The sequence below is a fragment of the Mesorhizobium sp. M7A.F.Ca.US.011.01.1.1 genome (genome assembly GCF_003998295.1).
Taxonomy (GTDB): domain Bacteria; phylum Pseudomonadota; class Alphaproteobacteria; order Rhizobiales; family Rhizobiaceae; genus Mesorhizobium.
Genome location: NZ_RZRT01000001.1, coordinates 168,326 through 225,606 on the forward strand (window position 1 = coordinate 168,326; position 57,281 = coordinate 225,606).

The following is a 57,281-nucleotide window of genomic DNA, read 5'->3' on the forward strand; positions in this document are numbered from 1 at the left end:
GTCACCGTGCGACCGCCAAAGCGCTCGGCCAGCGAGACGACGCCGACCGGCAGCGACGTCCACGACACGATATGATTGGCCAGCCTTGGCGAACGGCGGCCGGCGAGATCGATGAGCGCGATTTCCGACGAACCACCGCCAATATCGAACAGGACGACGCCTTGGGTGTCGCGCTCGACCAGCGAGCCGCAGCCGGACACCGCAAGCCGCGCCTCGGTCTGGCGGTCGATGATCTCAAGCTTCAGGCCGGCCTCGCGTTCGACACGGTCGATGAACTCGACGCCGTTTTCGGCCGTGCGGCAGGCTTCGGTAGCAATCAACCGGGCTTTTCTGATCTTGCGGTTGCGCAATTTGTCGCCGCAAATTTTCAGCGCCTCGACCGCGCGGTCCATCGCCGGCTGGCCGAGCCGGCCATTGGCGGTGAGCCCCTCGCCCAGCCGGACGATGCGAGAAAAAGCGTCGATGACGCGGAACTGGCCATGCCGCGTCGGCACGGCGACCAGCAGCCGGCAATTGTTGGTGCCGAGGTCAAGAGCCGCAAACACCGGAAGCTCCTGGACCGGCGGCCGACGGGCGCTCTGTTCCGGCCGTGGCACTACAGCGGCGGGCGAGGCCACCGATTCCGCCGGTCTGTGGGACTCCGCCGCCGGGACACCGGTTTTGCCCGGCGCCGGCGATCGATTCTCCGTGGGACGTGCCTCGTCGCGCGCAAAAACCTTGCGCCCGCGCCTTCGCTTGCGCCGCTTCTTGGGCTTGCCTTTGTGGGGTGCGTCGCCCGCCTGCCCGTCCGCGGAGCGGAGCTCCGTCGGGCGGCGTTGCTGCCAGCTTGCATTCCCCGGGCCAGCCGACCGCTGGGAAGCGCTGGACACGCCCACCTCCGGCGCGCCGGCGCCGGTGTCGTGGTCTTCCACTGTCGTTCCTTCCGGCGCCGCGCGAACCTATGATGGACGCAGCAGGCGCTTCAGTGTTTTAAGTTGCCGCCAGACTAACAGCGCCGCGCCCGATCACCAAGAGCCGCGTGCCGAATTTTGCCGGCAGGCCGCCGTTCCGGTGCGGCCGCGTAATGAACCCGCACGCCGCAGATGCCGGCGCTACGCCTGCCGGCATCTCTTTCGGCCGCTCACGACGGACAAATCTTGCCGGCCGCCGCTGCGACAAGGGTTCGCGGTTGAATAGCCGGCTTCGATGAGGCATTTCTGAAATGATCGGAAGAATCCGGCAAAGCCGGCCTCCCACCAGCCACGAAAAAGGAAGCGGACCCGCAACGCATGGCATTCCGGCAATGAATTGGCAGGCAATGAACTGGAGACGCTATTTCTGGCCGGTCGTCGGTATCGCGGCGGTGATCTTCTCGCTGCTGCTGCTCTGGCATGAACTGCGCGGCATTTCGCTCGACGATGTCTGGGACGGCATCGCTGCCATCCCAGCCCGCGGCTGGATACTCGCCGCCCTGTGTTCGGTCATCGCCTATGCCTCGCTCGCCGGCTACGACCACATCGCGCTCCTGCACATCGGCAAGAAAGTGTCATGGCTGTTCGTCACGCTCTGCTCCTTCACCACCTATGCGCTGTCGCACAACATCGGCGGATCGGTATTTTCCGGCGCCGTCATCCGTTACCGCGCCTACGGCACCAGGGGCCTGACCGGGCAGGATGTCGGCGTGCTGGTGGCGGTCTGCTGGATCACCTTCGTGCTGTCGACGATTCTCGTTTCCGGCCTCGTGCTTGTCTTCGAGCCTGAGATACTCGACCGGTTTTCCGGCATTGCCCATCACGGCCTTTCGGAGGCGGCCGGCATCGCCATGCTGATCCTCGTCGCCGCCTACATTTTCGGCAGCTGGCTGCATCTGCGGCCGCTGAAGATCGCCAGTTTTCAGCTGCACTATCCGGCTCTGCCGATCGTCGCGCGACAGCTGCTGATCGGCCCGATCGAACTGCTGGCGGCCGCCGCGATCATCTTCTTTGCCCTGCCCGCAGCCCACAATCCCGGCTATTTCGTCGTGCTGGGCGTCTTCCTCGTCTCCTTCTCGATCGCGCAGATCTCGCACGCGCCGGGCGGCCTCGGCGTGTTCGAGGTGGTGTTTCTCGCCGGCCTGTCCGACATGGAACCGGTCGGCGTGCTGGCGGCGCTGCTGGTGTTCCGGCTGTTTTATCTCATCATCCCGCTGATTCTGGGCCTGGGCATCGTGCTGTTCTTCGAACGCTCTCAGTTCAGCCGGACGGAGACTTGAGGACGCAGGATTGAAGTCGGGCCTGCGGAGTCCGTCCGCAACGTGGCGCCCGAAACCGACTGACGAAACGTAGCGATTGAACTGCAGAGCAGGCTTGACTATTTTCCGCTGGCGGCTACAAGGCAGCGCTCACAGCGGCTCGGCCGCTCGGCCCGCACGGTTCATGACCGCGCCTGCTGGGGAATAGGTTAACGGTAGACCCACGGACTCTGACTCCGTTAGTCCTGGTTCGAATCCAGGTTCCCCAGCCAAAATCCCACAAGCAAACCAAAGATTTAGCACGCCAATTTGGCATCGTTTTCATCTGCATCGCTATGTCAGTTACGCACAGTACCGGGCTTCTACGGGCGCTACCCGCAGTTTCCCGCAATTGAGCCGGTCGAGATTCCCGGAGCAAAAAAGATCGTTGCCGCCGGCGCGTGCTACTCGCTAAGCTTCATGAAGGTTCCAGCACAATGCCGCGTCATGCTCACTGACAGCCAGTACATTTTCGAAAGCATCAAGGAGGGCTGCTTGACGCTCTCCGATGACGAGTTCGTCATCGACAGGCTGGTGAAGTATTTCGGCAATGGGAGGATCCGCTGGCATGTCGAATTCCGTGGACATCGCATCGAGCTGACCACAGGCCAGCTCAAGAAGCAGCCGACCTTCCGCAGGAAGATGCTCGAACAGGCTGGTGTACTGCCGCCCCAGCGTGCCGGGACCGACTACAGGCGATGGGCACTCGATCTGAGGAAGAATGCCATCGAGCTTCCGTGGCGGGATAGACCGGTTGATGTCGGTTTCGCCATCGACAGGCTCGCCAGCCACGGCGACGGGCGCTGGACGGTCGAATACCAGGGCAAGGCCATCAAATTCACGACGACGAAACTCCGCAGGCAGGTGAGTTTCCGCAAACGCATGCTGGCCAAGGCCAAGGTGTTGCCGCCCCAGTTGGACCCGGCTGCCTATCGGAAGTGGATGGACTGGCTCATTCAAAACGCCACCGAGGCTGACCCGCAGGCCGGCGATGCCTTGGTGACCGAGAAAAGTTGGCTTGACGACCTGCCTGAGCTGGCCGGCTGGCAGAACGAAACGCTGGCCAAACGACCAGCCGGAGGTGGCGGAAATATGTAAGCAAAGCCGCAATGGCACTCGTTGCGTTTGCCACGCCTGCGGATTTCGGCACACATCGATGGCGAGGACTCTGCGACAGCTTGGGTCGCACCCCACAGGATTTGAGTGAGACCCCATGGACCGCTTCGACCTCGGCACCTACCGCCGCCCCATCTCCACTCGCTCCACAGAAACCCAACGTTGGTTCGATATTGGCCTCAACTGGTGCTACGGCTTCAACCATGAGGAAGGCATCAAGTGTTTTCAGAAGGCGCTGGAGACGGATCCTCACTGCCCGATGATCCATTGGGGCATCGCCTATGCCGCCGGCCCTTTCTACAATCTGACCTGGAAGGAGCATGGCGCGGCCGAGGCCGACAGCGCGGCCAAGCGCTGCTTCGAGCATGTCCAGCTTGCGCGTGCCAATACGGCTTCCGCCAGTGAGGTCGAGAAGCGGCTGATCGAGGCGCTGGCCGCCCGCTTCCAGAAGCCACACCGGGTGGGTCACTCGGAATTCGAACGGTGGGATGACGCCTATGCCGCCGCGATGCGGCTTGTGTACAGGGACTTTCCCGACGACCGTGATGTGATGGCACTGCTGGTCGAAGCGCTGATGATGCGCACGGTGCGGCGGCTGTGGAACCTCAAGACCGGCGCGCCGGCGCCGAATTCCGATGTCGTCGAGGCGCTCGACGTCTGCGAGCGGTCGATCCGGCTTGCCGATGCGGCCGGCGCAGCACAACATCCGGCGATCGTCCACCTGCACATCCATCTCCTGGAAATGTCCACCATGCCGGAGCGCGGCATGCGGTCAGCGGATCTGCTCGGCTTCATGTGCCCCGATGCCGGGCACATGAACCACATGCCGGGGCACATCTATGTGCTGTGCGGCGAGTATGAGAAAGCAAAACTTGCCAGCGAAAAGGCGGTACGCGCCAACGACCTCTATCTGGCCTATGCCGACGAGCCGACCTACTATTTGCTGGGCTGCTGCCACGATCTGCACCTGATGATGTTCACCTGCATGTTGTCGGGCCAGTACCGGCCTGCACTGTGGGCCGCCGACAGAGTGCGCAGCCTGGTCACGCGCGAGGTGGTCGCCATCCAGGGCCGGCCCAAGCTCACGCAGACGGTGGAAGGCTACCATGCGATGAAATCGCATGTGCAGGTGCGCTTCGGCCGCTGGCAGGAGATCATCGACGAACCGGTGACCGACGAGCCGGGCCTCTATGTGCTGACGGCGGCCATGCAGCACTACGCCAAGGGTGTGGCGCAAGCGACGCTGGGGAATTTCGCTGAAGCCGAGCGCGAGCGCGAAGAATTCCATCGGCATCTGAAAGGCATTGCGCCCGAGCGGCGCTTCCTCAGCAACCCGGCGCAGGCTTCGCTGGCTGTCGGTGCCGCCCTGCTCGACGGCGAGCTGGCGTACCACCAGGGCCGGCATGAGGAGGCGTATGGCCATTTGCGGCAGGCGGTCGAGCTTGACGACAATTTGTCCTACACCGAGCCGTGGGCGTGGATGCACCCGCCGCGCCATGCGCTGGCCGCGCTGCTTCTCGACCAGAGCCATGCGCAAGAGGCCGAGCAGGTCTATCGCGACGACCTGGGCCTGAGCGGCACGGTGCAGCGCTGCGCCCAGCACCCGAACAATGTCTGGGCATTGCACGGGCTGGTGGAATGCCTGAAACGGCGCGGCGAGACTGATGAATTGTCGATATTGCAGACAAGCCTTGCCGCGGCGATGGCCAAGGCGGATGTGCCGATCACCTCGTCCTGCCTGTGCAGGACGAGCGCGCAGCAAGGCTGCTGTCACTGACGCGAAGTCAGCCTGTCGCCACTGTTGCGGCCGATCGGCTCGCCAAACAAATTGTCGGCCGATCGTCGTTGGCGGTGGAAACCTCGCCGCCCGGTCGTGTCACCTGCCGATGGGCCAAGGCTCCATGCCGCGTCGTTCCACGCCTTCCTCGATCAGCACGGAGCAGTCTATTTCATCGTGAAGTTGGGCGTTCGGGTCAGACGAAAGCCAGGAAGCGTAGGACCTAAGCTGTTTGAGCCTGGCTGTTTTCTCAAGCCGTGCCTGGCGCTCATCCTCGGCAGGTTGAGCCGGTCTTTTGTTCTTCTGGGCAGGAAATTGCATCCTGGCTCTCCTCGATCACCGAGCCTATGGAGACAGACGCTCAATGGGACCTTGGCCCATTCATTGTCGCTCCGGTCTCCGCGCTTCGGCTTGAAGCCAACACATGCGCTGACGAGAGTCGCCATCCATCTTGATGATGGCGGACCCTTATCAACAATGCACCTGCACTACCCACTGGGTGCTCCTGATCCGGCTTCGCTGCGGCGCACTCGGCAGCCGGACTCAGCTGCAGGGGAATGGAACCAGATCGGCCGTGCGACGTCATAGAAGCAGGTGCTCATACAGGAGTGTGACCTCCATGATCAGGCTCGTTCTTGCCGCGGCCGCCATGCTCGTCATGGCATGCGGCGCAACGGCGGCGGCAAAACTGGACGCGGCCACCGTCAACAACGCCCAATTTGACGGCAGCGAAGCGAAAGGCGTCAGTGCGACCGTGCTGAAGGCGCAAATCCTCCTGGATCGTGCACGCTTCTCGCCAGGCCTGATCGACGGCCGCCAAGCAGAGAACTTCACCCGGGCAGTCAGTGCGTTTCAAGCAGCCAACGGATTGCCTGCCGACGGCAAGCTTACCCGCGAGACATGGGACAAGCTGGTCGCGACCTCCTCGCGCCCCGCGCTCGAGACCTACGAGTTGACGCGCAAGGATGTGCGTGGACCGTTCACCAAGCGAATTCCGGCGCGCATGGAGAGGATGGCCCGCCTGCCCCGGCTCGCCTATCACAATGCCTTGGAAAAGATGGCGGAGCGCTTCCACATCAGCGAGCAGCTGCTTGAACGGCTCAATCCCGGCATCGGCTTCAGAAAGGCGGGGCAAAAGCTGCTGGTGCCAGCTGTCGCCCGAGGTGATCCGCCGCAAGACATTGGGAACGTCGAGGTCGACAAGAGCGCTCGCCAGGTTCGCGTGCTCGACCCTTCCGGCAAAGTGCTTGCGACGTACCCCGCCTCGATCGGGAGCCAGGAGAAGCCCGCGCCGAGTGGCGAGGCAGAGGTCAAACGCGTGGTGCGCCACCCAACCTATCACTACGATCCGGAGTTTGCCTTCAAGGGGGTGAAGACCAAGCGCCCCTTCACGATCGCTGCCGGACCAAACAATCCGGTGGGATCGGTCTGGATCGATTTGTCCATCGATAGTTATGGCATTCACGGGGCGCCGGACCCAGGCAAGATCGGAAAGACCTTCTCGCATGGTTGCATCAGGCTGACCAACTGGGATGCCGAAGACCTCGCCTCCGAAGTGCAAAAAGGCACAAAGGTCGTCTTCAAGGACGAAGCGGCAGGATCGGTCGAACAAGGATCGCAGTAGGTAGGCGCTACCGGCTAACCCGCTTTCGATCGTCGGGCTGGCGTCACCGAAGGCATGGGGCGGCGCCCCCTACCCCAGCCACTTCTCATAGTCGGACACCAGAAGGTGGATCGGGGCAACGTCTTCGTCGATGTTGGAAAAACGGCCGATCGGTTCGCGGAACACATTGTCGGTGAGATCGTCATTGACGGTCGAGACCTCGCCGATCAGCACGTCCTTGCCCTCGGCCCAGAAGGCATGCCAGACGCCGGGCAGCAGCGTGACGCTCTGGCCCGGGTCGAGCTTCAGGAGCCCGCCCGCAGGCAGCCTGTGGACGGTTCCGTCGACCGGCACCGAAACCTCCGCCTTGGGATCAATGCCGCCGTCGCGGTCATGCATGAACAGTTCCAGCACCAGCTTGCCGCCGCCACGGTTGATGATGTCCTCGGCCTTGATGTTGTGGCGGTGCATGGGCGACAGCTGATCCTTGCGCGAGATCATGATCTTCTCGGCATAGAGCATGCCCATGCCCTTCTTCATGTCCTCGTAGCGGCCGTTGCGAACGGTGAACAGGAACAGGCCGAGCTCCCTGAATTTCTCTTGGCCGTAATCGGTGATGTCCCAGCCGAGCCGCGAGGTGAACACCGCCGACGAGTCGATCTGGCGCGCCTTCGCCTCCTGCGGCGACCAATAGGCGAAGGGCGGCATGATGTAGCCGAACGAGCGGATGAAAGCGTCGGCTTCGCGGATGATGTCGTTGATGGCGGAGCGCTTCATGATCATGATCCCTTCGTATCGATCTGTCTGGCAAATCGCATAGCCGAACGTCGATGCGGTGTCGATCCATCTCGCCGTCCTGTCCGGCGTTGCGCTTAGGCGCATGGACCACAGATCCGCTTCGCTGGCCGCGTGACATCACGGATTTTCAGGGCCATAAAACCCGCGGATTCCTCATGGGGTGAAAGATGATGCCGACCGTTCACGATCTCGATACGCCATCCATCCTGATCGACGCCGCGCGCGCGGAAGCCAACATTGCCCGCGCCCAGGCGCATGCCGACAAGAACGGGCTGAAGCTCAGGCCGCATATCAAGACGCACAAATTGCCCTACTGGGCGAAGAAGCAGGTGGCGGCCGGCGCCGTCGGCATCACCTGCCAGAAGATTGGCGAGGCCGAGGTGATGGCGGATGCCGGGCTGACCGATATTTTTCTTCCCTACAACATCCTTGGGCGCGCCAAGCTGGAACGGCTTCTGGGGCTGCACGGGCGCGTCACCCTGTCGGTGACAGCGGACAGCATGGAGACGCTCGAAGGGCTGGCAACCACCTTCACCGATGCCGGTCATCGCTTGCAGGTGCTGGTCGAATGCGACACCGGCATGGGCCGCTGCGGCGTGCAGTCGGCTGATGAAGCGGTTGCGCTGGCAAGACAGATCGACAGAGCCGGTGGCCTCGCCTTCGGCGGACTGATGACCTACCCGGCCGCAGGGCGGGCAGCGGAGGCCGAAGCCTGGCTCACCGAGGCCAAGCAGGCACTTGCCGCATCGGGCCTCGCCTGCGAACGCATCTCCAGCGGCGGCACGCCGGATATGTGGCGCTCCAACGATACATCTGTTGTCACGGAGTATCGTCCAGGCACCTACATCTATCTCGACCGCTATCAAGTCGCCAAAGGCGTCGGCGGCCTCGACGACTGCGCGCTGACGGTGCTGTCGACGGTGGTCAGCCATCCCACAGCGACGCGCGCTATCCTCGATGCCGGCAGCAAGGCGCTGTCCAGCGACACGCTGGGTTTCGCCGATTTCGGCGAGTTGCTCGGCGTGTCGGGAGCGCGGGTGACGGGCCTGAGCGAGGAGCACGGCACCGTCACGCTTTCGGGCGACGGCAAGCTGCGCATCGGCGAGCGCGTGCGTGTCGTGCCCGACCATTGCTGCGTCGTCACCAATTTGTTCAACGAGGTCAATCTGGTCGACGGCGACAAGGTGCTGGAGACGTTGCCGGTGGCGGCGCGCGGAAGGATGGGGTGAGACGTTTCTGCAAGCTTAAGTTGAGCTAGGCCGGCGGCTGTTCCGCCTGCCGTGCCGCAACCCTGCGCATGACAATCACCCTGCGGCGGCGGATTTCGGTGCGCATCGCCATCAGGTGCAGCGCGAAGAACAGCACGGTGAAGCCGAGCGCCATCACCAGAAGCGGCCAAAGCAGGCTGGGGTCGATGGTCGAGCCGCCCATGCGAAACACCGCGGCTGGCTGATGCAGCGTGTTCCACCAGTCGACCGAGAATTTGATGATCGGGATGTTTATGAAGCCGACCAGCGTGATGATGGCGGCGGCCCAGGCGGCGCGGCTGGCGTCGTCGAGCGCGCGGGTCAGTGCGATGATGCCGAGATACATCAGGAACAGCACGAACACCGAGGTCAGACGCGCATCCCAGACCCACCAGGTACCCCACATCGGCTTACCCCAGATCGAACCGGTGATCAGCGCCAGCGCGGTGAAGACGGCGCCGATGGGTGCGGCTGATTTCAGCGCGACATCGGCCAGCGGATGCCGCCAGACGAGCGTGCCGAGTGCGGAAACCGCCATCAGCGTGTAGCACATCATGGCGAGCCAGGCGAAAGGCACGTGGATGTACATGATGCGGACGGTTATGCCCTGCTGGAAATCCTCAGGCGCGGCGAAGCTCATATAGAGCCCGACGGCGAGGATGAGTGTGGCGATCGTGGCCAGCCACGGCACGACCTTGTCCGCCAGCCCGACGAAGCGCGTCGGGTTGGCGAGATCCATCCAGCCGGTCAGGCGTGAAGTCGTGTCGCTCATGCGTTTCTACATAAACCGCCGCGGCGTTCGGGGCAATCGAGCGGTGGTGTCGCAGGTCTTCTTACCCTCCCCTTGTGGGGAGGGTCGCTGCGAAGCAGCGGGGTGAGGGAGCGGCGATGGCGCCCTTACCCCACCCGGACCTACGGTCCTCCCCACAAGGGGGAGGTAGAAGAAAGAAGCTCAGGCGGCTGCTTCCTGCTGTTGCAGCACGGTGCGGCTGAGGCGGCGAACCTCCTCGTCGTTGAGCAGGCCGCCGGCGCGCAGCAGGCTGGCAAAGCGGCCATTGCGCAGCGACAGCTCGGTGAAGCCGCCCATCTCAACCACCCTGCCCTTGTCCATGAACACGACCAGATCGGCGTCGCGAACGGTGGTCAGGCGGTGGGCGATGATGAACGTCGTGCGGTCGCGGCGCAACTCGTCGATCGCTTCCTTGACGCGGTCCTCGGTCTCGACGTCCAGCGCGCTGGTCGCCTCGTCGAGCACCAGGATCGGTGCGTCCTTCAGCACGGCGCGGGCAATGGCGATGCGCTGACGCTCGCCGCCCGACAGCTGGCCGCCACGTTCGCCAACCACCGTGTCGTAGCCATTGCTCTTGGACAGGATGAAGTCCTGTGCGGCAGCCGCATTGGCGGCGGCATGGATCTCGTCATTGCTTGCATCGGCGCGGCCAACACGGATGTTGTCCTCGATCGAGCGGTTGAGCAGCCCGGCATCCTGGAACACGGTGGCGATCGAATGGCGCACCGACTTGCGGGTCACGGTACGGGTGTCGATGCCGTCGATCAGGATACGGCCATGGGACGGCGAGAAGACACGCTGCAGCAGGTTGATGAGCGTGGTCTTGCCGGCGCCCGTCGGGCCCACAATGGCGACGGTCTGGCCCGCCTGCACCTCGAAGGACACGTCGTCGATGCCTTGGCCGGAATTGGCGAATTCGAAGCCGACATTCTCGAAGCGGACATGGCCGGTGACGTTGGCAAGATCGCGCAAGCCGTCGGGCTCGGCGGCATCAGCCGCGGAGTCCTCGAGGTGGTAGAAGTCCTCGAGCTTGGCACGGGCCTCGGAAATCTGGTTGGCGAAAGCCGACATCTGGTCGAGGCGGGCGATCAGCATCGTGGCAAAACCGGTGAAGGCAATGACGTCGCCGACGCCCAACTGACCATGAGTGACGAGATAGGAGCCGATCGACAACACGATCAGCATCGAGATTGCCGATGACAGACGGTGCAAGGCATTGGCCAGCGCCCACCAGTCGAGCACGGGGTTCTGCGCGTCGAGCAGGTTCTTGACGTAGCGGCGCAGCGTATCGGCCTCGTGGCCGAGGCGATTGTAGCTCTGCAGCACCGCAACGTTGCTGACCGAGTCGGTCACATGCGCGAACACCTTGTGGTAGTGACGCTCGACCGCAGCCTGGCCCGCCTTGGTGCGGCGCATGACCATCCGGCCGATGCCGACATAAAGCAGCCCGAGGCCAAGCAGCACCAGCGACATGCGCAGGTCCATGCTGATCGCGGTCGGAACCAGCAGCACGAGGGCGACAGCCGTGGACAGATGCTGGCGCATGAATTCGAGCCAAAGGCTGAACAGGGTTTCGACGGCGCGCAGCATCGTGTGCAGCGCATTGGAGGTGCCGTGCTGATGGTGCCAGGCGAGCGGCATGGTGATCACACGCTCGAAGGACTGGCACAGCACTTCGCTGCGCCGAGCATGGGCGAAGCGGTCAGCGCCGCGCGCCACCATGACGAAAGCAACGATGTTGAAGGCGCCGAGACCGGCCCACATGACCAGCGTGGTGAAGACAGAGCCACGCTCGGAGATGGCGCCGATGACGCGACCGAACATAATCGGCTCGAGAAGCGCTACGATGGCGAGAGCCACGTTGGCCGAACAGATCAACGCAACGCGTTTCCTGTCCGCGGCCAGATAACCGAGAGCTCGCCAGTAGATTTGCAGAAGGGTCACCCCAGTTACTCCGCCACGCTGTTTATTGTGCACTGCATCATTTTATTCGTACCGGTTGATACGTCGCAAAACAATGGCCGTGTACCCCTTCAGTTCCCTTAGAGCGAACAAAAGATGGCGACGTTCCGAAATCTGCCGTGATCACCTAACGGTTTGAGAAGACAGGTAAAATGTCAGGCATGCGGCGAAATCATGGCAGTTGGCGAGTGCTGCCACAATTTTAATCAGTAACAATGTCGGGCGGATGACTAAGACCGAAATCGCCTTTCGCGAAGTATAGAGCGAAACAAAGCTGCAGGGCGCCCTTCCAAGTGAAGGGAGGCCAAACTCTCACTGCTCGTGGCGCCCCTGTCGGACGCCTCAAGCCTTTGATTTTATGGACTTCTCGGCGACATGCCCTTCAATCGGCAGAGGGCAATGGCAGGCGGGATTGGTCTCTCATCCCGCCATGGTGACAAAAGTTGCGCCGCGGACCTCAGCCCCGAGCGCATGCTTTTTGGGCAACATGCCTCAGGCCGGGATCCTGATGAGAACGTCGGCAACTTCGCCATCCTTCAGTTCGACTGCCGAAGCCTTGGTCTTTGCCCCATTCACCTCCAGCGAAACCGCCTTGGCCTTATTGTCGCGGATGACGCGAACCCTGAGTTCCGCCCCCACCATCTTGAGGGTTGCCGAGTAGCCGTCCCAGTGGCTGGGCAGTTTCGGCTTGAACTGGACACGCTTGCCGCGCCGCTCGATGCCCAGAATGCCTTCGACAGCCGCCCTGTAGAGCCAGCCGGCGGAGCCGGTGTACCAGGTCCAGCCGCCACGGCCGCCCTTGCTGTTGCCTGCATTATCGTCCCCGGCATAGATATCGGCCGCCACGACATAGGGCTCGACACGATACTGTTCGGCCGCGGCCTCGTCGGTCGCATGGTTGACGGGGTTCAGCATCGAGAAACAGCGATAGGCCTCGTCGACCTGTCCCATCTCGGCAAGTGCGATGACGAACCATGCGGCGGCATGGGTGTACTGGCCGCCATTTTCGCGCACACCGGGTGGATAGCTCTTGATGTAGCCCGGGTTCTTGTCGGTCTTCGAGAAGGGCGGTGTGAACAGCTTGACGATCTTGAGCTTGTCGTCGACGAGCAGCTTCATCGCCTGCTCCATCGCCGTTGTCGACCGTGCCGGATCGCCCTCTCCCGAAAGCACGCTCCAGGACTGGGCTATCGAGTCGATCTTACACTCCTGCGAGTTGCGAGACCCCAAAGGGGTGCCGTCGTCGAAACTGCCGCGCCGGTACCATTCGCCGTCCCATGCGGTGCTCTCAAGCGCCCGCTTCAGAACATCGGCATGCTTTGCCCAGGCCTGTGCTCGCTTGGCGTCGCCCTCGGCCTTGGCGACGGGGGCGAAGTCGCCCAGCGTCTTCAGCAGGAACCAGCCGAGCCAGACGCTCTCGCCCTTGCCGTGCTCGCCAACGCGGTTCATGCCGTCGTTCCAGTCGCCGCCGAGGATCAGCGGCAGGCCCGCGGGGCTGCTGCGCTTGATGGCGAGATCGAGCGCACGCGCGCAATGGTCGTAGAGCGACGCCGTCTTCTTCGAGATTTCCGGGGTGAAGAAGGCATCGTGCTCGCCCTCGCCCAGCGGCTGTCCATCGATGAAGGCCAATTGCTCCTTCAGGATGGTGGCATCGCCGGTGACCAGCAAATAGCGCGCCGTGGCGTGGGCAAGCCAGACCACGTCGTCGGAGATCAACGTACGCACGCCAGCACCCGTGCGCGGCAGCCACCAGTGCTGCACGTCGCCTTCGGGGAACTGCCGCCGCGCCGCGTTGAGGATTTGGTCGCGCGCCAGTTGCGGGTCATGCGCCAGCAGCGCCAGCGTGTCCTGCAACTGGTCGCGGAAGCCGAAGGCACCGCTGGCCTGATAGAAGGCGGAGCGGGCACGGATGCGGCAGGCCAGGCTCTGATAGGGCAGCCAGTGATTGACCATGGCGTCGAGCGCCTTGTCCGGCGTCTCGACCTGGATGGTGTCGAGGAAGCCGCGCCATTCGCGCTCATTGTCGGCCAGCCGCTGGTCGAAGTCCTTGATCCGGTGCTCCTGCACCAGCGCGCTCGCCTCCTCGACCGACTCGGCATCGCCGAGCAGCCAGAGCAGCGTCACGTCGCCGCCAGCCGGAATCTCGACGTCGCGGGCGATAGCCGCGCACGGATCGTCGCCGGCCTCGACACGGCCAGACAGCGCCGCACCACTCAGCACCGCCTGCGGCAGCTCGCTGGAGCCATGCCGGCCGAGGAACTCCGATCGGTCTGTTGTCACCGAATGGACGCCGCCGTCTGCCGCGAGGAACGCAACCCGCTCGCCAAAATCCAGCCCGTAGGGGTTTTGTGCCAGCAGCGCCCCGCTGGCGGCATCCCGCGACGGGACGATGGTTGCCGCCGTGCGCGACCGGTGTCCGCCGAGCACCCATTCGGCATAGGCATAGACACGCAGCCGCGCCGGCACCGAGCCGGAATTCTGGATGCGCAGCCGCGAAATCTTCAGGGGATCGACCGGATCGACGACATGGGTAAGATCCATCGACAATGGCCCGCGCTTCGAGCGGAAGGTCGAGAAACCCTGGCCATGCCAGGCCTCGTAGGTCATCGAGGGATCGCGCACCATGGCGGCGAGCGGCGAGAACGCCTTGCCGCTGGCCTGATCGTAGATGTAGAGCCCCTCGCCCGGCCGGTTCGAAACCGGATCGTTCGACCATGGCGTCAGCTGATAGTCGCGGCTGTTGCGGCTCCAGGTGAAGGCAGCCCCCTCGGCGGAGGTGTGGAAGCCGAACGAGGCGTTGGAGACGACGTTGATCCACGGCTGCGGCGTCGTGCGCCGGCCGGCCAGGCGCACGACATAGTGCCGCCCGTCGCCGTCGAAACCGCCAAAGCCGTTCCACTGGCTGAGTCCGCTTCCATCGGCGCCGGCATTGGCCACCGCCTGCGAGGCAGGGGTATGCGTCGTGGGTGTCGGCGATGGCAATTCACGCGGAATCGGCAATGCTGCCAGGGCGTCCCGCGCCTGCAGAGCCGCCGCCTCGGCGCGCTCGATCTGGTCGAAGATAGTGCCGTTGCGCGTGTGCAGGACCACCCGGGCGACAGCGAGCAGCGTCTTGTAGGTGGTCTCGTCCATGAGGTCGCGGCGCACCGCGAAAATGTGCTGGCGCGGTCCGAGCTCCTTGCCGCGCAGGCGGCTGTTTTCGCACAGCGTCTCGACCGCCCGTTGCAGGTCCTGGACATAGGAGGACGCCTGCTCGTTGACGACGACGAAGTCGATCATCATGCCGCGGGTGCGCATATATTCCTGGAAACGCAGCGCCTGGGCAACGATTTCGAGATCGGCGACGTCGCCGATCCTGACCAGGAAGATCGGGAAATCGCCGGAAATGCTTGTCGGCCACAGGCTCGACTGCTTGCCCAGCCCGGAGGCGATGGATTCTGCGGGAAGACGCAGGAACGGATCCGGATAGATCAGGTAGCGCGCCAGCTTCTGCACGTTGGCGGCATCGGTCAGGCTGAGGCCCATATGGCGGGTCTGCACCTGGCTGCGCGTCCAGGCAAGCATGGCCTGGCGGGCAAAGCTCTCCGGATGGTCGAGGCGGGCGATGGCTTCGTCCAGCTCGGTGCGGCCAGCGCCGACGACGGTCCAGAAGGTCAGCGATATCTTCTTGTTGGCCGGCACGCGCACCTGGCGGCGCAGCGAGGCGACGGGATCGAGCGTAAAGCCTGAATGGCCGCCCAGCCTGGCGCCCGGGTCGAAAGCGGCCGCATCGACGATGGTACGGCCACGGCCGATGAAGGCGCGCCTGTCGGTCTCAGCCTCGGCATCGCGCGCCGATCCGGACGGATCGGTGACGAAATGCACCATGGCGATATCGGGCTCGCTGGTCTCGCGTTTGCGCCGCGTGGCGAAGATCGCCGCGTTGTTCGCAGAGATTTCGGTTTCCACGAACATCTTCGAGAAGGCCGGATGCGCGTTGTCGGACGCCTCCAGGCCGAGCACCAGTTCGGCAAAGGAGGTCACTTCGATGTGACGGTCGGACGGACCGTCATTGTAGAGCGTCACCCGACGGCCCTCGCCATTGCCTTCCGAGATGACGATGCATTCGACCTCGGAGCGCAACGTGCCCACCGATTTGACGAAGCTCGCCTTGTCGTCGGAGAACAAGGTCTGCACCTTTTCCTCGGCGGCGCGCTTCGGTTCGGCTGTAGCCGACCACCAGTCACCTGAGCCTGCGTCACGCAGGAAGATGTAGGAGCCGAGCCGGTCCTCGGTCGGATCCGGCTGCCAGCGTGTGACGGAGAGATCGCCCCAGCGGCTGTAGCCCGAGCCGGTCGCGGTGACCATCACCGAATAGCGGCCGTTCGACATGACGTTGGTCGACCGCAGCGACTGCAGCGGATTGAGCACGATGCGGGTGTCGGGGCTGTCGACTTCGGTCTCGTCCTTGGAGCGTTCGTCGGCCTCGGTCCTGACGGTCGCGGTCGGGATGTCGCGCGGCGCCCTCTCCTGCAGCAAGAGTTCGGCCGATTCGATGACCGGGTCGCTGTGGAAGCGGTCGCGCATGCGACCTTCGAAGATCGCGTCGGCAACCGCCGCGATCGACATGCCCGAATGGTGGGCCATGTAGTTCTGGACGACGACGTGATCCGTGCCTTCCGGCACGCGCTGCGGCGTGAAGTCGACGGCATCGTAGTAGCCGTGGCGGCCAAGCGCCCCGATCTCCCGCAATCGGGCGAGATTCAGCACGGCTTCACGCGGATTGAACTGGGCCGCGAGTATGGTGGCGTAAGGCGCGATCACCGTGTTCTGGCCAAGGCCGCGCTTCAGCCCGAGGCCTGGAACGCCGAAATTTGTGTATTGGTAGGTCAGTTCGCGGTCGCGCGCATTGTAGGCGGCCTCCGAAATGCCCCACGGCACGTTCTTCTGACGGCCATACTGGATCTGGCGCTTGATGATCAGCTTGCTGGTCTGGTTGAGGATCGAGCCCTGCGGCTCCTTCATCACCAGCGGCGGCATCAGATATTCGAACATCGAGCCGGACCAGGACATCAGGGCGCCCTGGAAACCGATTTCGACGATCGGCCGGCCAAGCCGGAACCAGTGCTCGGTCGGCAGGTCGCCCTTGGCGATGGCGAACAGGCTGGTCAGCCGCGCTTCGGAAGCCAGAAGGTCGTAGCAGCTTTCGTCGAGCTGGTGCTCCTCGACCCGGTAACCGATCGACAACAGCTTGCGCTCCGGCCGCATCAGGAAGGAGAAATCCATCTCGAAGGCGTAGCGGCGCGTGCGCTCGCGCAAGGTGAGCAGCTTGGCACGCAGCGCCTCGACGGCATTGTCGTCGCTGTGCGCGTCATGGACGTGCGCTTCGCAGGTGGCTTCCAGCCTTGCCGCCCAGTCGACGATGACGTCGCTCTGGGGCGACACGGCCTCGGTATGGATGGCGGTGGCCAATTTGCGGATCTCGCCGGCCAGCACAGCCAGGTTGATGGTGCGGATCGACGCCATTTCGGGCTGCGCCTTGATGGTGTCGACAGCGCGCCGCATGCCGTCGAGACGGTCCGCGAGACGCTGGCGCAGCGGGCGCAACTGACGGCGGTCGTCGGGCAAATCATCGAGGCTTTCGCTGAGGATGGTGACTGTGTCGAGAATGCCTTCGAAATCGCCCTGGAGATGGACGGAGGGCGCTTCGGCCCATTCGGCGCAGGCCGCCGCCACCGCCACCAGATGGCCAGCGAGATTGCCGCTGTCGACAGCCGAGATGTAAAGCGGATAGAGCGGCTTCAGTGTCGTCGTGTCGTACCAGTTGAAGAGGTGACCGCGCTCACGCGGCATGCCCTCGATCGTCGCCATGGTGGCGTCGATGCGGGTGATGGCGTCGGACAGGCTGATCCAGCCGAAGTCGCGGGCGGAAACGACGGACAACAGGTAGACGCCGATATTGGTCGGCGAGGTGCGTGGCGCCACCACCGGCGCCGGGCTTTCCTGGAAATTATCGGGCGGCAGATGGTGGTGTTCTGCCGTCACGAAGCTTTCGAAATAGTGCCACGTGCGCCGCGCCACCGTGCGCAGCGTGTGGATGTCGGCCTGCGATATGCGCAGCCGATCCTCGGTTTCAGCCGAACGGCTGATCCAGCTGGCGATGGCCGGCGAGCCAATCCAGAACAGGGCGAAGAAGAAGGCGACGAAGGCGCCGGTCGAATCGGCCAGCACCGGAATGGCAAGGCCGACGAAGCCGATGATCACGGCGCCATACATCATGCCGTAATAGGAACCGACATCGTTGTCGCCCGCCTTGTGCGCCTGCGAGGCGGTGCGCCATTCCAAAAGGTTCTGGCGGCTGACGAAGAGCCGGTAGAGCGTGCGCACGATGGCATCGCCCATCATCCAGGCGTTGTGCGCCATCAGCACGATCTTCAGTGCCACCATGGCGGTGCCGAAGGCGACGTCGCGCGCCAGGGCCGAGAAATGGCCGCGCGGCGTCTGGTCGCCGCTCTTGGGCAGGATGGCGTTGACGATGTCGAATGTCGGCGCCATGAACAGGCTGAGGATCAGCAGGGCCTGCCATTGCGCGGCCTGCGTGAAGGGCAGCAGCGTCCAGCCGGCGATCGCCGCCATCACCCAGAAGATCGGCGTCAGCGAGCGGCGCAGATTATCGATCATCTTCCAGCGCGACAGCGCCGGCACGCCGGAGCGCGGATCGAGCATGAAGCCGAGCAGCTGCCAGTCGCCGCGCGCCCAGCGATGGTGGCGCGAGGCGTCGACCGAGTATCGGGTCGGATAGTCCTCGACCAGTTCGACGTCGGTGACCAGCGCCGCGCGCGCCAGCGCGCCTTCCAGCAGATCGTGGCTGAGGATGGTGTTTTCCTCGATGCGGCCCTGCAGCGCGGCCTCGAAGGCGTCGACATGATAGAGGCCCTTGCCGGTGAAGGACCCGTCGCCGAAGACGTCCTGATAGAGATCGGACACGGCAAAGACATAAGGGTCGAGGCCGCGATTGGCCGAAAACACCCGCTGGAAGAACGACGCATCGTCGCCTGATGTCAGCGACGCGGTGATGCGCGGCTGCAGGATCGCGTAGCCGGCGGTGACGACGCGCTTGCTGGCATCGAAATGCGGCCGGTTGAGCGGGTGGCAGAGCTTGCCCACGAGGGTGGCGACCGCGTCACGGGTGGTGCGCGTGTCGGCATCGAGCGTCATCACATGGACGACGTTCTCCGGCAGCGGCACGTCGAGCGGCAGGAACGTGGTGTCGCTGTCGCCGCGCAGCAGAAGATCGAGCTCGTGCAGCTTGCCGCGCTTGCGCTCCCAGCCCATCCAGGCCCCTTGCGCCGCGTTGAAGAGCCGGCGCCGGTGCAGGATGTAGAAACGGGGCGCGCCTTCGGACGGATAGCGGGCGTTGAGACGAGCGATTTCGGTACGCGCGAATTCGAGGATTTCGGTGTCCGCCGCATCGATCTCGGTCTTCGAGTCTGGCCAGTCCGACAGCAGCGCGAAATGGATTTCATCGGCCGTGTTGGCGAGATGATGCACCTCGATGTTGCGGATGTTTTCCTCGACATCGTCGCGCGAGCCGATCAGCGACGGCACCACCACCAGCGTGCGCGCCTCGGGCGGAACGCCGTGCCGGTAATCGTAGCCGACGAGACGCGTCGGTTTCAGGAACAGCGATACGACCGTGTTGAAGAAGGCGAGCGCGCCCTCGCTGGCCGGCACGGCAAAAAGCGCCAGCATGAGGGCGATCGAGGGCACCGACAGGCCAAGATTGGCAAGCGCGTTGCCGGAGAGGACGAGAAGCAGGGCCGTCAGCGCAAAGACGGGTACGACGATGCCGAGCCACCCGGTCTTGCGGAAGGCACGCTTGACCGTCTGGCTGATGGTGGGCCGATAGCCGATCGCCTTCTCCAGCTCTAGCCGGCGTGGGCCGACGAGAAAGAAGCCGACATCGGTGTGGGCGGACCCGGTTAAAACGACGTCGCCGTCACCATCGCTGGCGGCGTGGCCGGCCAACTCGATGGCCTTCTCGGCAACGCGATATTCCGAAAGGTTCGAGCGGCGCGCCAATTCCTCGATCGCGGTCCGGTACTGATCGCGCGAGAAGAAGTCGAGCGCGGCGAAATCGGTGCGCTCGCGCAGCACGGTGTCGATGCGGCTGACGCCTTCGAACCACACCGTCCAATCCACGTCGTTGATGAGGCGCAGGCCGCGGATGATGTTGCCCGTCGTCACATTGCCGCTGGACAGCGTGTGATGTTCGGAAATGATGATTTCCTCGGCATCGGAGCCGGTCTTTTCAAGCTCGCCTTCCAGCCATTCCAGAGCCTTGCCGGCATTCTGCGATCCATCGCGCAAGCGATAGAGCAGTTGGGTGGCGAAGGTGGTGTCCTGCGCGTGGGCGCTGAAGTTGGACAGGATCGACTGCCGGTCGGCGCTGTCGTCGGTGGCCAGGACCTTGTCGGCCACATCGTTGGCGATCTGGCGCATCTGGCGGGTGCGATTGACCCTGACGGCCAGCCGGCGGAGATTTTCGATCAGGACGAAGCGCAACAGCGAAGGCAGCGCCCAGAGTTCGCCGATCTTCAGCGGCTCGACCGACTGGAAACCCTGGACGATGGACTTGAACATCGTCGCCGAAACGGAACTGTCCGAATGCGCCACATAGGTCCAGGCCAGCGCCAACGCGCGCGGCACAGTGCCGTTGTCAGGCAGTTTCAGCGTCGGCAACTGACGATAGAACCGGCGCGGCAGGTCGCGCTTGACCTGGAAAATGGTCTCTTCGACCAAGTAATTGTTGTCGAGCAGCCATTGTGCCGCCGGCGTGATCGTCTCGCCCCTCGCCTGCGCAGCATTGGTCGACCGGTAGACTTCCAAAATCTTCTTGGCGCTGTCCCGGATACGGGCCTGAAAATCAAAGGGCGTCAGGCCGAACAGGTCCGTGAGGTCGCCTTTTGCCAGGCTTTCGCCAAGCAGCCGAAGGCGCTCTTCGGGCAGGTAATTGGAACGGATCGGCTCTTCGGTAATGGCCGGGAAGCTTGCGCTTGTCTTCTCGATTTGGGCAGGATTCGTCTGAATATTCATTGAAAATTCCGTAAGCGGGCACTGAACGGCGTCACCGCCACGGCAATGGCCCTAAAACCAGGTCAAATGCAATTGGTTGCATAAACCCCACTTGCCGAAAAGTTTGTTTCCGCACCGCGACAGGGCGTCGTCTCTCAGCAAAACTCAAAGACAAGCACCCCACTTCCCGCCAAGCCAGATCGGCGGAGAGGATTCAGGCTTTTTCGTGATGCCGCCAGCAGCTTACGCTATATTTCGCCGGTACCGCGATCATGTTTGGAAACAAGCGTTAATCGTTGCCGGCGATGGCGCAGATCCGGATCACGAACAGCGTTGCCTCATGGGCGGGCTGGACGAGCAGGCCGGTGCTGACCGGACCGGACCGCAGCGTGTCGAGCGGCCCGAGGCGAACCGGTTCAGCGGCGGGCACGCTGACGTCGCCGTTCAAGCACAGGATCAGCGTTGTGCCGGCTTCAGTCCGGATTTCCACGGGGGCCGAAATCACCAGGCGTTCGACCGAATGCGTCATCCGGCTTCGGCGGGTCATGACATTGAGATCAGTGATCGGTCCGCCGATCAGCGCGGCCGAGGTCTGCACGTCGGCAGGGAAAGAAAACAGGGCAGTCGTCCTGTTTATGGATGTCGGCGGGTGGCCGGCGATCTCGAGGACGATGCCCTCGCCTTCGAGCACGGCAAGGGTGCGATCGATCCCGGCAAATTGCGAGAAAGGACCGCTCAATTCGACACGCGCCATCGACACGCGCCAGTCGAAATCGTCGAGCCCGGCACCCCCAGGCGAAACGGCGATTTCCGTCGTCACGCCGCCGCCGTTCTTCCACGGCATCGACCGGTATTCGGCTGCCCGCAGGATGCGCATCGGCTCAGCCAATCACCCGAGAATGCCGGGCAGGTTGAGCTGGTGCTCCTTGGCGCACTCGACGGCAATGTCGTAGCCGGCATCGGCGTGGCGCATGACACCGGTCGCCGGATCGTTCCACAACACCCGCTCCAGGCGCCTGGCCGCTTCGCGCGTGCCGTCGGCGACGATCACCATGCCGGCGTGCTGCGAGAAGCCCATGCCGACGCCGCCGCCATGGTGCAGCGACACCCAGGTGGCACCCGACGCTGTGTTGAGCAGCGCGTTGAGCAGCGGCCAGTCGGACACGGCGTCCGAGCCGTCCTTCATGGATTCCGTTTCGCGGTTCGGCGAGGCGACCGAGCCGGAATCGAGGTGATCGCGACCGATGACGACAGGCGCCTTCAGCTCACCCTTGGCCACCATTTCGTTGAAGGCGAGGCCGAGCCTGTGGCGGTCGCCAAGGCCGACCCAGCAGATGCGCGCCGGCAACCCTTGAAAGGCAATGCGCTCGCGCGCCATGTCGAGCCAATTGTGCAGATGGGTATTGCCGGGCGTCAGTTCGCGCACCTTGGCGTCGGTCTTGTAGATATCCTCCGGATCGCCCGACAGGGCCGCCCATCGAAAGGGGCCGATGCCGCGGCAGAACAGCGGACGGATATAGGCCGGCACGAAACCGGGGAAGGCGAAAGCGTTCTCGAACCCCTCCTCCTTGGCCACCTGGCGGATGTTGTTGCCATAGTCGAGCGTCGGCACGCCGGCGTTCCAGAACGCCACCATCGCCTCGACATGTTCGCGCATGGAGGCGCGGGCTGCCTTCTCGACTTCCTTGGGGTCGCTGACGCGCTTCTCGCGCCACTCGGCCATCGTCCAGCCCTTCGGCAGGTAGCCGTTGATGGGATCATGCGCCGAGGTCTGGTCGGTGACCATATCGGGGCGAATGCCACGCCTGAACATCTCCGGCACGATCTCGGCCGTATTGCCAAGCAGGCCGACCGATTTCGCCTCCCCGGCCTTGGTCCAGCGCTCGATCTTTTCCAGCGCCTCGTCGAGCGTGTCGGCGCGCTCGTCGACGTAGCGGGTGCGCAGGCGGAAATCGATCGAGTCCGGATTGCATTCGATCGCCAGGCAGCAGGCGCCGGCCATGACGGCGGCGAGCGGCTGGGCGCCACCCATGCCGCCGAGACCGCCGGTCAGGATCCATTTTCCCCGGAGATTGCCGCCATAGTGCTGGCGGCCGGCCTCGACGAAGGTCTCGTAGGTGCCCTGCACGATGCCTTGCGTGCCGATGTAGATCCACGAGCCGGCCGTCATCTGGCCGTACATCATCAGGCCCTTCTTATCGAGCTCGTTGAACTTTTCCCAATTCGCCCAGTGCGGCACCAAATTGGAGTTGGCGATCAGCACGCGTGGGGCGTCGGGATGGGTGCGGAAGACGCCGACCGGCTTGCCGGACTGCACCAGCAAAGTCTCGTCATCGGCCAGCGTCCTCAAGGAGGCGACGATGCGGTCAAAGTCGTTCCAGGTGCGCGCCGCCCGGCCGATGCCGCCATAGACGACCAGCTCGTTGGGATTTTCTGCAACATCCGGGTCGAGATTGTTCATCAGCATGCGCAGCGGCGCTTCCGTCAGCCAGGAGCGCGCGGTGATTTCGGTGCCGCGCGGGCTGCGGACTTCGCGGATGTTGTGGCGAGGATTGTTCATGGCGTCACTCCATAAAAGGACCTGATGTCAGACGCGCGCCCAGGATGTCGCGGTCTCGAGGATTTTCCGCAGCGTGGCGCGGATCGGTGCTGCGAACTCGGCGTCATAGGGCACCGGCCAATTGTCCGGCGTACCCTTGCCATCTGGCTCGCGCATATAGATGCGGTTGGAGAGTTCCATCTGCAGCGCATGCACACCTTGTTGCGGCTGGCCGAAATGGCGTGTGATCCAGCCGCCTTTGAAGCGGCCGTTGATGACAGAGGTTTCACCGGTTTCGGCCATGATCTGGCCGACCATCGCCTGCAGCGTCGGATCGGCGCTCCTGCCGTCATTGGTGCCGAGATTGAAAACCGGCAGCGTGCCTTCGAAGAGGCGCGGCAGCACTGAACGGATCGAGTGGCAGTCATAGAGCACGATCTTTTCGTGCAAGCCACGCAACCGGTCGATCTCGACCTGCAAGGCGGCATGGTAGGGCACGAAGAATTTCTCGCGACGTTCGTCGATCTCCGACGGCCCGGGTTCTTCGCCCTCGCGATAGAGCGGATCGCCATCGAAAGTCTCGGTCGGGCAAAGGCCGGTCGTCGCCTGGCCGGGGTAAAGCGAGGCACCGGAGGGATCGCGGTTGACGTCGATGACGGTGCGCGAGATCGCGGTGTGCACCACCGTCGCCCCGAGGCCGGCGGCAAAGTCATAGAGATTATCGATCCACCAATCGCAGTCGCGGCGGCCGAGCCAGGGCGAGACCAGCCGATTCTCAAGGCCGGCGAGGTCGATGCCGGTATGTGGTATCGACACCAGCAACGGGGCTGTGCCGGGCGTGACCGTCAGCCAGGGCGCGCTTGCCATCACATCGCTCCCGAAATCGACGGCAGAGCCACACCGCCGGCGGCCTTGATGGCCGCACCACTGCGCACCATGGCGATGGCTTTTTCCATATCGGGGTGGAAGTGGCGGTCATTGTCGAGATGCGGCACTTCGGCCCGGACCAGCTTGCGCACCGCCTCCAGGGCGTCGCTCGAGGCCAGCGGTGCGTGGAAATCGCAGCCTTGCGCCGCGGCCAGCAATTCGATGCCGATCACCGCGGTGGCGTTCTCGACCATGCCGATCAGCCGGCGCGCACCGTGCGCGGCCATCGAAACATGGTCTTCCTGGTTGGCCGATGTGGGAATCGAATCGACGCTGGCCGGATAGGCTTTCTGCTTGTTTTCCGAGACGAGAGCCGCCGCCGTCACCTGCGGGATCATGAAGCCGGAGTTCAGACCGGGCTTCGGCGTGAGGAAGGCCGGCATGCCGGACAGTGCCGGATCGACAAGCATGGCGATGCGGCGTTCCGACAGCGAGCCGATCTCGCAGACCGCGAGCGCGATCATGTCGGCGGCGAAGGCCACCGGCTCGGCGTGGAAATTGCCGCCGGAAAGTGCGGTGTCGTCCTCGGCGAAGATCAGCGGATTGTCGGTAACGCCGTTGGCTTCGGTGCCTAGCGTGTCGGCCGCCTGGCGCAGCACGGTCAGTGCAGCGCCCATCACCTGAGGCTGGCAGCGCAGGCAGTACGGATCCTGCACGCGTTCGTCACCAACCCGGTGCGATTCTCGGATGGCGCTGCCGGCCATCAGATTGCGCAGGGCGTCGGCCGCCTCGATCTGGCCGGGATGCTTTCTCAGCACATGGATGCGCGGATCGAAGGGGGCGTCAGAACCTTTTGCCGCGTCGGTCGATAGGGCACCAGCGACCAGCGCCGATTGATAGAGCACTTCGGCCTCGAACAAGGCGGCCAGCGCATAGGCGGTCGAAAACTGGGTGCCGTTGAGCAGCGCCAGGCCTTCCTTGGCGCCCAGTGTCACCGGCTCCAGTCCATGTGAGACGAAGGCGACCTTGGCCGGGAAACGGCCATGCGGGGTAAAACATTCGCCGACGCCGATCATCACCGCGGTCATGTGCGACAGCGGGGCAAGGTCCCCGGAGGCGCCGACCGAACCCTGCGCCGGCACCACCGGGATGACGTCGTTGGCCAGCATTGCTTCCAGCAATTCGATGGTTTGCGGCCTCACGCCGGACGCGCCCTGCGCCAGGCTGGCGAGCTTCAGCGCCATCATCAGCCTGCAGACAGCAACCGGCATCGGCTCGCCGACGCCGGCGGCGTGCGACAGAACGATGTTGCGCTGCAAGGTCTCGAGATCCTCGGCCGGGATGCGGACGCTGGCCAGTTTGCCGAAACCGGTGTTGATGCCATAGACCGGTTCGCCCTTGGCGACGATCCTGGCGACGGCCTCGGCGCTCGCCTTGATCTTTGGCCGGCAGGCGTTGTCCAGCTTGGGCACGGCGCCACGATAGATGGCGTGCCAGTCGGCCAGCGTCGCATTGCCGGGCTTCAGGGTCAGTTCGGTCATTGTCCTCTCCAGGTGCGGGCATGCAGCGGGTTGAAGCCCATGCGGTAGACGAGTTCGGCGGGGCGCTCGATGTCCCAGATCGCCAGGTCGGCGGACTTTCCGACCTCGAGCGTGCCGGTTTCCCCCAGCAAACCAAGCGCGCGGGCGGCCTCGCGGGTGACGCCGGCAAGGCATTCATCGACGGTCAGGCCGAACAGGGTCGCGGCCATGTTCATGGTCAAAAGCAGTGAGGTCAGCGGCGAGGTGCCGGGATTGTTGTCGGTGGCGACAGCCATCTTGACGCCGTGCTGGCGAAACAGGCCGATCGGCGGCTTCTTGGTTTCGCGAATGAAATAGTAGGCGCCGGGCAGGATCGTCGCCACGGTTCCGGCCTTGGCCATCGCCGCTGCACCTGCCTCATCGGTGTATTCGAGATGATCGGCCGACAGCGCACCATAGCGGGCGGCGAGTTCGGCGCCATGCAGGTTGGACAGTTGGTCGGCATGGAGCTTGACCGGCAGGCCGGCCGCCTTGGCCGCATCGAAGACGCGCGCCATCTGTTCCGGCGAAAAGGCGATGCCCTCGCAAAAACCGTCGACGGCATCGGCCAGTCCCTCGGCGGCAACCGATGGAAGAATCTCATTGGCGACCAGATCGATAAAAGCGTCCTTGTCGCCCTTGGCTTCCGGCGGCAGCGCGTGAGCGCCGAGGAAGGTCGTGCGGATCGTCACCGGCCGTTGCTCGCCCAGTTGGCGGGCGGCACGCAGCGACTTCTTCTCGTTTTCGAGGTCGAGGCCATAGCCGGACTTGATCTCGACGGTGGTCACGCCTTCGGCGATCAGCGCATCGAGGCGCGGCAGCGATTGAGTGACCAGTTCGTCTTCGCTGGCGGCGCGCAGCGACTTGACCGAGGAGACAATGCCGCCGCCGGCCCGGGCGACCTCTTCATAGGTGGAGCCGGCCAGCCGCATCTCGAATTCGTTGGCGCGGTTGCCGGCATGGACCAGATGGGTGTGGCAGTCGATCAGGCCGGGTGTGATCCAGCGGCCCTCGCAATCGATCGTCTCGACGCCCTGGGCAAGTGTTGGGGGCAGCTCCGACTCGGGGCCGGCATAGACAATGCGGCCGTCACGCGAAGCGACCGCGCCGTGTTCGACGATGCCAAGTCCGGCAGACCCTTCGGCCATGGTCGCGAGCCGCGCATTGCGCCACAGACGAAGATCCCCTGCCCGGCTTTTGCTCTGTCGTCCAGCCATCATCTTTTCCGTTTCAATCGATGACGATTATGTATATACATATCGAAACGCACTGCAAGTGCCATCATCGCATGAGAGACAGAGAACCGGAGAGAAAAGTGGCAGCGATCTTTGCGGAACAGGCGCTCCTTCCCAATGGCTGGCGCGATAATGTGCGGATCACCCTGGCCGAGGGACGCATTACAGCCGTTCAGCCTGGTGCCCCTGCGACAGCCGACGACGAACGCCACGCGATCCTGTTGCCCGGCATGCCCAATTTGCACAGCCACGCCTTCCAGCGCGGCATGGCCGGCCTTGCCGAGCTTCGCGGCCCCTCCGCCGACAGTTTCTGGAGCTGGCGAGAGGTGATGTACCGTTTTGCCCTGTCGATGACACCCGATCAGGTCGAGGCGGTTGCAGCGCAGCTCTATGTCGAGATGCTGGAGGCCGGTTTTTCCCGCGTCGGCGAATTTCACTATCTGCATCACGACCGCGATGGAAAACCCTATGCCAACCTCGCCGAGATGGCCGAACGCATCGTGGCCGCGGCCAATGAGACGGGTATCGGCCTGACGCTGCTGCCGGTGTTTTATGCGCACTCGTCTTTCGGCGGTGCCGTGCCAAACGAAGGCCAGCGGCGATTCATCAACGATGTGAATCGGTTCTCGCGGCTTGTTGAGAAATGCCGCGAATCGGTTCGTGCACTGAGTCAGGCTGTCGTCGGCGTCGCTCCGCACAGTTTGCGCGCCGCGACACCGGAAGAACTGATTGAAGTGACTGCCCTAGCGCCGGATGGGCCTATCCACATCCACATTGCCGAGCAGGTGAAAGAGGTCGAGGATTGCCTTGCCTGGTCCGGCGCGCGGCCGGTGGAGTTTCTGCTTGGCCATGCCAAGGTCGACAAGCGCTGGTGCCTGATCCACGCCACGCACATGACCGATGCGGAAACCGTTGGTATGGCCAGGAGCGGCGCCATCGCCGGCCTGTGCCCGATCACCGAGGCCAATCTCGGTGACGGCACTTTTGCCGCGCCACTGTTCAGGGAACATGGCGGCCGCTATGGCGTCGGCTCCGATTCCAACGTGCTCATCGGCCTCCCCGACGAGTTGCGCCAGCTCGAATATTCGCAGCGCCTCGCCCACCGCGCCCGCAATGTGCTGGCGGTCGCCGGCGGCTCGACCGGCCGCGCGCTGTTCGACGCCGCACTCGACGGCGGCAGCGTCGCGCTTGGCGCCGGTGCTTCCGCGATCGCCGCCGGCGCCTCGGCCGATCTCGTCTCGCTCGATCCCAAAAATCCCTCGCTGGCCGGCAAGACCGGCGACGCAATTCTCGACGCCTGGATCTTCGCCAATGGCAGCAAGGTCGACTGCGTCTGGGTGCATGGGCTCAAACAGGTCAGCGGCGGCAGGCATGCGAAGCGAGAGGCCATTGCTGAGCGTTTTCGCAACGTCATGAGGGCGCTTTCGGCATGAGCATGGCCGGCACAGTGGAAGCGGAAGGCGGCGGCTCGCTGCACCAGCGCATCCTGACCGACATTAGCGAGAAGATCACGTCCGGGGCCTGGGCGCCCGGCCATCGCATCCCGTTCGAGCACGAATTGAGCGTGCAATACAATTGCTCGCGCATGACGGTGAACAAGGCGCTGTCACAGCTTGCCAAGGCCGGGCTGATCGAACGCCGCCGCCGCTCAGGCAGCTTTGTGCGCCGGCCGCAGTCGCAAGCGGCGGTGCTGGAAATCCATGATATCCGCATCGAGGTCGAAGCGCTCGGTCTGCCCTATCGCTACGAGCGCGTGATGCGACACAAAAGGCGCAGCAGCGCCGGGGACCGCGCCTCGCTGGAATTGGGCTTGGCCGGACCGGTTCTGGCGCTGGAATGCGGGCATTTCGCCGGCGAGCGGCCGTTCGCGCATGAGCAGCGGCTGATCAACCTCACCGCCGTGCCTGAAGCAGCCGATGAGGAATTCCTGGCCATAGCGCCAGGGCCATGGCTGATCGGCCGCGTGCCGTGGAGCGAAGCCGAGCACCGGATTCGCGCTGTCGCCGCCGACAGGCATATAGCGGCCTCACTTGACATCGAAGCCGGCGCGCCATGCCTGGTGGTAGAGCGACGGACATGGAGCGCCGAACATCCGGTCACCCATGTGCGCTTTACCTACGCGGCCGAGAGCCACACGCTGGTGGCAAGGTTCAGGCCGCAAGGGTAGTCTTTCTTCACCCTCCCCCTTGTGGGAGGCTCAGCGAGCCGGCATTGCGAAGCAATGTGGCGAAACGGGGTGGGGGTGCGGCGCCGCCCCCACCCCGCTGCTTCGCAGCGACCCTCCCCACAAGGGGGAGGGTGAAAAACTCAGATCGCGGCGGTAATAATGATCTCGACCAGATATTCCGGGGTGGCGAGCTTTGCTTCGCCGGTGGCGCGGGCCGGCGTGTTGCCCTGCGGCACCCACTTGTCCCACTCCGCGTTCATCTCCGCAAAGGTGCTCATGTCGGCCAGCCAGATGATCGCCTGCAGTATCTTGGTCTTGTCGGAACCGGCCTTGGCCAGCAGGTCGTCGATGGCCGCCAGGATGTCCCTGGTCTGCGAAGCGACGTTGCCGGTTGGCTGGCCGACCTGACCAGCCAGATAGACGGTATTGCCATGGATGACGATCTGGCTCATGCGCGGGCCAACATCGATGCGACGAATGCTCATTGGATGGTTCCTTCCTGTGGCGGTTGCGCTTCTTTAGAGTCGCGACCGGCTTCGGGCAAGATCGTCAGGTCGAATCCCCTTGGGCCAACGGCATATGGATGTGCAAACACGGCAAGTTGACCCTGCGGCCGCAATTCCGCCGGATTGGCTTGTTGACTAATGTAATAACATCACATATCCAGTCGGCCGCTGCCAGCAGCCGGATTTCGCCGCCTACGGATCGCAGAATGACAAATACCTGCCTGACATTCCGCGACCTGACGCTTGGCTACGGCAGCCATCCGGCGATCCATCATCTCGACGGCACCATCCGCAAGGGCTCGCTGACCGCTGTGGTCGGCGCCAATGGCTCAGGCAAATCGACGCTGATGAAAGGCATTGTCGGCGTCCTGAAGCCGATGGCCGGCGAGGTCATCCGCGCGCCCGGCGTGCGCGCCGCCTATCTGCCGCAACAGTCGGAACTCGACCGGAGCTTTCCGGCGCGGGTGGTGGATCTGGTTTCGCTCGGCCTGTGGCCACGGCGCGGCCTGCTAGGCCGCTATACAAAGCAAGATCGCGAGGACGTCAGCAAGGCGCTGATGGCGGTTGGCCTCGGCGGTTTCGAGAAGCGGCCGATCGACACGCTGTCGGGCGGCCAGTTGCAGCGCACGCTGTTTGCGCGTGTCCTGTTGCAGGACGCCGACCTCATCCTGCTCGACGAACCCTTCAATGCCGTCGACGCCAAGACGGTCGGCGACCTCATTGCGCTGATCAAGCACTGGCATGGCGAGGAACGCACCATCATGGTCGTCGTCCACGATCTCGATCTGGTGCGGCAGAATTTCCCCGAAACGCTGCTTCTCGCCCGCCAGCCGATCGCCTGGGGCGAAACCCGGGAAACGCTGAAGCCTGATAACCTGTTGCGCGCCCGCCGCTTCCACGAAGCCTGGGAAGAAAATGCGCCCTGGTGCGAGCCGGGCGAGGACGCTCATGGTCACGATCACCATGGCCACGATCACCATGACCATCAACACGGCGTCGGACCGAGGGCTGCCTGATGGACATGCTTTACGGTCTTGTCATCGCGCCCTTCGCCGATTTCGGCTTCATGCAGCGGGCTTTGATCGGTTCGCTGATGCTGTCGCTCGGCGCCTGCCCTATCGGCGTCTTCCTGATGCTGCGGCGGATGAGCCTGTCGGGCGACGCCATGGCGCACGCCATCCTGCCCGGTGCGGCCGCCGGCTTCCTGTTCTATGGCTTGGAGATCCTGCCGATGACCATCGGCGGCCTGATCGCCGGCGTCATCGTCGCGCTCGGCGCCGGCGCCGTCTCGCGCTTCACCATCCAGCGCGAGGACGCCTCGATGGCGGCTTTCTATCTGATTTCGCTCGCCATCGGCGTGCTGATGGTGTCGATCCGCGGTTCCAGCGTCGATCTCATGCATGTGCTGTTCGGCACCGTGCTGGCGCTCAACGATGAGGCGCTGACGCTGATCGGCGGCATCGTCGCGGTGACGCTGGTCAGCCTCGCCATCTTCTGGCGGGCGCTGGTCGCCGAATGCCTCGACCCGCTGTTCCTGCGCTCGGTCAGTCGGCTCGGCAGTCCGGTGCATTTCATCTTCCTCGGCCTTGTCGTGCTCAACCTTGTCGGCGGCTTCCAGGCACTCGGCACGCTTCTGTCGGTTGGGCTGATGATGCTGCCGGCCGCAGCCGCCCGCTTCTGGACAGTTCGCGTCGAGCCGATGTGCGTGCTGGCGGTGCTGATCGGCTTTTCGTCCTGCATCGCCGGGCTGCTTTTGTCCTATCACGCGTCGCTGCCGTCCGGCCCGGCCATCATCCTGTCGGCCGGCGTCGTCTATTTCGCCTCGATCCTGTTTGGCACGCGCGGCATTCTGCGCGCGCGCATCATCCATCACCGTCACAGAACGGCCTGATCCCCGCCCCTAGAAGGAGACCCGTCTATGCTGAAATCGATCCACGCCGCCCTAGCGATGAGCGTTATAACATTAACCGCCTTTGGCGCATCGTCGGCCTTGGCGGCACCGCTGAAAGTGGTCGCCAGCTTCACCGTCATTGCCGATTTCGCCAAAAATGTCGGCGGCGACCGCATCGACGTCACCACCATCGTCGGGCCGGATGGCGACGCCCATGTCTACGAGCCGAGCCCGGCCGATGCTGTGGCCATGGCCAAGGCCGACATCGTGCTGGTCAACGGCCTGCATTTCGAAGGGTTTCTGCAGCGGCTGGTCGATGCCAGCGCCACCAAGGCCTCGATCATCACCTTGACCAAGGGCGTGACGCCGATCGATTTCAAGCCTGAATTCGCCGATGCCGATGCAGCCGAAGGCGCCGGCACCGGCGGCGGCAAGACGGTCACCGATCCGCACGCCTTCCAGTCGATCGCCAATGCCAGGATCTACGTGAAGAACATCGCCGATGCTTTCTGCGCGGCGGATGCGGAAGGCTGCGTCAGCTACCAGACCAATGCCGCCGCCTACACGAAGAAGCTCGACGCGGTCGAAGGTGAAGTGAAAACTGCGATTGCCTCGATCCCGGAGAGCAAGCGCGTCGTCATCACCTCGCATGACGCCTTCGGCTATTTCGAACACGCATACGGCCTGACCTTCCTCGCCCCGCAAGGCATCTCGACCGACTCCGAGCCATCCGCCGCAGACGTCGCCAAACTGGTCAATCAGGTGAAGCAGGACAAGGCGGCTGCGATCTTCGTCGAGAACATCACCAACCCGCGCCTGATCGAACAGATCGCCAGCGAAACCGGCATCAAGGTCGGCGGCACGCTCTATTCGGATGCGCTGTCGCAGCCCGACGGCTCGGCCGCGACCTATATCGACATGATGCACAACAACATCCGTCAGATCAAAGGCGCCATTCTCGGCAGCTGAGTATGAAGGATTGTCCAGCCGGGCCGCATCGGCCCGGTTGGATTTTCCGGCACGCAGTGTCTATTTGGCAGAGAATTCCTTCGGTATGGATTGCCGCCCATGTCGGGGAGTGGCAAGACTGCCGCCTGACAGTTTGCGAGGATGCCGCCATGGAATACCGTGAAATCAGCGAGGACTATTCGGTTTCAGGCCAGATCCAGCCTGAGGACGTCGCCGCCATCAAGGAAGCCGGCTTCAAGAGCGTCATCTGCAACCGGCCCGATGACGAACAGCCCGGCCAGCCTTCTGCCGACACCGTCAAGGCGGCGGTCGAAGCCGCAGGGCTCGCTTTCCGCTACATTCCGGTGATCAGCGGACAGATCACCGCCGAGAATGTCGAGGATCAGGCCGAAGCGCTCGACGAACTCGACGGCCCGGTCTTCGCCTATTGCCGCTCCGGCGCCCGCTGCACCAATCTCTATGGGCTGATCCAACAGTCGAAGGATTGATCCGCCCAAGATTTAGATGGGCAACGCGCCGGTTTCCTTGAGCGTTTCCAGCACGATCGCCGTCTTCACATGCTGCACCGATTCATGCGGCAGCAGCACGCCGTTGACGAATTCAGACAGCGATTTCAGGTCGGGCGTCACCACTTTCAGGATGTAATCCATCTCACCGGTCAGCGCGTGCGCTTCCTGCACCTCAGGCAGCCGCGCCACCAGCTCGCCGAAGCGCCGCGCATTGTCGCGGTTGTGCGTGGCGAGCGTGACCGAAATGACGTTGACCAGGGAAAAACCGAGCTTGTCGCGGTCGAGAACGGCACGATAGCCTCTGATGAAGCCATCCTCCTCCAGCCGCTGGCGGCGGCGCGAGCATTGCGACGCCGACAGGTTCACCCGCTCCGAAAGATCATTGTTGGTCAGCCGCGCATCACCCTGCAACAGCGCCATTATCTTGCGGTCGAACTGATCAATGCGCGCTTCATCCATGGTTTTTCCTCACATCGTGCACGCTTCACGCATGACATCATCATTTCAAGCGTTTGAATGCAAGCACCGTGCGCCTCCTCCGCGTTATGATCGTGTCAAATGGTCTTTTCAGGCCAGGCCAGCTTTCGGAGGAATATGATGGGTCCCTTCCCGCACGACGCCCCGCCCGCCAAGATCAGCAAGGACAACCCGGCCGGCACCGACGGCTTCGAGTTTGTCGAATTCGCGCATTCGGAGCCGCAGAAGCTCGCCGAATTGTTCAGCCGCATGGGCTATGTCGCGGTGGCCAAGCACCGCACCAAGGACATCACGGTCTGGCGCCAGGGTGACATCAACTATGTCGTCAATGCCGAACCCGGCTCGCATGCAATGAAATTCGTCGACAAGCACGGCCCCTGTGCTGCCTCTATGGCCTGGCGGGTGGTCGATGCCAAGCACGCTTTCGATCACGCGGTTGCCAAGGGAGCCACGCCTTACGAAGGCGCCGACAAGGCGCTCGACGTGCCGGCAATCATCGGCATTGGCGGCTCGCTGCTCTATTTCATCGAGACCTACGGCAAGAAGGGTTCGGCCTATAATGCCGAGTTCGAATGGCTGGGCACTCGCGACCCACGGCCGGAAGGCGTCGGCTTCTACTATCTCGATCACCTGACCCACAATGTCTATCGCGGCCATATGGACAAATGGTGGGATTTCTACCGCAATCTGTTCGGCTTCAAGCAGATCCATTTCTTCGACATCGACGGCAAGATCACCGGCCTGGTCAGCCGCGCCATCACCTCGCCCTGCGGCAAGATTCGCATTCCGCTGAACGAGTCCAAGGACGAGACTAGCCAGATCGCCGAATACCTGAAGAAGTACAATGGCGAGGGCATTCAGCACATCGCTGTCGGCACCGACGAGATCTACGCCGCCACCGACAGGTTGGCCGAGAACGGCCTGAAGTTCATGCCCGGCCCTCCGGAGACCTACTACGACATGTCGTATGACCGCGTGAATGGCCATGACGAACCGATCGAGCGGATGAAGAAGCACGGTATCCTGATCGACGGCGAAGGCGTCGTCGACGGCGGCACGACCAAGATCCTGCTGCAGATCTTTTCGAAGACCGTGATCGGCCCGATCTTTTTCGAGTTCATCCAGCGCAAGGGCGACGAAGGTTTTGGCGAGGGCAACTTCCGCGCGCTGTTCGAATCCATCGAGCAGGACCAGATCAAGCGCGGGGTGATCAAGGTTCAGGCTGCGGAGTAGGTAGATTCGAACCGGGCTTCTTGCGGCGCGACCAATTATGACCTAAATTATGGTCATAAGGATCGCGCTATGAATGTTTCCATCGCCGAGGCCAAGGCCAAGTTGTCGGAACTCGTCAGCCGCGCGGAAGCCGGCGAGGAGATCGTTCTCACACGCCACGGCAAGGTGGCCGCGCGCATCGTACCGCCGGCAGCGGCCGAACCACTGCCGCGTATTGGCGCCTTGAAGGGCAAGATTTGGATTGCGGACGATTTTGATGAACTCGGTCCCGAATGGGACGAGTACGTGAAATGACGGTCGGCCCGTTTCTCGCCGACACGCATATCATCCTGTGGTCGATTTCAGACGATCCACGTCTCAGCCAGCACCACCGCGCTATCTTGGCTTCGGAAGCGGTGGTGTTCGCGAGCGCGGCAAGCGTCTGGGAAATTGCCATCAAACGCTCAATCGGAAAACTCAACGCGCCGGACGATCTGCCAACGCTGCTTCCCAGAATGCAATTTCAGACACTTGCCGTCACTTTGCAGCATGCGAACGCCGTCAGCAGCCTACCCCACCATCATGGTGATCCATTCGACAGACTGCTGATCGCGCAGGCGCAAATGGAGAACCTAGCAATCCTTACATCCGACCCGTGTTTTGCCCGTTATGATGTCGCTCTGGGATGATTAGCGAGACAAGTCGCTCTCACAAACCCAACCGCTCGACCTCTCTCTCCCTCAGCTTCGCATCATAACAGAGCAGAAATTCATCCAATTGCGGCGGCTTGACCGACGTGCCCGAAAGCATTGCGTGCACCTGGCCGCGGTGATGGATGTCGTGCAGAAAGACATGGGCGAGGATATCGCCGATGCGCTCGGGGATCATGCCGTCCTCGCGCCGGTCGGTGATGACGCGGCGATCGAGATCGTCGGCCGACAGCCTATCGCAAAAGGCGATCAGCCGCCGGTCGGCTGCGACCTGCGCGGCAAACAACGCCGCCGGCTCGTCGAGGGGCACGAAGTCGTCATGGGCGGCAGCACCGAGACCACCCTCTTCGAGAAAATCGAGATAGAGAAGATCGACCGCAAGGATGTGGTTGAGCGTTGCCTTGATCGACGGAAAGAAGCTGGTGCGTTCGGCCTCGAACTCACCTGGCTGGAGCGACAGCACCGCGCGGTAGAGCCGGTCGTTCGACCACAGATTGTTGCCGGCCATACGGCGCAGATGGTCGAGCAGGTTCACGAGATCATCCCCCTGCCCGCACCAGATGCAAGCCTGCCCCCATGATCGCGAATCCGGCAAGAACGATCAGCAGCAGCCCGTTCATGCGTCGCCGCATGGCTTGCGTCTCCTCATCCCGCGCGACTTTCATGTTGGTGATGGTGTGGAACATCATCGCCTTGCGCGGAAAGCCGCCGCGGTTGGTCAGGTCGGGCGAGCGCGCCTCGATGCGGTAACTCAGCCGGATCGCCTGGATGAAGACCGCCAGCATAGCGAGTGCCCAGACACCGGCCAGCAGATAGACCCCGGTCATGCCCTTACCTCTCGTATTTCTCGACCTTCTGCTCGATGGCGCCGAATATCGAATGCCCGGTCTTGTCCTTCATCTCGATGCGCACCGTGTCGCCGAAGCGCAGGAACGGCGTTTTGGGTTCGCCTGACACAATGGTCTCGATCATGCGCAATTCGGCGATGCAGGAATAGCCGGCGCCGCCGGCCGAGACAGGCTTGCCCGGCCCGCCGTCGAGCTTGTTGGAGACGGTGCCGGAACCGATGATCGTGCCGGCGGCTAATGGCCGTGTCCTTGCCGCGTGAACGATCAGCGCCGGAAAGTCGAAGGTCATGTCGACACCGGCATTGGCGCGGCCGAACGGCTTGCCGTTGAGATCGGCGAGCAGCGGCAGGCTGACCTTGCCGCCGTCCCAGGCGTCACCCAGTTCGTCCGGCGTCACCGCGACCGGCGAAAACGCCGAGGACGGCTTTGACTGGAAAAAACCGAAACCTTTGGCCAGTTCCGGTCCGGTGAGCGCGCGCAGCGTGACGTCATTGACCAGCATCACCAGCCGGATCGCTGCCCTTGCTTCTTCGAGACTGGCGCCTATCGGCACGTCGTCGACAATGACGGCGACCTCGCCTTCCATGTCGATGCCGAAGCCTTCGTCAGCCATGCGGATCGGGTCACGTGGCGGAATGAAGGCGTCCGAGCCGCCCTGGTAGATCAGCGGGTCGGTCCAGAAGCTCGCCGGCATCTCGGCGCCGCGCGCTTTGCGCACCAGCTCGACATGGTTCACGTAAGCCGAGCCGTCGGCCCATTGATAGGCGCGCGGCAGCGGCGAATGGGCGTCATGCTCGTGGAAGCGCTCCGCCGGCACCGCATTGTTCTCAAGCGATTCCGCTATTGTCGCGAGATGCGGGGCGATGCGGCGCCAGTCGTCGAGCGCCGCCTGCAGCGTGCGCACCAGGAACGAGGCGTCGGTGAAGCGTGTCAGGTCGCGCGAGACGACGACGAGTTTTCCGTCGCGCGTCCCGTCCTTCAATGTGGCAAGCTTCATGCGATTTCCTCTCCTTGTGCAGCTTTCCCGCTGCTTAGGCCCACAACAAGGCCGTCGCGGGCGATCGTCAAGTCGCCGGCCCATGTTTTCCTGACAGCGGCAGTCCAATCGGCCTCCCCGATCCCGGGATCGTCGGCCGGAATGAGATGATTGAGCACCAGTCTCTTGACGCCGGCATCGCTGGCGATGCTGCCGGCCTCTTCGGCAAAGCTGTGGCTGGCGAGCAGGTGGCCTTTCAGCCGCGCGCCATTGCCGGTCCTGGCCACCAGCCGCTCGATGCCTTCCTCCAGCATGGCTTCGTGGACGAGGATATCCGCACTCCGGGCGAACTCGGCGAGCGGCGGATAGAAGGCCGTGTCAGCGGAGAACACCACGCTTTTCCCGCCGTGTTTAAAGCGCAGGGCAAAACAGTCGGTCACCGGCGGATGCTCGACGCGCAGCGCCGAAACCGTCAAGCCGCCCTGCTCGAGCACCTGGCCTTCGCCGAATTCGACGATCGAAACCAGGTCTCGAATATCCGGCCGGCCCTCGTCGACGATGCGGATTTTGATATCGAACTCCATCGCCTGGCAAAAGCGCTGCCAGTAATGATCCGTGCCGGGCGGACCGAACACGTGGATCGGGGTCGCCAGACCCGCCGTCCAGGCGGTGTGGATCAGCGGCCCTAGCTCCAGCACGTGATCGGAATGCAGATGCGTGATGAAGATCAGGTCGAGCGATTTCAGGCTGATGCCGGCATCGACGAGACCCCGCGTGACGCCAAGGCCGCAATCGACGACGATGCAGCGGCCGCCCATCTGCAGCACCGACGAGCTCGGCCATGGACCACCCGGCCGCAATGCCGGGCCACCCTTCGAGCCCAAAAGCACCAACCGATCCGGCATTGGCTCGGTGCTCAAGACCAGTCGCCCTCGGGCGTGCCGTTGAAACGCTTCTTCAGATCCGCCCAGCAGTCGATGTAATTGTCCTGCCGGGTTTCGAGTTCGGCGCCGTAGCGGGTCAGCATCTGCGGAAATCGGGTCTCGAACATGAACGCCATGGTGTTGTCGAGCTTGACCGGTTTCAGGTCCGCGCGCGAGGCCTTTTCGAAGCCAGGCGCATCCGGCCCATGGGCCAGCATCAGATTGTGCAGGCTGATGCCGCCGGGCACAAAGCCTTCTTCCTTGGCGTCGTACTGGCCATGGATCAGGCCCATGAACTCGCTCATGATGTTGCGGTGGTACCAGGGCGGCCGGAAGGTATCTTCGGCCACCAGCCAGCGCGGCGGGAAGATGACGAAGTCGATATTGGCCGTGCCCTCCTCGCCGCTCGGTGCGGTCAGCACCGTGAAGATGGACGGGTCGGGATGGTCGAACAGCAGCGCTCCGACCGGCGAAAAGGTCGCCAGATCATATTTGTAGGGCGCGTAGTTGCCGTGCCAGGCAACGACGTCGAGCGGCGAATGACCGATCTCGGTGACATGGAAATTGCCGCACCATTTCACCGTCAGCCGGCAAGGCGTTTCCTTCTCCTCGAACCAGGCACAAGGCGTCTTGAAATCGCGCGGATTGGCCAGGCAATTGGCGCCGATCGGGCCACGGTCGGGCAGCGTCAGCTTGGCACCGTAGTTTTCGCAGACATAGCCGCGCACTTCCTTGTCGACCAGCTCGACCTTGAAGACCAGACCGCGTGGCAGCACGGCGATCTCGCCGGGCCGAAGCTCTATGACGCCCATCTCGGTGACGAAGCGCAAGGCGCCGACCTGCGGCACGACCAGCAACTCGCCGTCGGCATTGAAGAAATGATCGTCCGCCATCGAGCTGTTGGCGACATAGACATGTGCCGCCATGCCGGTTTGCCCGAGCACGTCGCCTGACGTGGTGATGCTGCGCATGCCCTTGATAAAGTCGGTCGGCTCCTTCGGCATCGGCACCGGATTCCAGCGGTATTGGCCAAGCGCCAGTTCATGGTCGCCGACATTGGGCGCGCTCTTCCATAAGGGATAGCTCGCAGGCTTGAAGCGGCCAGTGTGCTTGACGCTCGGCCTGATGCGGTAGAGCCATGAGCGCTCATTGGTGCCGCGCGGGGCGGTGAAGGGCGAGCCCGAAAGCTGCTCCGCGTAGAGGCCGTAGGCCGGCCGCTGCGGGGAGTTGCGTCCTTGCGGCAGCGAACCGGGCAGCGTCTCGGTTTCGAAGTCGTTGCCGAAACCCGGCATGTAGGAAAAGGCCATCGCTTCCTCCCTGATCCAATCAGTGCGTCCTAGCGCGCTCCGATATTGACCAAACTGGTTTCATTTGTAACCATCTAAAATGTAACTATCAATTCTCTGACGCCTAGCCGGTACGGAACCATGGAAATCCTTGAACTGGAAACCTTCCTGCCCTACCGGCTCCACCGGCTTGCCGAGGCCATCAGCCGGGAATTCTCGAGGATATACAAGGAGCGTCACGGCCTCACGCGTCCCGAATGGCGCACGCTGGCCGGGCTCGGACAGCACGGCACGATGACGGCGACGGCGCTGGGCGAGCAGTCGGCCATGCACAAGACAAAGGTTTCGCGCGCTGTCGCCGAGCTCGAACGGCGTCGCTGGCTGACGCGAAAACCGGACGAAAAAGACCGCCGTATCGAACATCTGACGCTGACCGGAACGGGGCTTGCCGCCTATCGCGAGATGGTGCCGCTGGCAAAGGCGTTCGAGCGGGATTTGCTGGCAAGACTAAGTGCTGAAGAGCGCGCGGCGATCACGAGCGGACTGGCTGCATTGGAGACCAGTCTGGTCCCGAGCTAGTCCAAGATCAAGCCAACCACTCTGAACGACAGAGTTCGAGCGAGACTGCGTGGGAGCTCCCACCACAGCCAAAGCATAGCATTGCCTTCGATTTGATCGTGATTTGCGTTGTCAGGCCGCGTATAATGCCCATCACGCCGACGGGAGGACTACGATGAGCATTCGCACATTAAGTGTCCTGGTGATGCTGCTTGTAGGCACCTGCACATTTGCGCAGGCCCAGCAGACAAAGCCGATGTCGATCGAAGTGTTCCCTTTCGAATTGGAGGATAAGAGCGCCGGGGCAGGAATAATTCCCCCGGATGAATATGACAGGCGCTATCTGTCGGAATCGGCACAAGTTGCGAGGGACATGCTCTCCCAGTCTGGGCGTTTTACAGTAATTGATGTGCCGGCGAGGGATACACAGGCTGCTGCGCCGCACGGATTGCGCAACTGCGCTGGTTGTGAAGGCCCTATTGCCAAGGAGCACGGCGCGTCGCTTGCCTTGCTTGGCGTCGTAACGCGCGTCAACCGAACAGAACATACTATGTTCATTCGCATCCTTGACGCCGAAACCGGGAGACATGTTTCGGAGGGGTTTACTGATCTTCGCATGGGTGCGAACTACGCGTGGCCCCGCTCCGTGAAATGGCTGATGAAAAACAGAATCCTGCGGTAGGGCGGCATCTACCAGTCCATCACCACCTTGCCGGAACTGCCGCTGCGCATCGCATCGAAGCCGGCTTGAAAGTCGTCGATGCCGATGCGGTGCGTGATGAGGCCGGAGACATCCAGCGGGCCCTGCACAAGCGCGATCATCTTGTACCAGGTTTCGAACATCTCGCGGCCATAGATGCCCTTGAGATGCAGCATCTTGAAGATGACCTTGTTCCAGTCGATCTCGAAGCCGGTCGGCGCGATGCCCAGAATGGCGATCTTGCCGCCATTGTTCATGGTGTCGATCATATCGCGGAAAGCGGGGGCAGCGCCCGACATTTCGAGGCCGACGTCGAACCCCTCGGTCATGCCGAGCACCGGCATGACGTCGCGCAGCTTTTCCTTCGAGGCGTCGACGACATGCTGGACGCCGAGTTTCTTGGCCAGCGCCAGCCGCACCGGGTTGATGTCGGTGATGACCACTTTGCGCGCGCCGACGCATTGCGCGACGAGCGCGCCCATGATGCCGATCGGCCCCGCGCCGGTGACAAGCACATCCTCGCCGACCAGATCGAAGGACAGTGCCGTGTGGACGGCATTGCCCAGGGGATCGAAGATGGCGGCGATCTCGTCCGGCACATCGTCGGGGATCGGCACGACATTGTGCTGCGGGATTGCCAGATACTCGCCGAAAGCGCCGGGACGGTTGACGCCGACACCGAGCGTGTTGCGGCAGAGATGCCCTCGCCCAGCGCGGCAGTTGCGGCAATGACCGCAAACGATGTGGCCTTCGCCCGACACACGCTGGCCGACCTTGTATTCGGTGACCGCGGTGCCGAAATCGGCAACGGTGCCGACGAATTCGTGACCAGTCACCATCGGAACCGGCACCGTCTTCTGCGCCCACTGGTCCCAATTGTAGATATGCACGTCGGTGCCGCAGATCGCCGTCTTCTTGATCTTGATCAGCACGTCGTTGGGGCCGATTTCCGGCACCGGCACCTCTTCCATCCAGATGCCCGGTTCGGCCTTGGCCTTCACCAGCGCCTTCATCATGTTCGACATGCTTTTGTCCCTTGAATCTCTTGATCCGGAATCGCTTTTCGATTCTGGCCTGTCAGGAAATGACGCCGAGTTCGCGCCCGACGGCGGCAAACGCTTCCACCGCGCGGTCGATATCGGCGCTGGAATGGGCCGCCGACATCTGCGTGCGGATGCGGGCTTGCCCTTTCGGCACCACCGGGAAGGAGAAGCCGATGACATAGATGCCGCGCTTCAGCATGCGCGCCGCCATCTCCTGCGCCAGGCTGGCATCACCCAGCATCACCGGGATGATCGGATGATCGGCTCCGGCCAGCGTGAAGCCGAGTTTGCCCATCTGCGACCGGAAGTGCGCCGCATTGTCGTAGAGTTTGTCGCGCAGCCCATCGCCGTCTTTGATCAGTTCGAACACTTTGATCGAAGCGCCGGCGATCGCCGGCATCAGCGTGTTGGAGAAGAGATAGGGCCGTGAGCGCTGGCGCAGCCAGTCGACCACCTGGCTCTTGCCTGATGTATAACCGCCCGACGCGCCGCCGAGTGCCTTGCCGAGCGTCCCGGTGATGATATCGACCCTGCCCTCGACGCCGCAATGCTCGGCCGAGCCGCGGCCGTTCTGGCCGACGAAGCCGACGGCATGGCTGTCGTCGACCATCACCATGGCGTCGTATTGCTCGGCGAGATCGCAGACACCCCGGAGATTGGCGATGATGCCATCCATCGAAAACACCCCATCGGTGGCGATCAGCCGGAAGCGGCAGTCCTTGGCTTCCTTCAGGCGCGCCTCGAGATCGGCCATGTCGTTGTTGGCGTAGCGGAAGCGTTTGGCCTTCGACAGCCGCACGCCGTCGATGATCGAGGCGTGGTTCAGCGCATCGGAAATGATCGCGTCGTCCTCACCGAGCAACGTCTCGAACAGGCCGCCATTGGCGTCGAAGCAAGAGCCGTAGAGGATGGTGTCTTCCAGGCCGAGGAAGGATGAAATCGTCGCCTCGAGCTGCTTGTGCTCCTCTTGCGTGCCGCAGATGAAGCGCACCGATGCCATGCCGTAGCCATAGCGGTCGAGCGCCTGGCTGGCCGCCGCACGCAAGTCGGCGCTGTCGGCGAGGCCGAGATAGTTGTTGGCACAGAAATTCAGCACCTTGTCGCCGCCGACCTCGATCTCGGCCGACTGCGTCGAAGTGATCACCCGCTCCGACTTGTAGAGGCCTGCCGATTTGAGCCCCGCGAGCTCGCTGTCGATGTGGGAGAGGAATGCTGCGGTCATGGTCGGCCTCGTTTGATGTGGGCTGACTGTCGTCTCGTCCGCGCGAAAAATCCATCGCAAAAACGACCGGACCGGTGGCAAGCAGCACGATGCGGCCCCGGTGTCGATCATCATGCGGCCCAGGAACGACACCACGACAAAGGGTTCTGGCCGATGACCGCTCAAATGCCGGTATGGCGCTAAACGAGCCGATAACCATTTCGCGATCTTTCGACAGCCGCCCCTCGCCGGGCAGCCGTCGATTTCCGGTCCTGTTAACGTTTGCAGTTCAATGGTGCTCATACAAGAATCTTTAGGCAAGAATCCGTAGGCGAGAGGGCCGCCCCCGAAAATGTCGCAGCAGCCGGTGCAAACCGTTTCAGGCAAGCTCATACTGCTGATCAAGGCTGGCTATTGGCTGGCCCTGCTGATCATTGCGGCCATGGTGATAGCTTCCTTCATCCTGCTGCAGCAGATGATGGCCACCCAGCAGCACAACCACACCTTGCTCGACATCGTCAGCACGCAAAAGACGCTGTCGCAGCGCATCGTCTTCCTTGCCAGCGCAACGGGTGCCGGTTCACGCGACAAGCAACCGGCGCTGGTCAGCGCGCTCAAGCAGGCAACGGCGGAGTTCGAGACGAACTACGACCTGCTGCTCGATCAGACGGGAGCCGATCCGCAATCGCCGGCCAAGCTTGACCTGAAGTCGATCGAAAGCGTCCTTTTCGCCAAGCCCTTCCACCTCGACTATTTCTCGGTCGGGCTGATCGCCAATGGCGACCGCCTGATCTCGGCCTATGAATCGCAATTCAGCGGCAATGGCGGTTACAAGGGCGGCGGCGAACGCGTCAATCTCGACGCCTCTGTCGCCAATGCGACCTTGTCGGGCTACGCCGCGCTCGGCCAGCGCATCACTGCCGACGCCGACGACCGCTCCGAGAAGCTGCTCGCTCTCCATCGCACGCTGTTCTACGCCACAATCGGCGTCATCATACTGGTGGCGCTGTTCATCTTCAGGCCGATGTCGAACGCCATCCTGCGCAAGACGCATGAATTGATCGACGCGCGCAATTCCATGGCCTTCATCGCGGTGCATGACGGCCTCACCGGCCTGCACAACCGCACGTTCCTGACCGATCATTTCGACACGCTGATCAAGGGCACGCACCGGCGTCGCGAACGCCTTGCCGTCGTCCAGCTCGATCTCGACCGATTCAAGCAGATCAACGATACGCTCGGCCACGCCGCCGGCGACTATGTGCTGGTCGTCACGGCACAGCGCATGCGCGATTCCTGCCGGGCGTCGGATCTGTGCGTGCGCCTGGGAGGCGACGAGTTCGTCATGATCCTCGGCGGCGCCGGCGGCACCGAAGACATCAATATGCTGGCGCGGCGCATCCTGGCACACATCAACGAGCCGATCGTCTTCCAGGGCACGACCATTCTCCCAGGCGCCAGCGCCGGCATCGCGGTCTATCCGATCGACGCCGACAATGCTGGGGATTTGCTGGTCCACGCCGATCTGGCGCTTTACTCCGCCAAGAAGCTTGGCGGCGGCAATTTCTCCTTCTTCTCCGAGGAGCTGCGCCGCGAACTCGACTATCGCAAGCAGCTCGAGCACGACATCAAGGTCGCCATCGTGGAGCGGGCGTTCCAAGTCTATTTCCAGCCGCAGGTCTCGCTGACCAACGGCACGATCAGCGGCATCGAGGCGCTGGTGCGCTGGAACCATGCGGAGCGCGGCATGATCCCGCCCGGCGAGTTCATTCCGGTCGCCGAGAAATGCGGCTTCATGCCCGAGATCGGCCGCATCGTCATCACCAAGGCGATCAACGAGGCCGCCGAATGGAATCGCGCCGGCATTGCCTTCGGACGGCTTGCCGTCAATGTTTCCGGCACCGAGCTGCGCGAGCACGACTTCGATGCGTTCTTGTTCGAGACGCTGGAAAAGGCCGGGCTGCCGCCGCAGAAACTGTCGCTGGAAATCGTCGAATCCGTCATCCTCGACGACGAAAAGACGGGCATCGCGGCCAAGCTGCGGCACATCCGGGCAGCCGGCGTCCATCTTGAACTCGATGATTTCGGCACCGGCTATGCTTCGCTCAGCCATGTCAACCCGAACGAGATCGACCGGCTGAAGATCGATCGCCGCTTCGTCCAGAACATCCATGAGAATGGCGACAACTCGAAGATCGTCCGCGCCATCACCGAGCTGGCGCGTGGCCTTGGCATCTCGATCGTCGCAGAGGGCGCCGAAACCGAGGCCGAGCTCAATTCGCTGATGGCGATCGGCTGCGACCAGGTGCAGGGCTACTCCATCGCCTTCCCGATGCCGCACGACAAGGCGCTGGAATGGCTGACCGCCCGCATGCCCAAGAAGGCCAAGCTGACGGTGCTGCAAGGAAGCCTGGCATAGGTTTGCCTTTTTGTTTGTGCATGTCGCCCAAAACCGCTGCGCACTTTTGGGCGACATGCACCGGCTCGCCTTGACAAGCCGTTGTGGACATGGCGGCCTTGTCGTGATCGCAACCGGATATCGGGGCTGATGACACCGTTTCGGTTTGTGCTGGCGGCCCTTTTGATTTTTGCGGTTCCCGCCCAAGGGGCCGATCGCATAATCTATCTTACCTTCGACGATGGGCCGCTGAACGGCACAAGCAACATCCTCGATGTGCTGGAAGCCGAGCAGGTTCCTGCAACCCTATTCATGGTCGGCATGCACGCACAGGCTAGCGCCGCCAACAGAGCGCTCGTCCAGCGCGCCAGGCAGCTTCCCCTGGTGACGCTCGGCAACCACAGCTACAGCCATGCCTACAATCACTACCGGCATTTCTACGGCGACACCGAGGGTGTCGTCGCCGACATGGTAAGGGCGAATGCGGTGCTCGGCTTGAAGCCCGTGGTGCATGCAAGACTGCCGGGGCGCGACGTGTTCAGGCTGCCCTCCATGTCGAAGAACGACACTTCGCTTGGCCTCGCCCAGGAGGGGCGTGAAGAGCCCGATTACGAGTTTGTCGCGGCCTCAGGCTTCTATCTCTACGGCTGGGACCATGAATGGGTCCACAAGGACAATGGCGAGCCGGTGCAGAGCGTCGATCATCTGGTCAGCGAGATCGATCACCTGTTCGGCTATGGCCGCTTCGTCAAACCCGGCAAGCTGATCCTGCTGATGCATGACGAGATGTTCCAGAACGCGTTCGACGGCAAGACGAAGCTGACCAACCTGATCACCGCTCTGAAGCTGCGCCATTACACTTTTGGGACAATCCAGGGCTACGACGACTGAGCCGGCAAAGACGGCAAGCTCTTCAGCGGATTGAGCATTGGCACACCAAGTGGCGCGAAATGACGCTCGTTGTCCGTCAGTATCGTTAAACCATGGACCTCGGCTGTGGCAGCGATCGCTATGTCTTCAAATCCAGGCCGGTGCGCCCTCGCCCGATCCAGGATTAGTCCCGCAGCATGCGCGGCGCGCAAATCGAAGGGAAGCACTCTTTCTCCATAAAGGTGCTGAACCGCTTGCCACCAGCCGCGCAGCGAGTTCGCCTTTGTTGTCACACCCTCACGTTCGGCCTTCGCTATTCCAGCGGCAACTTCGGATGCGGTGACAACGGACAGGAACAGATGGTTGCTCGCCTGGTCGAGCCAAGTCGCCAATGCATGCCGATCCGCTTTCTTGGACGGCGCCATTGCCGAGATGATATTGGTATCCAGCAGAAACATCGACCGCGTTACAACGCGACCTTGCGAGCCGGTTTGCGGGAACGAGGCGGAATATCGCCAAGGTCACCAGGGAAGGCCGCCAACAATTGTCCAAAACTTGGCACGCGCGAGAGCCTTTCATAGTCTTCGAAAGACAGAATGACAGCCTGCTTGCGCCCGTGACGAGTGATGACGGCAGGCGTCCCGGCGACGGCTTGATCGACCACCGCTGAAAGTGTTGCCTTGGCATCCTTCAACTGAATCTCGCGCATAGCTTGCTCCAAAATGACTAGAGTGGTCATATAGCAGAGCAACTCGGATCAAACAAGGCCCGTCGATCCCACCAAGATCATCCCACATTCGCCCGCAACACGGCCAGCACCTGCGCGAACTCCGCCAGCCGCTCGTCGGACAGTCCGACCCGCAGCCGCTTGTCAAAAGACAACGCGGCCTTTCGTAACGTCTCGAACATCGCTTCTCCGGCCTCGGTCAATTCTACCAGATGAACTCGGCGGTTGACGGGATCGCGGCGGCGCGTCAGCAGGCCCTGCGCCTCCATCGCGTTGAGATGGTGGGTCAACGTCGCGCCCTGGATGCCGATCATGCCGGCGAGCTCACGCTGATTGGCAAGCTTGCTCGACTTGACCGACAGCAGAGTGAGCCAGACCGGCAGCGTGCCACCGGCCTCGACCAGGGCAGCGTCGAAGGCCTGGGCAACCAGCTTGGCGGTTCGTCCGAGATTCATGCCGACTGGCGGGCGTTCGAAGGGTGTCATTGCAGGACACTAGACGGTGTCATGCACGGATGGAACTGGCGCGACTTATACATTGACATCTAACCATTTGATATCTAATTACCGAGAGATGGCGGGCTAAAGAGGAAATCCGGTCATGCAATATGTCTACATCGTCGTTATCGGCCTTCATGTCATGGCAGGTGTATTCTGGGCGGGTACGACGATCGCGGTCGGCCGTGACCCGGACATCCGGGCGGAACGGTTCTTCCGGCCGCAAATGGGCGCTGCCGGTCTGGTTTTCCTGACCGGCATACTGCTCTGGTATTTCTTTCACGAGGGCGTTTTCGGCTCGATGGAGAAGGTGCTGGCGCTGGGCATCGTGACCGCCCTGATCGCCGCCGGCGTGCAAGGCGCGCTGGTGGGCTCAGCCAGCAGGCAGCTTGCCGGTGCCGATGCGGCAACGGAAAGCCAGTTGCGCGCGAAGATGACAAGAGGCGAGCGCATCGCAGGGGGGCTGCTGGTGCTGACCGTGCTGTGCATGGCCACCGCCAGAATGTTTTGAGCGCCACCACGCAGCACAAGCTCGCAGAATCGTACGTTATCTGGCGACGAGCCAATGACGTGCGGGCGCGCGGTCAGACCGAAGTACACCGGCTCTCGTACGCAGGTCCGGCCGCGCGCCACCGATCCTCGCGATAGCTAATTTCAGATCCGCAAGCCGAACCTGATGCCATCATAGATGGCGGCATGGATGTTGCGCGAGGCGACCGCGTCGCCGATGCGGAACAGCACGAAGCCGCCTTCTGGATTGCGCTTGGGAAAGATGTCGCCACCACTCACCAGCCGTTCGTAGTCGACCGCACCGCCATTCTTCGACAGAGGCTTCAGCGATAGGTAGAGATCGTCGAGCGGCAGCGTACCGTGCTCGACCACCACCTGGTCGACCCTGCGCTCGCCGCGCCAGCCATCGGCGAAATCCGAAGCCAGCTCTGCGATCAGTTGATTGCCCTCGCGCCGCACCGAACGCAGCCGCGTGTTGATGGTGATGGTGACGCCCTTTTCCTGAAAGGCCCTGATATAGGGCACATGGTTCATGCCGCCCATTTCCGGGGCAAAGAAACGCTCCGGCGATACAAGCTCGAGTTTCGAGCCGGCATTGGCGATCAGTTCGGCGGCGCCCATGCCCTGATGGCCGCCATTGTCGTCATAGAGCAGCACATTTTCGGCCGGCTTGACGCTGCCGGCCATGATGTCCCAGCTCGAGGTGACAAGGTTGTCGCCGGCCGTCAGCGGCGGGTTCTGCGGCAGGCCGCCGGTAGCGACCACCACCACATCGGGCGACAGCGCCAGGACATCGTCTTTTTCCGCCCAAGTGTCGTAGCGGATCTCGACGCCGAGCCGGTCGAGTTCAGCCAGCCGCCAGTCGATGATACCGATCAGTTCCTTGCGGCGCGGGTTCTGCGTCGCCAATCGCACCTGGCCGCCGGCCTGGCTCGATGCTTCAAGCACCATCACCTTGTGGCCGCGCTCGGCCGCGACCCGCGCAACCTCCAGCCCGCCGGCGCCGGCTCCGACGACCACGATTTTCTGCTTCGGCCCTTCGGTCTTGACGATGATATGCGGGATTTCGGCCTCGCGGCCGGTCGCGGCATTGTGGACGCAGAGCGCTTCGCCGCCCTCATAGATGCGGTCGAGACAATAGGTGGCGCCCACGCACGGGCGGATCTCATGCTCGCGCCCCTCCATCACCTTTTTGATGATGTGTGGATCGGCGATATGGGCGCGGGTCATGCCGACCATGTCGAGCTTGCCGGTGGCGATGGCGTGGCGTGCGGTGGCGACGTCGGATATGCGCGCCGCATGGAAGGTCGGAAATTTCGTCGCCGCCCTCACCTCTCCGGCGAAATCGAGATGCGGCGAAGAGCGCATGCCGGTTACCGGGATGACCTTGGTCAGCGCCGCATCGCTCTCGATCGAGCCACGAATGATGTTGAGGAAATCGACCTTGCCGGAGCCCGCCAGCCGCCTGGCGATTTCAATCCCCTCCGCCTTCGACAGGCCTTTTTCGAAATCTTCGTCGGCGACCATGCGGATGCCGACGACGAATTTGGCGCCGACGGCTGCCCGCACGGCATCGAGCACCATGTTGGTAAAGCGCAGGCGGTTGTCCAGCGAGCCGCCGAATTCGTCGTCGCGATGGTTGGTGGCCGGCGACCAGAAGCCGTCCATGAGATGGCCGTAGGATTCGAACTCGATGCCGTCGAGGCCGGCGGCCTCGCAGCGCTGGGCGGCCGAAGCATAGTCCGCGACGATGCGCTCGATGTCCCAGTCCTCGATCGTCTTCGGGAATGCGCGATGCGCCGGCTCACGCACCGGCGAGGCCGAGAGCACCGGTAGCCAGTCGGCCTTGTTCCAGCCGGTACGGCGGCCGAGATGGGTGATCTGGATCATCACCTTGCAGTCGTGCTCGTGGCAGGCGTCGGCGAGCTCGGCCAGCCACGGCACGATCCCGTCGTCATAGACATGCAGATTGCCGAAAGCGGCCGGGCTGTCGCGCGAGACGATCGCCGAGCCGGCGGTCATGGTGAGCGCCATGCCGCCCTTGGCCTTCTCGGCATGGTAGAGCCGGTAGCGCTGTTTCGGCATGCCGTCCTCGGAATAGGCCGGCTCATGGCTGGTCGACATGACCCGGTTCTTCAGCGTCAGGTGTTTGAGCTGGTAGGGCTGGAGAAGCGGATCGTTGCTGGTCATCGTCTTCCTGCGGTTTCAAATTGTGCTAATGAGCGGCAAAATTCGTTTTCAAGCATGTCGTCCCGCACGCACTCCGGGCGCATGCGACAAGGATTGCGCCCATGATCGACACCAAAACCCTCACCCAGCTCGGCGCGCACGTCGAGACGCCACAAAGCCCCGAAGCAGCGGTCCTGGAGACCGTACCGTTTTCGCGTGGTGAAGGACCGCCGGCGATCGTGCGCTTCACCTGTCCGGAATTCACCTCGCTGTGCCCCGTCACTGGCCAGCCGGACTTCGCCCATATCGTCATCGACTACGCACCCGATGCGGCTCTGGTGGAATCGAAGTCGCTCAAGCTGTTCATGACCTCGTTTCGCAACCATGGCGCCTTCCATGAAGACTGCACCGTCATGATCGGCCGCCGCATCGTGGCGGCAACCAAGCCGCTGTGGTTGCGCATAGGCGGCTATTGGTATCCACGCGGCGGCATTCCGATCGATGTATTCTGGCAAACCGGCGCTCCGCCCGAAGGCGCTTGGCTGCCCGACACCGGGGTGGCGCCCTATCGCGGGCGGGGTTGAGCTCGCCCATCATTCGCACTGATATTGGCTGAGTGCCCATTCGCCGGTCACCGACAGCAGGTCCGATATCTTCCAGTCGCCGTCGACCCTCTTGAATTTCCATTCCAGCCGGTGCGGGTTGCCCGATATGACGAAGGCGACGATGACCTTGGCCTGGTCGCCGTTGATCGCCTCGAGCGTCTTCAGGCTCTTGTCGATCTCGGCCTTGTCGTAATCGGCATTGTCGAGCGCCATGTTGGGGTCGAGGCACTCGCCCTGCCCGGATTTGCGCAAGGCGTCGCTCTTGTCGAGCACGGTTTTGGCCGGGTCGATGAAATGGCTTCGCTCTGCCGGATCGATCTCCAGCCCGACCTGATCGTAAAACGGCCGCACCACAGCGGTCGGCGAGCCCGGCTGGATCGGTGCGGCGGGCGCGGCTTCGGCTGGCGACCATCCAACCGGCGGCGTTGCCGGTTCCACCCCGGTTCCGGGTGCATTTGCGGGCGGTGCCCCGCTGTCGCCCGGCGCGGCGTCAGCCGGGGCGTTCGCCGGCGGCGCACCCAACAGGCCTTGCGCGGCGGCGCCGCTCAGAGCCGCCAGCAGGCACACACCCGACAGCGCCAGGAACCGGCGATGGGCCATCGCTTCACTCCGGCGTCTGGCCGGCCATGCATTCCAGCGCACTGAGCGTCCAGTCGCTGGTCTTGGAAGCGATGTCCGATATCTTCCACTTGCCGTCGATCTTCTTGAGCGACCAGAGCATTTCACGTTTGGAATCATCGCCCTCGGAGAACAGGCTGAAGGATGCCGTGACCTGTGCGTTGTCGCCATCCAGCTTCTCAGACAGTTTCAGCGTTTTCGAGACGGCTTTCTGATCGAAATCCTGGGCGTCGAGACCAGGATCGAAATCGATGCAGGCGACCTGGTCCGGGTTCTTCTTCGTTGCCTGGTCGTTCAGCTCGAACAGTTTCGTCACCGGTTCGGTGAACCGGTCCCGATATTGTTCGTCGGCCTCGAACTTGACCACCGGGACATAGAAGAACTTCACCGCGTCGGACGCCGGTCCGGCGACGGCGCCGGCCGGCAAGGCTATCGAAAGGGCGGCAACGAGCACTGTCAGTCTCATGCAGAATCTCCGGCTTTTGATGGCTTGAGCCTATCAATACCACGTATCCTGCATATCGGCTTTTTTACGGCTCATGAAGTCCTGCCGCGCCTTGTTTCAGCCGTCCAGCCAGACGTTCTGAAGGTCCATCTCGAATGTCTGGTGGACACCATAGTTCTTCACCTTCTTGTTCTGGTGGCTGTAGAGCTTCTGCCAGAACGGCTGAATAATGACGCCCGAATCCTGCAGGATCTGCTCGACATCCTTCATGACCTCGCGTCGTTTCTCCACGTCGATGAGCGATAGCGCCTGCTTGAGCTTGGCGTCGAAATCGGGGTTGGAATATGCCGATTCATTCCAGGCCTCGCCGGTGCGATAGCCGAGCGCCAGCACCTGGACGCCAAGCGGGCGCATGTACCAGATCGTCATCGAATAGGGATATTTCGTCCAGTCGTTCCAGAAGGTCGAACCCGGCAGCACCGTGCGCTTCACCTTGATTCCGGCATCGCGCAGCTGGCCGGCAATGGCGTCGCCGGTATTCTTCTGCCAATCGTCCTCGATGGTGATCAGCTCATGCTCGAAGTCAGCCTGTCCGGCTTCCGCCATCAGCTTCTTGGCGCCGGCGGCGTCGCGTGTCTTCTTGGGCAGCGGATAGTATTCCGGGTGGATCGAGGCAACGTGGTGGTTCTCGCCAGGGGTGCCTCGCCCGGCATAACCAAGTTGGAGGACCGCATTGTTGTCGACGGCCATTTGCAGGGCGTTGCGCACCCGTTTGTCGTCATAGGGCTTGTGAGTGATGTTGGTGCGGGCAACCAGCGTCGTCGCCGTCGCCACCTCCGATTTCACCAGATCCATCTTGTCGAGAATGTCGATGAAGTCGGCGGGCGACTCGAAATTGAGGTCGATCTCACCGGATTCGAACGCGTTCACGGTGGCGTTGAAATCGGTGCCGTAGTCGATGAACTCGACGCTGTCGAGCGGCGCTTCACCACCCCACCATTTGCCATTCTCACGGCGCTTGACGACCGCCTTCTGGCCGACATCGTAGGAGACCAGTTCGAACGGTCCGGTGCCGATCGGCTTCTTGATCGGATCGGCACCCTCGGCATCGAAGTTGCGATGGACGACGAGTGCCGGATAGTCGGTGAAATTCGGGATCAGTGAAATGTCTGGTTCGCTTAGCTTCAGCTTGACCGTGTTGTCGTCGACCTTGGTGATTGCGCCATCCCTGGCCTTGCCGGTCTTTGCGTCGATCAGCGCGCCGACCCGGGCTGCCATGGAATTGCCGGCGACATTCTTCTCGCACCAACGCGTCAGATTGTGAGCGACGTCATCGGCGTTGAAAGCATCGCCATTGTTCCATGTGATGCCCTTGCGCACATGCAGCACGTATTCGGTGGCGTCGTCATTGATATCCCAGCTTTCGAGCAGGACCGGTTCGAAGGTGAACTGCCTAGTATAGCGGACAAGCGGCTCCAGCCAGCAACGCGAAATGTTCGCCAGCTCAACCCAGTCGTAGGTGCGCGGATCCTTCTGCCCCTTCACCGACATCGAGACGCGCAGCGTTCCGCCTTTCTTCGGCTCTTCGGCCAAGGCCCGATCCGGCACGGCAAGACCGATCATGCCATAGGCAAGCGCCGTCGATGCGCCGAAGGCGCTTGCCAGCGCCAGGAACTCGCGCCGGTCGACACGACCCGCGCGTGCTTCGACCGCCATTGCCTCGATAGCGCTCGGCACGCGATCGCCACTGCTTCTGAAGAATGCCATTTTTTTCCTCCCGTCTGGTTCCCTTTGATCTTGGGTCTTCGCCTCAACTGACGCTGTCCGGCAGTCTCTCCTCGCGCCGCGCGATGAAATCCATCAGGCCATCGGCGATGCCTTCGTCGAGCTTCGGCTCCTCGTAATCCGCCAGCATGTTGCGCGCCTTCTCGCGGCCGCGCGTGTCGTGGTCCTTCGCCCCTTCCGCCTTCCACTGTTCGAACGAATTGAAGTCCATGATCGAGGGCATGAAGAAGGCGGATTCGAAATGTTCGAGCGTATGCTGGGTGCCGAGGAAATGGCCCTGCGGTCCGACCTCGCGGATGGCCGCCATGGCTTCCTTGAAATCGTCGAACGGCAGACCGCCGGCATATTTGTACCAGCCGATGAGCTGTTCGCAATCGGTGGCGAATTTCGAATAGCCGCAGGTCAGGCCGGCCTCGAGCCACCCGGCGGAGTGCCAGATATAGTTGGCGCCGGCGAGTATGGCGGCATGCATCAGCATGTTCGCCTCGTAACCCGCCTGGGCGTCGTTGAGCTTCGACCCGACATGAAAGCCGGACGTGCGCCACGGCAGCCGGTATTTCCGCGCCAAGGCTCCCATCAGATACATCATCTGCGCCGCCTCGGGCGTGCCGCCCATCGGAGCGCCGGTCTTCATGTCCACCGTGACCATGAACTGCCCGTAGATCTGCGGCGACCCTGGGCGCAGCAGTTGCGTGAAGGCGACGCCCGCCAGCGCTTCCGCATTGACCTGCGCAACCGCGCCCACGGCGGACGCCGAAGTCGAGGCGCCGCACAGTGCGAAGGGTGCGAGGATCAGCGGCTGGTTGCTTCGGGCATAGACCTTCATCGCGTCCAGCATGGTGGCGTCCCACACCAGCGGCGAATTGCAGTTGGTGATCGACACCAGGACCGGATTGTCGCGGACGTAATCCTCGCCGAACACGATGCCCGCCATCGCCATCGTGTCTTCCGCCCGCTCCTTGGACGTGACGATGCCCATGAACGGCTTGTCGGAATGCTTAAGCGCGGAATGGATGATGTGGAGGTGACGCTTCGGTACCGCGATTTCCATCGGCTCGCAAATGACCGAACTCGATGAATGCAGCGCCGGCGCCATGTAGGCGAGCTTGTGGAAATTGTTGAGGTCGGCCAGCGTGCCGTAGCGCCTGTTGTTGTCGAGGTCACGCACATAGGGCGCGCCATACATCGGCACGAAGATGGTATTGTTGCCGCCCACCCGCACCGTACGCTGCGGATTCCTCGCATTGAGCGTGAACTCCGACGGGACCTTCGATAGCAGTTCCATCAGCAGGGCCCGGTCGATCCGCACACGAGTTTCCGAGACATCCGCGCCCGCCGCCTTCCACAGCGCGATAGCCTCGTCGTCGCGGAATTCGCATCCCACCTCTTCGAGGATCAAGAGCGACTCCTCGTGGATCAGCTCGACCGCCTCATCGGGGACCATCTGGTAGACGGGGATCTGGCGGACCAGGGTCGGGAACGACGTTACAGGGGCTCCGCGCAGCGCCTTGCGCCCCAGGCGGCCGCCACTGCGGCGGTTGGCATGTTCGGTCACTTCAGGGGCCGGTGCGTTCATGGCAACTCCATTCCACTCATGAAGGAGCCTAGCGCGACAAAATGGTGATGTGACGCTGGAAAATCCTGATCTCTTGTATAAGCTCAGCTTATGCGAAGCCTGCGCCACCTCCTGCCCTCGGCCGGCAGCCTGATCGTCTTCGAGGCGGCGGGGCGGCTGTCGAGCTTCACCGCGGCCGGGCGCGAACTCGGCATGACGCAGGCCGCCGTCTCCTATGCCGTGCGCGGGCTGGAAGAACAGCTGGGCGCCAAGCTGTTCCAGCGCCGCCATCGCCAGGTTCTCCTGACCGAGGCCGGCGAGCGCTTCCATGCCGACGTCTCGCTGGGGCTTTCGCACATCCGCAAATCGGCGGAGGATCTGCGCCTGCAGGCAACCGGCGGTCATGTCACGCTGGCTGCCTCGACCGCGTTCGGCTCGTTCTGGATGATGCCGCGCCTGCAGCAGTTCCGCGACGAACTGCCGGGCATCGACCTGCGTATCCAGACCGCCGACCGCGACCTCGACATCATCGCCGAAGGCATTCCGCTCGGCGTGCGCGGCGGCGCGCCGCGGGACTGGCCGGACTATCACTCGTTGCCGCTGGCTGACGAGGAGATATTTCCCGTCGCCGGCACCAGCTATGCGGCAAAGTTCGGCCTGCCCAAATCCGCTGCCGAACTGGCCACGCACCGCCTCATTCATCTGGAGGAGCCGTATCGCGAGGCGGCCAGCTGGGACGAATGGTTCCAGTCGGCGGGCGCCAATCTCAGCGATACCGCGCGCGGCCTGCGCATCAACGATTACGGCCTGGTGATCCAGGGCGTCATGGAAGGCCAAGGCATCGCGCTCGGCTGGCGGCACCTCGCCGAGCGGTTGCTGGCGTCGGGCTTGCTGGTGCCGGTGACGGATCATGTGCTGAAGACCGGCAAGGCGTTCTATGTCGTCTGGCCGAAGAACCGGGAACTCAGCGACAACGCCCGCAAGGTGCGCGACTGGCTGGCGGCTCAGGCGTGAGAGGCAGTGCCTCCCAATCCCTTGGAAGTCGGCGGGACAGCACCCCCCTCTGTCCAGCCGGACATCTCCCCCGCAAGTGGGGAGATTGGCAGTTCCAGCCTCGCCGCCCTTCCTGCAGCGCTGCAGATTGGCGAAAGCCGTGGCGACATCCGATCTCCCTCCTTGCGGGGGAGATGGCCGGCAGGCCAGAGGGGGGTGCTGTCCCGCCAGCATCATCGCTATTCCGCCGACATCGAATGCTTCCTCATCGGCGTCGAATCCGCCTATAGTGCTGCCATGCCCATCCGCCAGCTTTCCGAAACGATGATCAACCAGATCGCCGCCGGCGAAGTCATCGAGCGTCCGGCGAGCGTGGTCAAGGAACTGGTCGAGAATGCGCTCGATGCCGGTGCTTCGCGCGTCGAGATCGTCACGGCCGGCGGCGGGCTGAACCTGATCCGCGTCACCGATGACGGCTCCGGCATTCCCGAACGGGAGCTGGCGCTGGCGATCGCACGTCACTGCACCTCCAAGCTGACCGAGGATATCAACGACATCCGCTCGCTGGGCTTCCGCGGCGAGGCGCTGCCGTCGATCGGCTCGGTGTCGCGACTGTCGATCCGCTCGCGCACGGCGGCAAGTGACAGCGCCGCCGAGATCGGCATCGAGGGTGGCCGCGCCCTGCCTGTCAGGCCGGCGGCGGCCAATCGCGGCACCACGGTCGAGGTGCGCGACCTGTTCTTCGCAACGCCGGCCCGATTGAAGTTCATGAAGGGCGAGCGCGCCGAAAGCTCGGCCACCAGCGATGTGGTCAAGCGCATCGCCATCGCCTTCCCCGCCGTGCGCTTCACGCTGGCCGGCTCGGACCGCCCGACGCTGGAATTGCCGGCGGCGGATGACAACGCGGCAGGCAGCCTGCGCCGTGTCGCTCAGGTGATGGGTGCCGATTTTCCGGATAATTCCATTGCCCTCGACGCGATGCGCGAAGGCGTGCATCTGACCGGCCACGTGTCGGTCCCGTCCTTCACCCGCGCCAACGCGCTGCAGCAATATGCCTATGTGAACGGCCGTCCGGTGCGCGACAAACTGATCGCCGGCGCCATACGCGGTGCCTATGCCGACGTCCTGCCGCGCGACCGCCATGCGGTGACGGTGCTGTTCCTGACGCTCGACCCGGCCATCGTCGACGTCAATGTTCATCCGGCCAAGGCCGATGTGCGCTTCCGCGATCCCGGCCTTGTGCGCGGACTGATCGTCGGGGCAATCCGACAGGCACTGGCCGATGCCGGCGTCCGCGCCGCCACCACGGGGGCCGCCGGCATGATGGCGGCGTTCCGG

General features: G+C 63.1%; 50 protein-coding genes and 1 tRNA gene (2 of these 51 running past the window's edge). 23 read left to right on the forward strand and 28 right to left on the reverse strand.

The features are described from left to right. Positions 1 to 911, reverse strand: partial view of a Ppx/GppA phosphatase family protein gene (locus EOA13_RS00850; protein WP_127288894.1) — the 5' portion only. The gene continues 448 nt to the left of window position 1, outside the view; the window shows 911 of its 1,359 coding nt (coding positions 1-911); it begins with the start codon at positions 909 to 911; its stop codon lies beyond the left edge, outside the window. Between the two features lie 386 nt (positions 912 to 1,297). Between EOA13_RS00850 and EOA13_RS00855 the strand changes: the two genes are divergently transcribed. From EOA13_RS00855 to EOA13_RS00870, 4 genes are all read left to right on the forward strand, one after another. Then, complete coding sequence (locus EOA13_RS00855) at positions 1,298 to 2,230, forward strand: lysylphosphatidylglycerol synthase domain-containing protein (protein WP_127288896.1); 933 nt, start codon at positions 1,298 to 1,300, stop codon at positions 2,228 to 2,230. 177 nt (positions 2,231 to 2,407) lie between these two features. Then, positions 2,408 to 2,481, forward strand: a tRNA-Gln gene (locus tag EOA13_RS00860). A 214-nt stretch (positions 2,482 to 2,695) separates the two neighbouring features. Further along, entirely contained in the window at positions 2,696 to 3,346 is a 651-nt protein-coding gene (locus EOA13_RS00865; RefSeq protein WP_127289399.1) for a hypothetical protein, read from the forward strand. 115 nt (positions 3,347 to 3,461) lie between these two features. Next, the gene (locus EOA13_RS00870; RefSeq protein ID WP_127288898.1) at positions 3,462 to 5,141 is read left to right on the forward strand and encodes a hypothetical protein; all 1,680 of its coding nucleotides are present in this window, start codon (positions 3,462 to 3,464) and stop codon (positions 5,139 to 5,141) included. A 99-nt stretch (positions 5,142 to 5,240) separates the two neighbouring features. Here the strand turns inward: EOA13_RS00870 and EOA13_RS00875 are convergent, their stop codons facing one another. Next, positions 5,241 to 5,462, reverse strand: a complete 222-nt coding sequence (locus EOA13_RS00875) for a hypothetical protein (RefSeq protein WP_127288900.1) — start codon at positions 5,460 to 5,462, stop codon at positions 5,241 to 5,243. Positions 5,463 to 5,595: 133 nt separating this feature from the next. Here EOA13_RS00875 and EOA13_RS00880 point away from each other — a divergent pair, with 133 nt between their 5' ends. Continuing rightward, positions 5,596 to 6,765: a L,D-transpeptidase gene (locus EOA13_RS00880; RefSeq protein WP_245490288.1), complete on the forward strand. Its 1,170-nt coding sequence runs from the start codon at positions 5,596 to 5,598 to the stop codon at positions 6,763 to 6,765. A 69-nt stretch (positions 6,766 to 6,834) separates the two neighbouring features. Here EOA13_RS00880 and EOA13_RS00885 read toward each other — a convergent pair whose 3' ends face one another. Continuing rightward, a complete protein-coding gene (locus EOA13_RS00885) occupies positions 6,835 to 7,521 on the reverse strand; it encodes a D-lyxose/D-mannose family sugar isomerase (protein WP_127288902.1) in 687 nt (228 codons plus the stop codon). 191 nt (positions 7,522 to 7,712) lie between these two features. Between EOA13_RS00885 and EOA13_RS00890 the strand changes: the two genes are divergently transcribed. After that, a complete protein-coding gene (locus EOA13_RS00890; protein WP_164779949.1) occupies positions 7,713 to 8,771 on the forward strand; it encodes a D-TA family PLP-dependent enzyme in 1,059 nt (352 codons plus the stop codon). Between the two features lie 25 nt (positions 8,772 to 8,796). Here the strand turns inward: EOA13_RS00890 and EOA13_RS00895 are convergent, their stop codons facing one another. From EOA13_RS00895 to hutI, 8 genes are all read right to left on the reverse strand, one after another. Next, a complete protein-coding gene (locus EOA13_RS00895) occupies positions 8,797 to 9,561 on the reverse strand; it encodes a heme ABC transporter permease (RefSeq protein ID WP_127288906.1) in 765 nt (254 codons plus the stop codon). A 180-nt stretch (positions 9,562 to 9,741) separates the two neighbouring features. After that, positions 9,742 to 11,523, reverse strand: a complete 1,782-nt coding sequence (locus EOA13_RS00900) for a glucan ABC transporter ATP-binding protein/ permease (protein WP_127288908.1) — start codon at positions 11,521 to 11,523, stop codon at positions 9,742 to 9,744. Between the two features lie 510 nt (positions 11,524 to 12,033). Then, positions 12,034 to 20,616 (reverse strand): glucoamylase family protein, encoded by an 8,583-nt coding sequence (locus EOA13_RS00905; protein ID WP_127288910.1) that lies wholly within the window; start codon positions 20,614 to 20,616, stop codon positions 12,034 to 12,036. Between the two features lie 268 nt (positions 20,617 to 20,884). Beyond that, the gene (locus tag EOA13_RS00910; RefSeq protein ID WP_127288912.1) at positions 20,885 to 21,472 is read right to left on the reverse strand and encodes a HutD family protein; all 588 of its coding nucleotides are present in this window, start codon (positions 21,470 to 21,472) and stop codon (positions 20,885 to 20,887) included. 12 nt (positions 21,473 to 21,484) lie between these two features. After that, entirely contained in the window at positions 21,485 to 23,155 is a 1,671-nt protein-coding gene (hutU, locus tag EOA13_RS00915) for a urocanate hydratase (RefSeq protein WP_127288914.1), read from the reverse strand. 27 nt (positions 23,156 to 23,182) lie between these two features. Next, positions 23,183 to 24,001, reverse strand: a complete 819-nt coding sequence (gene hutG, locus EOA13_RS00920; RefSeq protein WP_127288916.1) for an N-formylglutamate deformylase — start codon at positions 23,999 to 24,001, stop codon at positions 23,183 to 23,185. Then, positions 24,001 to 25,542 carry a histidine ammonia-lyase gene (gene hutH / locus EOA13_RS00925; protein ID WP_127288918.1) on the reverse strand — a complete coding sequence of 514 codons (1,542 nt, stop codon included), beginning with the start codon at positions 25,540 to 25,542 and terminating at the stop codon, positions 24,001 to 24,003. The genes hutG and hutH overlap by 1 nt, the downstream gene beginning before the upstream one ends. After that, positions 25,539 to 26,777, reverse strand: coding sequence for an imidazolonepropionase (gene hutI / locus EOA13_RS00930; protein ID WP_127288920.1), 1,239 nt, complete (start codon positions 26,775 to 26,777; stop codon positions 25,539 to 25,541). Before hutI ends, hutH begins: the two co-directional genes overlap by 4 nt. A 98-nt stretch (positions 26,778 to 26,875) precedes the next feature. On the opposite strand from hutI, the gene EOA13_RS00935 reads away from it, so the two are divergent. After that, a complete protein-coding gene (locus tag EOA13_RS00935) occupies positions 26,876 to 28,228 on the forward strand; it encodes a formimidoylglutamate deiminase (protein WP_127288922.1) in 1,353 nt (450 codons plus the stop codon). Beyond that, entirely contained in the window at positions 28,225 to 28,962 is a 738-nt protein-coding gene (gene hutC / locus EOA13_RS00940) for a histidine utilization repressor (RefSeq protein ID WP_127288924.1), read from the forward strand. Before EOA13_RS00935 ends, hutC begins: the two co-directional genes overlap by 4 nt. A 140-nt stretch (positions 28,963 to 29,102) precedes the next feature. On the opposite strand, the gene EOA13_RS00945 is transcribed toward hutC, so the two are convergent. Continuing rightward, a complete protein-coding gene (locus EOA13_RS00945) occupies positions 29,103 to 29,447 on the reverse strand; it encodes a RidA family protein (RefSeq protein ID WP_127288926.1) in 345 nt (114 codons plus the stop codon). Positions 29,448 to 29,674: 227 nt separating this feature from the next. On the opposite strand from EOA13_RS00945, the gene aztA reads away from it, so the two are divergent. The 4 genes from aztA (at position 29,675) to EOA13_RS00965 (ending at position 32,816) form a co-directional block, all read left to right on the forward strand. Next, positions 29,675 to 30,484: a zinc ABC transporter ATP-binding protein AztA gene (aztA, locus tag EOA13_RS00950; protein ID WP_127288928.1), complete on the forward strand. Its 810-nt coding sequence runs from the start codon at positions 29,675 to 29,677 to the stop codon at positions 30,482 to 30,484. Continuing rightward, complete coding sequence (aztB, locus tag EOA13_RS00955) at positions 30,484 to 31,359, forward strand: zinc ABC transporter permease AztB (RefSeq protein ID WP_127288930.1); 876 nt, start codon at positions 30,484 to 30,486, stop codon at positions 31,357 to 31,359. Before aztA ends, aztB begins: the two co-directional genes overlap by 1 nt. A gap of 27 nt (positions 31,360 to 31,386) precedes the next feature. Then, positions 31,387 to 32,328, forward strand: coding sequence for a zinc ABC transporter substrate-binding protein AztC (gene aztC / locus EOA13_RS00960; protein WP_127288932.1), 942 nt, complete (start codon positions 31,387 to 31,389; stop codon positions 32,326 to 32,328). 149 nt (positions 32,329 to 32,477) lie between these two features. After that, on the forward strand, positions 32,478 to 32,816 hold the full coding sequence (locus tag EOA13_RS00965) for a TIGR01244 family sulfur transferase (RefSeq protein WP_127288934.1): 339 nt from the start codon (positions 32,478 to 32,480) through the stop codon (positions 32,814 to 32,816). Between the two features lie 12 nt (positions 32,817 to 32,828). Here EOA13_RS00965 and EOA13_RS00970 read toward each other — a convergent pair whose 3' ends face one another. Further along, positions 32,829 to 33,296, reverse strand: a complete 468-nt coding sequence (locus tag EOA13_RS00970) for an Lrp/AsnC family transcriptional regulator (protein ID WP_013532311.1) — start codon at positions 33,294 to 33,296, stop codon at positions 32,829 to 32,831. Between the two features lie 138 nt (positions 33,297 to 33,434). On the opposite strand from EOA13_RS00970, the gene hppD reads away from it, so the two are divergent. From hppD to EOA13_RS00985, 3 genes are all read left to right on the forward strand, one after another. Then, positions 33,435 to 34,547: a 4-hydroxyphenylpyruvate dioxygenase gene (gene hppD, locus EOA13_RS00975; RefSeq protein ID WP_127288936.1), complete on the forward strand. Its 1,113-nt coding sequence runs from the start codon at positions 33,435 to 33,437 to the stop codon at positions 34,545 to 34,547. A gap of 69 nt (positions 34,548 to 34,616) precedes the next feature. Then, positions 34,617 to 34,841 carry a type II toxin-antitoxin system prevent-host-death family antitoxin gene (locus tag EOA13_RS00980; protein ID WP_023813589.1) on the forward strand — a complete coding sequence of 75 codons (225 nt, stop codon included), beginning with the start codon at positions 34,617 to 34,619 and terminating at the stop codon, positions 34,839 to 34,841. Further along, positions 34,838 to 35,215, forward strand: coding sequence for a type II toxin-antitoxin system VapC family toxin (locus EOA13_RS00985; protein ID WP_127288938.1), 378 nt, complete (start codon positions 34,838 to 34,840; stop codon positions 35,213 to 35,215). Before EOA13_RS00980 ends, EOA13_RS00985 begins: the two co-directional genes overlap by 4 nt. Before the next feature lie 19 nt (positions 35,216 to 35,234). Here the strand turns inward: EOA13_RS00985 and EOA13_RS00990 are convergent, their stop codons facing one another. From EOA13_RS00990 to hmgA, 5 genes are read right to left on the reverse strand one after another with little or no spacing between them, the layout of a single operon-like run. Beyond that, positions 35,235 to 35,771, reverse strand: a complete 537-nt coding sequence (locus tag EOA13_RS00990) for a DinB family protein (protein ID WP_127288940.1) — start codon at positions 35,769 to 35,771, stop codon at positions 35,235 to 35,237. Positions 35,772 to 35,775: 4 nt separating this feature from the next. Then, positions 35,776 to 36,063, reverse strand: coding sequence for a hypothetical protein (locus EOA13_RS00995; protein ID WP_127288942.1), 288 nt, complete (start codon positions 36,061 to 36,063; stop codon positions 35,776 to 35,778). A 4-nt stretch (positions 36,064 to 36,067) separates the two neighbouring features. Then, positions 36,068 to 37,081, reverse strand: a complete 1,014-nt coding sequence (locus EOA13_RS01000) for a fumarylacetoacetate hydrolase family protein (RefSeq protein WP_127288944.1) — start codon at positions 37,079 to 37,081, stop codon at positions 36,068 to 36,070. After that, entirely contained in the window at positions 37,078 to 37,965 is an 888-nt protein-coding gene (locus EOA13_RS01005; protein WP_164779950.1) for an MBL fold metallo-hydrolase, read from the reverse strand. The genes EOA13_RS01000 and EOA13_RS01005 overlap by 4 nt, the downstream gene beginning before the upstream one ends. 11 nt (positions 37,966 to 37,976) lie before the next feature. After that, positions 37,977 to 39,290 (reverse strand): homogentisate 1,2-dioxygenase, encoded by a 1,314-nt coding sequence (hmgA, locus tag EOA13_RS01010; RefSeq protein ID WP_127288948.1) that lies wholly within the window; start codon positions 39,288 to 39,290, stop codon positions 37,977 to 37,979. A 120-nt stretch (positions 39,291 to 39,410) separates the two neighbouring features. On the opposite strand from hmgA, the gene EOA13_RS01015 reads away from it, so the two are divergent. Then, entirely contained in the window at positions 39,411 to 39,848 is a 438-nt protein-coding gene (locus tag EOA13_RS01015) for a MarR family transcriptional regulator (protein WP_127288950.1), read from the forward strand. Between the two features lie 154 nt (positions 39,849 to 40,002). After that, the gene (locus tag EOA13_RS01020) at positions 40,003 to 40,509 is read left to right on the forward strand and encodes a DUF2380 domain-containing protein (RefSeq protein ID WP_127288952.1); all 507 of its coding nucleotides are present in this window, start codon (positions 40,003 to 40,005) and stop codon (positions 40,507 to 40,509) included. 8 nt (positions 40,510 to 40,517) lie between these two features. On the opposite strand, the gene tdh is transcribed toward EOA13_RS01020, so the two are convergent. Then, complete coding sequence (tdh, locus tag EOA13_RS01025) at positions 40,518 to 41,552, reverse strand: L-threonine 3-dehydrogenase (protein ID WP_127288954.1); 1,035 nt, start codon at positions 41,550 to 41,552, stop codon at positions 40,518 to 40,520. 52 nt (positions 41,553 to 41,604) lie between these two features. Next, complete coding sequence (locus EOA13_RS01030) at positions 41,605 to 42,792, reverse strand: glycine C-acetyltransferase (RefSeq protein WP_127288956.1); 1,188 nt, start codon at positions 42,790 to 42,792, stop codon at positions 41,605 to 41,607. Between the two features lie 331 nt (positions 42,793 to 43,123). On the opposite strand from EOA13_RS01030, the gene EOA13_RS01035 reads away from it, so the two are divergent. After that, positions 43,124 to 45,190, forward strand: a complete 2,067-nt coding sequence (locus tag EOA13_RS01035) for an EAL domain-containing protein (protein WP_127288958.1) — start codon at positions 43,124 to 43,126, stop codon at positions 45,188 to 45,190. A 129-nt stretch (positions 45,191 to 45,319) separates the two neighbouring features. Continuing rightward, positions 45,320 to 46,060, forward strand: coding sequence for a polysaccharide deacetylase family protein (locus EOA13_RS01040; protein WP_127288960.1), 741 nt, complete (start codon positions 45,320 to 45,322; stop codon positions 46,058 to 46,060). Here the strand turns inward: EOA13_RS01040 and EOA13_RS01045 are convergent. The 3 genes from EOA13_RS01045 to EOA13_RS01055 all read right to left on the reverse strand — a co-directional run bounded on the left by EOA13_RS01045 (position 46,048) and on the right by EOA13_RS01055 (position 47,251). Then, the gene (locus EOA13_RS01045; protein WP_127288962.1) at positions 46,048 to 46,497 is read right to left on the reverse strand and encodes a type II toxin-antitoxin system VapC family toxin; all 450 of its coding nucleotides are present in this window, start codon (positions 46,495 to 46,497) and stop codon (positions 46,048 to 46,050) included. The two genes, EOA13_RS01040 and EOA13_RS01045, sit on opposite strands and share 13 nt — an antisense overlap. Positions 46,498 to 46,505: 8 nt before the next feature. Beyond that, entirely contained in the window at positions 46,506 to 46,748 is a 243-nt protein-coding gene (locus EOA13_RS01050; protein ID WP_023813576.1) for a type II toxin-antitoxin system Phd/YefM family antitoxin, read from the reverse strand. 77 nt (positions 46,749 to 46,825) lie between these two features. Then, positions 46,826 to 47,251: a MarR family winged helix-turn-helix transcriptional regulator gene (locus EOA13_RS01055; protein WP_127288964.1), complete on the reverse strand. Its 426-nt coding sequence runs from the start codon at positions 47,249 to 47,251 to the stop codon at positions 46,826 to 46,828. Positions 47,252 to 47,366: 115 nt separating this feature from the next. Between EOA13_RS01055 and EOA13_RS01060 the strand changes: the two genes are divergently transcribed. Further along, on the forward strand, positions 47,367 to 47,774 hold the full coding sequence (locus tag EOA13_RS01060) for a hypothetical protein (RefSeq protein WP_127258021.1): 408 nt from the start codon (positions 47,367 to 47,369) through the stop codon (positions 47,772 to 47,774). Between the two features lie 143 nt (positions 47,775 to 47,917). Here the strand turns inward: EOA13_RS01060 and EOA13_RS01065 are convergent, their stop codons facing one another. Then, a complete protein-coding gene (locus tag EOA13_RS01065; RefSeq protein WP_127288966.1) occupies positions 47,918 to 49,963 on the reverse strand; it encodes an NADH:flavin oxidoreductase in 2,046 nt (681 codons plus the stop codon). 101 nt (positions 49,964 to 50,064) lie between these two features. Between EOA13_RS01065 and queF the strand changes: the two genes are divergently transcribed. Next, positions 50,065 to 50,526, forward strand: coding sequence for a preQ(1) synthase (gene queF, locus EOA13_RS01070; protein WP_127288968.1), 462 nt, complete (start codon positions 50,065 to 50,067; stop codon positions 50,524 to 50,526). A 9-nt stretch (positions 50,527 to 50,535) separates the two neighbouring features. On the opposite strand, the gene EOA13_RS01075 is transcribed toward queF, so the two are convergent. From EOA13_RS01075 to EOA13_RS01090, 4 genes are all read right to left on the reverse strand, one after another. After that, positions 50,536 to 51,147, reverse strand: coding sequence for a hypothetical protein (locus EOA13_RS01075; protein ID WP_127288970.1), 612 nt, complete (start codon positions 51,145 to 51,147; stop codon positions 50,536 to 50,538). Positions 51,148 to 51,151: 4 nt separating this feature from the next. Then, positions 51,152 to 51,631, reverse strand: a complete 480-nt coding sequence (locus EOA13_RS01080) for a DUF3828 domain-containing protein (RefSeq protein ID WP_127288972.1) — start codon at positions 51,629 to 51,631, stop codon at positions 51,152 to 51,154. A 96-nt stretch (positions 51,632 to 51,727) separates the two neighbouring features. Then, entirely contained in the window at positions 51,728 to 53,377 is a 1,650-nt protein-coding gene (locus EOA13_RS01085; RefSeq protein ID WP_127288974.1) for an ABC transporter substrate-binding protein, read from the reverse strand. Between the two features lie 43 nt (positions 53,378 to 53,420). Beyond that, entirely contained in the window at positions 53,421 to 54,971 is a 1,551-nt protein-coding gene (locus EOA13_RS01090) for a trimethylamine methyltransferase family protein (protein WP_127288976.1), read from the reverse strand. 90 nt (positions 54,972 to 55,061) lie between these two features. Between EOA13_RS01090 and EOA13_RS01095 the strand changes: the two genes are divergently transcribed. Both EOA13_RS01095 and mutL read left to right on the forward strand, forming a co-directional pair. Continuing rightward, entirely contained in the window at positions 55,062 to 55,964 is a 903-nt protein-coding gene (locus tag EOA13_RS01095) for a LysR substrate-binding domain-containing protein (RefSeq protein ID WP_127288978.1), read from the forward strand. Between the two features lie 276 nt (positions 55,965 to 56,240). Beyond that, positions 56,241 to 57,281, forward strand: partial view of a DNA mismatch repair endonuclease MutL gene (mutL, locus tag EOA13_RS01105; RefSeq protein WP_127289403.1) — the 5' portion only. It continues 834 nt past the right edge of the window; the window shows 1,041 of its 1,875 coding nt (coding positions 1-1,041); the start codon lies at positions 56,241 to 56,243; its stop codon lies off the right edge, out of view.

Bases quoted from the DNA above. Each gene is read 5' to 3' on its own strand.
- aztC (WP_127288932.1), top strand. From the start codon at position 31,387: ATGCTGAAATCGATCCACGCCGCCCTAGCGATGAGCGTTATAACATTA.
- EOA13_RS01050 (WP_023813576.1), bottom strand. From the start codon at position 46,748: ATGCGCGAGATTCAGTTGAAGGATGCCAAGGCAACACTTTCAGCGGTG.
- EOA13_RS00980 (WP_023813589.1), top strand. From the start codon at position 34,617: ATGAATGTTTCCATCGCCGAGGCCAAGGCCAAGTTGTCGGAACTCGTC.
- EOA13_RS00965 (WP_127288934.1), top strand. From the start codon at position 32,478: ATGGAATACCGTGAAATCAGCGAGGACTATTCGGTTTCAGGCCAGATC.
- EOA13_RS01080 (WP_127288972.1), bottom strand. From the start codon at position 51,631: ATGAGACTGACAGTGCTCGTTGCCGCCCTTTCGATAGCCTTGCCGGCC.
- EOA13_RS01035 (WP_127288958.1), top strand. From the start codon at position 43,124: ATGTCGCAGCAGCCGGTGCAAACCGTTTCAGGCAAGCTCATACTGCTG.
- hutC (WP_127288924.1), top strand. From the start codon at position 28,225: ATGAGCATGGCCGGCACAGTGGAAGCGGAAGGCGGCGGCTCGCTGCAC.
- tdh (WP_127288954.1), bottom strand. From the start codon at position 41,552: ATGTCGAACATGATGAAGGCGCTGGTGAAGGCCAAGGCCGAACCGGGC.
- hppD (WP_127288936.1), top strand. From the start codon at position 33,435: ATGGGTCCCTTCCCGCACGACGCCCCGCCCGCCAAGATCAGCAAGGAC.
- EOA13_RS00945 (WP_127288926.1), bottom strand. From the start codon at position 29,447: ATGAGCATTCGTCGCATCGATGTTGGCCCGCGCATGAGCCAGATCGTC.
- aztA (WP_127288928.1), top strand. From the start codon at position 29,675: ATGACAAATACCTGCCTGACATTCCGCGACCTGACGCTTGGCTACGGC.
- hutH (WP_127288918.1), bottom strand. From the start codon at position 25,542: ATGACCGAACTGACCCTGAAGCCCGGCAATGCGACGCTGGCCGACTGG.
- EOA13_RS01030 (WP_127288956.1), bottom strand. From the start codon at position 42,792: ATGACCGCAGCATTCCTCTCCCACATCGACAGCGAGCTCGCGGGGCTC.
- EOA13_RS00875 (WP_127288900.1), bottom strand. From the start codon at position 5,462: ATGCAATTTCCTGCCCAGAAGAACAAAAGACCGGCTCAACCTGCCGAG.
- EOA13_RS01085 (WP_127288974.1), bottom strand. From the start codon at position 53,377: ATGGCATTCTTCAGAAGCAGTGGCGATCGCGTGCCGAGCGCTATCGAG.
- hmgA (WP_127288948.1), bottom strand. From the start codon at position 39,290: ATGGCCTTTTCCTACATGCCGGGTTTCGGCAACGACTTCGAAACCGAG.
- EOA13_RS00885 (WP_127288902.1), bottom strand. From the start codon at position 7,521: ATGAAGCGCTCCGCCATCAACGACATCATCCGCGAAGCCGACGCTTTC.
- hutG (WP_127288916.1), bottom strand. From the start codon at position 24,001: ATGGCAAGCGCGCCCTGGCTGACGGTCACGCCCGGCACAGCCCCGTTG.
- EOA13_RS01065 (WP_127288966.1), bottom strand. From the start codon at position 49,963: ATGACCAGCAACGATCCGCTTCTCCAGCCCTACCAGCTCAAACACCTG.
- hutI (WP_127288920.1), bottom strand. From the start codon at position 26,777: ATGGCTGGACGACAGAGCAAAAGCCGGGCAGGGGATCTTCGTCTGTGG.
- EOA13_RS00855 (WP_127288896.1), top strand. From the start codon at position 1,298: ATGAACTGGAGACGCTATTTCTGGCCGGTCGTCGGTATCGCGGCGGTG.
- queF (WP_127288968.1), top strand. From the start codon at position 50,065: ATGATCGACACCAAAACCCTCACCCAGCTCGGCGCGCACGTCGAGACG.
- EOA13_RS01040 (WP_127288960.1), top strand. From the start codon at position 45,320: ATGACACCGTTTCGGTTTGTGCTGGCGGCCCTTTTGATTTTTGCGGTT.
- EOA13_RS00995 (WP_127288942.1), bottom strand. From the start codon at position 36,063: ATGACCGGGGTCTATCTGCTGGCCGGTGTCTGGGCACTCGCTATGCTG.
- EOA13_RS01000 (WP_127288944.1), bottom strand. From the start codon at position 37,081: ATGAAGCTTGCCACATTGAAGGACGGGACGCGCGACGGAAAACTCGTC.
- EOA13_RS00970 (WP_013532311.1), bottom strand. From the start codon at position 33,296: ATGGATGAAGCGCGCATTGATCAGTTCGACCGCAAGATAATGGCGCTG.
- hutU (WP_127288914.1), bottom strand. From the start codon at position 23,155: ATGAACAATCCTCGCCACAACATCCGCGAAGTCCGCAGCCCGCGCGGC.
- EOA13_RS00895 (WP_127288906.1), bottom strand. From the start codon at position 9,561: ATGAGCGACACGACTTCACGCCTGACCGGCTGGATGGATCTCGCCAAC.
- EOA13_RS01015 (WP_127288950.1), top strand. From the start codon at position 39,411: ATGGAAATCCTTGAACTGGAAACCTTCCTGCCCTACCGGCTCCACCGG.
- EOA13_RS01060 (WP_127258021.1), top strand. From the start codon at position 47,367: ATGCAATATGTCTACATCGTCGTTATCGGCCTTCATGTCATGGCAGGT.
- EOA13_RS01075 (WP_127288970.1), bottom strand. From the start codon at position 51,147: ATGGCCCATCGCCGGTTCCTGGCGCTGTCGGGTGTGTGCCTGCTGGCG.
- EOA13_RS00890 (WP_164779949.1), top strand. From the start codon at position 7,713: ATGCCGACCGTTCACGATCTCGATACGCCATCCATCCTGATCGACGCC.
- EOA13_RS01020 (WP_127288952.1), top strand. From the start codon at position 40,003: ATGAGCATTCGCACATTAAGTGTCCTGGTGATGCTGCTTGTAGGCACC.
- EOA13_RS00905 (WP_127288910.1), bottom strand. From the start codon at position 20,616: ATGAATATTCAGACGAATCCTGCCCAAATCGAGAAGACAAGCGCAAGC.
- aztB (WP_127288930.1), top strand. From the start codon at position 30,484: ATGGACATGCTTTACGGTCTTGTCATCGCGCCCTTCGCCGATTTCGGC.
- EOA13_RS01090 (WP_127288976.1), bottom strand. From the start codon at position 54,971: ATGAACGCACCGGCCCCTGAAGTGACCGAACATGCCAACCGCCGCAGT.
- EOA13_RS00870 (WP_127288898.1), top strand. From the start codon at position 3,462: ATGGACCGCTTCGACCTCGGCACCTACCGCCGCCCCATCTCCACTCGC.
- EOA13_RS00985 (WP_127288938.1), top strand. From the start codon at position 34,838: ATGACGGTCGGCCCGTTTCTCGCCGACACGCATATCATCCTGTGGTCG.
- EOA13_RS00910 (WP_127288912.1), bottom strand. From the start codon at position 21,472: ATGCGCATCCTGCGGGCAGCCGAATACCGGTCGATGCCGTGGAAGAAC.
- EOA13_RS01005 (WP_164779950.1), bottom strand. From the start codon at position 37,965: ATGCCGGATCGGTTGGTGCTTTTGGGCTCGAAGGGTGGCCCGGCATTG.
- EOA13_RS01055 (WP_127288964.1), bottom strand. From the start codon at position 47,251: ATGACACCCTTCGAACGCCCGCCAGTCGGCATGAATCTCGGACGAACC.
- EOA13_RS00865 (WP_127289399.1), top strand. From the start codon at position 2,696: ATGCTCACTGACAGCCAGTACATTTTCGAAAGCATCAAGGAGGGCTGC.
- EOA13_RS01045 (WP_127288962.1), bottom strand. From the start codon at position 46,497: ATGTTTCTGCTGGATACCAATATCATCTCGGCAATGGCGCCGTCCAAG.
- EOA13_RS00880 (WP_245490288.1), top strand. From the start codon at position 5,596: ATGATGGCGGACCCTTATCAACAATGCACCTGCACTACCCACTGGGTG.
- EOA13_RS01095 (WP_127288978.1), top strand. From the start codon at position 55,062: ATGCGAAGCCTGCGCCACCTCCTGCCCTCGGCCGGCAGCCTGATCGTC.